At 43.7% G+C, this 56,704-nt stretch carries 45 protein-coding genes (1 of these 45 cut by a window edge); 28 read left to right on the top strand and 17 right to left on the bottom strand.

Going from position 1 to position 56,704, the window contains the following annotated elements; genetic code table 11:
• Window positions 1–204: 204 nt before the first annotated feature.
• The 7 genes from GGD38_RS14580 (at window position 205) to GGD38_RS14550 (ending at window position 10,851) form a co-directional block, all read left to right on the top strand.
• Complete coding sequence (locus GGD38_RS14580; protein WP_375300095.1) at window positions 205–1,386, top strand: DUF4959 domain-containing protein; 1,182 nt, start codon at window positions 205–207, stop codon at window positions 1,384–1,386.
• A 157-nt stretch (window positions 1,387–1,543) separates the two neighbouring features.
• Window positions 1,544–2,752 carry a DUF4998 domain-containing protein gene (locus GGD38_RS14575; protein ID WP_375300096.1) on the top strand — a complete coding sequence of 403 codons (1,209 nt, stop codon included), beginning with the start codon at window positions 1,544–1,546 and terminating at the stop codon, window positions 2,750–2,752.
• 156 nt (window positions 2,753–2,908) lie between these two features.
• The gene (locus GGD38_RS14570) at window positions 2,909–5,242 is read left to right on the top strand and encodes a glycoside hydrolase N-terminal domain-containing protein (protein ID WP_375300097.1); all 2,334 of its coding nucleotides are present in this window, start codon (window positions 2,909–2,911) and stop codon (window positions 5,240–5,242) included.
• A gap of 217 nt (window positions 5,243–5,459) precedes the next feature.
• Complete coding sequence (locus GGD38_RS14565; RefSeq protein ID WP_375300098.1) at window positions 5,460–7,415, top strand: sialate O-acetylesterase; 1,956 nt, start codon at window positions 5,460–5,462, stop codon at window positions 7,413–7,415.
• Between the two features lie 33 nt (window positions 7,416–7,448).
• Entirely contained in the window at window positions 7,449–9,656 is a 2,208-nt protein-coding gene (locus GGD38_RS14560; RefSeq protein WP_375300099.1) for an alpha-galactosidase, read from the top strand.
• Window positions 9,657–9,886: 230 nt separating this feature from the next.
• A complete protein-coding gene (locus GGD38_RS14555) occupies window positions 9,887–10,105 on the top strand; it encodes a 4-oxalocrotonate tautomerase family protein (RefSeq protein WP_375300100.1) in 219 nt (72 codons plus the stop codon).
• 11 nt (window positions 10,106–10,116) lie between these two features.
• The gene (locus tag GGD38_RS14550) at window positions 10,117–10,851 is read left to right on the top strand and encodes an SDR family NAD(P)-dependent oxidoreductase (protein WP_375300101.1); all 735 of its coding nucleotides are present in this window, start codon (window positions 10,117–10,119) and stop codon (window positions 10,849–10,851) included.
• 51 nt (window positions 10,852–10,902) lie between these two features.
• On the opposite strand, the gene GGD38_RS14545 is transcribed toward GGD38_RS14550, so the two are convergent.
• The 6 genes from GGD38_RS14545 to GGD38_RS14520 form a co-directional block, all read right to left on the bottom strand.
• Window positions 10,903–11,565 carry an alpha/beta hydrolase gene (locus GGD38_RS14545; protein ID WP_375300102.1) on the bottom strand — a complete coding sequence of 221 codons (663 nt, stop codon included), beginning with the start codon at window positions 11,563–11,565 and terminating at the stop codon, window positions 10,903–10,905.
• Between the two features lies 1 nt (window position 11,566).
• Window positions 11,567–12,448 carry a 4,5-DOPA dioxygenase extradiol gene (gene ygiD / locus GGD38_RS14540; protein ID WP_375300103.1) on the bottom strand — a complete coding sequence of 294 codons (882 nt, stop codon included), beginning with the start codon at window positions 12,446–12,448 and terminating at the stop codon, window positions 11,567–11,569.
• 21 nt (window positions 12,449–12,469) lie between these two features.
• Window positions 12,470–13,132 (bottom strand): NADPH-dependent F420 reductase, encoded by a 663-nt coding sequence (locus tag GGD38_RS14535; RefSeq protein WP_375300104.1) that lies wholly within the window; start codon window positions 13,130–13,132, stop codon window positions 12,470–12,472.
• Between the two features lie 123 nt (window positions 13,133–13,255).
• Window positions 13,256–13,837 (bottom strand): Crp/Fnr family transcriptional regulator, encoded by a 582-nt coding sequence (locus GGD38_RS14530; protein WP_375300105.1) that lies wholly within the window; start codon window positions 13,835–13,837, stop codon window positions 13,256–13,258.
• 14 nt (window positions 13,838–13,851) lie between these two features.
• Complete coding sequence (locus GGD38_RS14525) at window positions 13,852–14,409, bottom strand: hypothetical protein (RefSeq protein WP_375300106.1); 558 nt, start codon at window positions 14,407–14,409, stop codon at window positions 13,852–13,854.
• Complete coding sequence (locus GGD38_RS14520) at window positions 14,399–15,610, bottom strand: ImmA/IrrE family metallo-endopeptidase (RefSeq protein ID WP_375300107.1); 1,212 nt, start codon at window positions 15,608–15,610, stop codon at window positions 14,399–14,401. The genes GGD38_RS14525 and GGD38_RS14520 overlap by 11 nt, the downstream gene beginning before the upstream one ends.
• Before the next feature lie 462 nt (window positions 15,611–16,072).
• On the opposite strand from GGD38_RS14520, the gene GGD38_RS14515 reads away from it, so the two are divergent.
• The 6 genes from GGD38_RS14515 to GGD38_RS14490 all read left to right on the top strand — a co-directional run bounded on the left by GGD38_RS14515 (window position 16,073) and on the right by GGD38_RS14490 (window position 23,490).
• Entirely contained in the window at window positions 16,073–17,938 is a 1,866-nt protein-coding gene (locus GGD38_RS14515; RefSeq protein WP_375300108.1) for a hypothetical protein, read from the top strand.
• Window positions 17,939–18,091: 153 nt separating this feature from the next.
• Window positions 18,092–20,491: an ABC transporter permease gene (locus GGD38_RS14510; protein ID WP_375300109.1), complete on the top strand. Its 2,400-nt coding sequence runs from the start codon at window positions 18,092–18,094 to the stop codon at window positions 20,489–20,491.
• Between the two features lie 532 nt (window positions 20,492–21,023).
• Entirely contained in the window at window positions 21,024–21,785 is a 762-nt protein-coding gene (locus tag GGD38_RS14505; protein WP_375300110.1) for an STAS domain-containing protein, read from the top strand.
• Window positions 21,786–21,792: 7 nt separating this feature from the next.
• On the top strand, window positions 21,793–22,353 hold the full coding sequence (locus GGD38_RS14500; RefSeq protein ID WP_375300111.1) for an ATP-binding protein: 561 nt from the start codon (window positions 21,793–21,795) through the stop codon (window positions 22,351–22,353).
• An 8-nt stretch (window positions 22,354–22,361) separates the two neighbouring features.
• Window positions 22,362–22,775 carry a response regulator gene (locus tag GGD38_RS14495; RefSeq protein ID WP_375300112.1) on the top strand — a complete coding sequence of 138 codons (414 nt, stop codon included), beginning with the start codon at window positions 22,362–22,364 and terminating at the stop codon, window positions 22,773–22,775.
• Window positions 22,776–22,896: 121 nt separating this feature from the next.
• Window positions 22,897–23,490, top strand: coding sequence for a Crp/Fnr family transcriptional regulator (locus GGD38_RS14490; RefSeq protein ID WP_375300113.1), 594 nt, complete (start codon window positions 22,897–22,899; stop codon window positions 23,488–23,490).
• A 70-nt stretch (window positions 23,491–23,560) separates the two neighbouring features.
• Here GGD38_RS14490 and GGD38_RS14485 read toward each other — a convergent pair whose 3' ends face one another.
• On the bottom strand, window positions 23,561–24,388 hold the full coding sequence (locus tag GGD38_RS14485) for a class I SAM-dependent methyltransferase (protein ID WP_375300114.1): 828 nt from the start codon (window positions 24,386–24,388) through the stop codon (window positions 23,561–23,563).
• A gap of 241 nt (window positions 24,389–24,629) precedes the next feature.
• On the opposite strand from GGD38_RS14485, the gene GGD38_RS14480 reads away from it, so the two are divergent.
• From GGD38_RS14480 to GGD38_RS14465, 4 genes are all read left to right on the top strand, one after another.
• Window positions 24,630–25,631 (top strand): sensor histidine kinase, encoded by a 1,002-nt coding sequence (locus GGD38_RS14480; RefSeq protein WP_375300115.1) that lies wholly within the window; start codon window positions 24,630–24,632, stop codon window positions 25,629–25,631.
• The gene (locus tag GGD38_RS14475; protein WP_375300116.1) at window positions 25,628–26,335 is read left to right on the top strand and encodes a LytR/AlgR family response regulator transcription factor; all 708 of its coding nucleotides are present in this window, start codon (window positions 25,628–25,630) and stop codon (window positions 26,333–26,335) included. The genes GGD38_RS14480 and GGD38_RS14475 overlap by 4 nt, the downstream gene beginning before the upstream one ends.
• A 112-nt stretch (window positions 26,336–26,447) precedes the next feature.
• A complete protein-coding gene (locus GGD38_RS14470) occupies window positions 26,448–26,711 on the top strand; it encodes a hypothetical protein (protein ID WP_375300117.1) in 264 nt (87 codons plus the stop codon).
• 4 nt (window positions 26,712–26,715) lie between these two features.
• Window positions 26,716–26,919 (top strand): hypothetical protein, encoded by a 204-nt coding sequence (locus GGD38_RS14465; RefSeq protein ID WP_375300118.1) that lies wholly within the window; start codon window positions 26,716–26,718, stop codon window positions 26,917–26,919.
• Here GGD38_RS14465 and GGD38_RS14460 read toward each other — a convergent pair.
• From GGD38_RS14460 to GGD38_RS14450, 3 genes are all read right to left on the bottom strand, one after another.
• Window positions 26,916–28,637, bottom strand: coding sequence for an IlvD/Edd family dehydratase (locus GGD38_RS14460; RefSeq protein ID WP_375300119.1), 1,722 nt, complete (start codon window positions 28,635–28,637; stop codon window positions 26,916–26,918). The two genes, GGD38_RS14465 and GGD38_RS14460, sit on opposite strands and share 4 nt — an antisense overlap.
• A 390-nt stretch (window positions 28,638–29,027) precedes the next feature.
• Complete coding sequence (locus GGD38_RS14455; protein WP_375300120.1) at window positions 29,028–30,569, bottom strand: SusD/RagB family nutrient-binding outer membrane lipoprotein; 1,542 nt, start codon at window positions 30,567–30,569, stop codon at window positions 29,028–29,030.
• An 11-nt stretch (window positions 30,570–30,580) separates the two neighbouring features.
• Window positions 30,581–33,754, bottom strand: coding sequence for a SusC/RagA family TonB-linked outer membrane protein (locus tag GGD38_RS14450; RefSeq protein WP_375300121.1), 3,174 nt, complete (start codon window positions 33,752–33,754; stop codon window positions 30,581–30,583).
• Between the two features lie 180 nt (window positions 33,755–33,934).
• On the opposite strand from GGD38_RS14450, the gene GGD38_RS14445 reads away from it, so the two are divergent.
• The 7 genes from GGD38_RS14445 (at window position 33,935) to GGD38_RS14415 (ending at window position 42,980) form a co-directional block, all read left to right on the top strand.
• Window positions 33,935–34,822: a helix-turn-helix domain-containing protein gene (locus tag GGD38_RS14445; protein ID WP_375300122.1), complete on the top strand. Its 888-nt coding sequence runs from the start codon at window positions 33,935–33,937 to the stop codon at window positions 34,820–34,822.
• An 11-nt stretch (window positions 34,823–34,833) separates the two neighbouring features.
• Entirely contained in the window at window positions 34,834–36,363 is a 1,530-nt protein-coding gene (locus GGD38_RS14440; RefSeq protein ID WP_375300123.1) for a gluconokinase, read from the top strand.
• Window positions 36,364–36,747: 384 nt separating this feature from the next.
• Complete coding sequence (locus GGD38_RS14435) at window positions 36,748–37,671, top strand: RraA family protein (protein WP_375300124.1); 924 nt, start codon at window positions 36,748–36,750, stop codon at window positions 37,669–37,671.
• 20 nt (window positions 37,672–37,691) lie between these two features.
• On the top strand, window positions 37,692–39,161 hold the full coding sequence (locus tag GGD38_RS14430; RefSeq protein ID WP_375300125.1) for a mandelate racemase/muconate lactonizing enzyme family protein: 1,470 nt from the start codon (window positions 37,692–37,694) through the stop codon (window positions 39,159–39,161).
• 271 nt (window positions 39,162–39,432) lie between these two features.
• Window positions 39,433–40,530, top strand: a complete 1,098-nt coding sequence (locus tag GGD38_RS14425; protein ID WP_375300126.1) for a bile acid:sodium symporter family protein — start codon at window positions 39,433–39,435, stop codon at window positions 40,528–40,530.
• An 82-nt stretch (window positions 40,531–40,612) separates the two neighbouring features.
• Window positions 40,613–41,551 carry an RraA family protein gene (locus tag GGD38_RS14420; protein WP_375300127.1) on the top strand — a complete coding sequence of 313 codons (939 nt, stop codon included), beginning with the start codon at window positions 40,613–40,615 and terminating at the stop codon, window positions 41,549–41,551.
• Window positions 41,552–41,714: 163 nt separating this feature from the next.
• Window positions 41,715–42,980, top strand: a complete 1,266-nt coding sequence (locus GGD38_RS14415) for a mandelate racemase/muconate lactonizing enzyme family protein (RefSeq protein ID WP_375300128.1) — start codon at window positions 41,715–41,717, stop codon at window positions 42,978–42,980.
• A gap of 17 nt (window positions 42,981–42,997) precedes the next feature.
• Here the strand turns inward: GGD38_RS14415 and GGD38_RS14410 are convergent, their stop codons facing one another.
• Genes GGD38_RS14410 through GGD38_RS14400 form a run of 3 tightly spaced genes read right to left on the bottom strand, consistent with a single transcriptional unit; the run spans window position 42,998 to window position 47,967 of the window.
• Window positions 42,998–45,001: an OmpA family protein gene (locus GGD38_RS14410; protein WP_375300129.1), complete on the bottom strand. Its 2,004-nt coding sequence runs from the start codon at window positions 44,999–45,001 to the stop codon at window positions 42,998–43,000.
• 9 nt (window positions 45,002–45,010) lie between these two features.
• Window positions 45,011–46,039 (bottom strand): PorP/SprF family type IX secretion system membrane protein, encoded by a 1,029-nt coding sequence (locus GGD38_RS14405; protein WP_375300130.1) that lies wholly within the window; start codon window positions 46,037–46,039, stop codon window positions 45,011–45,013.
• Window positions 46,040–46,044: 5 nt separating this feature from the next.
• Complete coding sequence (locus GGD38_RS14400) at window positions 46,045–47,967, bottom strand: gliding motility-associated C-terminal domain-containing protein (RefSeq protein ID WP_375300131.1); 1,923 nt, start codon at window positions 47,965–47,967, stop codon at window positions 46,045–46,047.
• Window positions 47,968–48,302: 335 nt separating this feature from the next.
• Here GGD38_RS14400 and GGD38_RS14395 point away from each other — a divergent pair, with 335 nt between their 5' ends.
• Window positions 48,303–49,049: a M57 family metalloprotease gene (locus tag GGD38_RS14395; RefSeq protein ID WP_375300132.1), complete on the top strand. Its 747-nt coding sequence runs from the start codon at window positions 48,303–48,305 to the stop codon at window positions 49,047–49,049.
• 48 nt (window positions 49,050–49,097) lie between these two features.
• On the opposite strand, the gene GGD38_RS14390 is transcribed toward GGD38_RS14395, so the two are convergent.
• Window positions 49,098–49,331, bottom strand: coding sequence for a hypothetical protein (locus GGD38_RS14390; protein WP_375300133.1), 234 nt, complete (start codon window positions 49,329–49,331; stop codon window positions 49,098–49,100).
• A 350-nt stretch (window positions 49,332–49,681) separates the two neighbouring features.
• Between GGD38_RS14390 and GGD38_RS14385 the strand changes: the two genes are divergently transcribed.
• Together GGD38_RS14385 and GGD38_RS14380 are read left to right on the top strand one after the other, a co-directional pair.
• On the top strand, window positions 49,682–50,665 hold the full coding sequence (locus tag GGD38_RS14385) for a T9SS type A sorting domain-containing protein (RefSeq protein ID WP_375300134.1): 984 nt from the start codon (window positions 49,682–49,684) through the stop codon (window positions 50,663–50,665).
• A gap of 109 nt (window positions 50,666–50,774) precedes the next feature.
• A complete protein-coding gene (locus GGD38_RS14380) occupies window positions 50,775–51,242 on the top strand; it encodes a group II truncated hemoglobin (protein WP_375300135.1) in 468 nt (155 codons plus the stop codon).
• A 97-nt stretch (window positions 51,243–51,339) separates the two neighbouring features.
• On the opposite strand, the gene GGD38_RS14375 is transcribed toward GGD38_RS14380, so the two are convergent.
• On the bottom strand, window positions 51,340–52,800 hold the full coding sequence (locus tag GGD38_RS14375) for a 2OG-Fe(II) oxygenase (RefSeq protein WP_375300136.1): 1,461 nt from the start codon (window positions 52,798–52,800) through the stop codon (window positions 51,340–51,342).
• A 230-nt stretch (window positions 52,801–53,030) separates the two neighbouring features.
• On the opposite strand from GGD38_RS14375, the gene GGD38_RS14370 reads away from it, so the two are divergent.
• A complete protein-coding gene (locus GGD38_RS14370) occupies window positions 53,031–53,783 on the top strand; it encodes an SDR family NAD(P)-dependent oxidoreductase (protein ID WP_375300137.1) in 753 nt (250 codons plus the stop codon).
• A 611-nt stretch (window positions 53,784–54,394) separates the two neighbouring features.
• On the opposite strand, the gene GGD38_RS14365 is transcribed toward GGD38_RS14370, so the two are convergent.
• Together GGD38_RS14365 and GGD38_RS14360 are read right to left on the bottom strand one after the other, a co-directional pair.
• A complete protein-coding gene (locus tag GGD38_RS14365; protein WP_375300138.1) occupies window positions 54,395–55,069 on the bottom strand; it encodes an HmuY family protein in 675 nt (224 codons plus the stop codon).
• A gap of 6 nt (window positions 55,070–55,075) precedes the next feature.
• Window positions 55,076–56,704: the 3' portion of a TonB-dependent receptor plug domain-containing protein gene (locus GGD38_RS14360; protein ID WP_375300139.1), read on the bottom strand. Its footprint extends 501 nt past the window's final position; only the last 1,629 of its 2,130 coding nucleotides appear in the window; the start codon falls outside the window, past its right edge — the gene reads right to left on this strand; its stop codon occupies window positions 55,076–55,078.

Here is a 56,704-nt window from a genome sequence, read left to right as displayed (position 1 = left end):
ATGAGATGGCTGCACGGGATATCTGTACGACAACCAACCTTATTTGCTCATTGGAAATTACTCAAATCTATACCAACGGTAAGATAATCGGAGCCTTGTAACGGGAGACTGTTACGCACGGTTCTAACAGAATCTCGGGTTGCAATACCCGGGTTTACTTACCAAAATATATAATTACAAACTGCCTTGCCAAAACATACAGATATGAAAAAGCACACTTTAATAATAGCAATGCTACTGCTTACAGGCATGTGGAGTTGCAAAAAAGAAGACGTGAACGGGTTGAAAGAGAACAACGGCGCACAACCCGGTACTGTGTCGAATGTAACTGTAAAGAACGAAAATGGCGCTGCCACCATTTCTTATTCATTGCCCAACGATGAAGACCTGTTATATATAAAAGCAGTATATACGTTGGCCAATGGTGCCAAACAGGAAGTAAAAGCTTCTTATTATACCAACCAGTTGCGGGTAGCCGGTTTTGCCGATACCTTAAAACATACCGTAAAATTATATGCGTATAATAGAAGTGAAGTGGCGAGTGAACCGGTTGACGTTACCGTGGAGCCGCTGGTATCGCCCCTGCGTTTAGTATTTCGTAATTTGACGGTACGCGCTACGGCCGGGGGTATAAGATTGAAATCGGTAAACCAGTTTAAAGGAGATGTAGTGATTGTGCCATTGATGGATTCACTGAACAATGGCGATTGGGCCAACCTCGATAACGTATATACCAGCGATTCGCTTATTGCGGTAAGTATTCGTGGACTACCACCAGTGCAACGCAGGTTTGGTTTTTTTGTTCGCGACCGTTGGTTGAACCGTACAGATACCATGTACGTTTCGCTTACGCCCACAAAAGAATCGCAAATACAAAAACTCGATTTCTTTAACTATATGTGCGATAACGATACAAAAATGTCGTGGGGCACAACGGTAGACATGATGTGGTCGGGTTTATTTAACAACGAATGGCCTTGTACATATACCGATGAAAGTTCGGGTGTACCTACAACCCTCACCTGGGGTATTGGAAACGGGCCTGTTAAATTAACCCGGTTAAACTTACTTACAAGAAGAGAAGGGTCGCTGTATTATTCAAAAGGCAGCCCGCGCCGCTTTGAAATATATGGTTCAAATGATGCTACCCGCGATGGCGATTGGAGCAAGTGGACCAAGATCCTTACCTGCGAAGTGGTTAAGCCAAGCGGTTTACCATTGGGGCAGGAGAACAATGCCGATGCAGCAGCCGGCAGTGCCGGTTTCCAGTTCGATTTTGATGAGGATACACCACCATACCGCTACCTGCGGTTGAAGTGTTTGCAAAACTGGGTTGGTTCTTATTTTATAGAGATCCAGAATATGAGCATCTGGGGAACCAATTAAGGCAATAGGCAATAAGCAATGGGCAATAGGCAATGGGCAATAAGCAATAGACAAAGTCGAGATTAATCGGAAAGCTCGAAAGTCAGCAGCCCTTGTCAATTGCCAATTGCAAATTGTTTTTTCCCGACTTCAATTATTAACAAGTAAAATGATATTCATGAAACAATATATCGTTCCCATACAAATAGGGTTGTTGGCCTTTCTGCTGGCAGGCGTGGTTGCTTCGTGCAAAAAGATGGATGATTTCAAGAAATTTGCAGCGGGTGGTGAGATAATTTACCCTGCCACTTTCGATTCACTGAAAGTGATCGCAGGTAATGGCCGCGTAATGATCACCGGTTTATTGACCGGCGACCCCAATGTTACAAAGTACCGCATATTCTGGAACAGTGGCAGCGATTCAATGGAGAATACCATTGTGCGTAAATATGGTATCGATACCTTGAAACAGATCATTACAAAATTACCCGAAGGGCCCATGACCTTTACGTTACGGACCTACGATAACAAGGGGAATATTTCTATACCCATGACCGTTACCGGAAATGTATATGGCCCTAATTACCAAACTTCCGTTACGGAAAGAGGTAACCGGGCCGTATTGGCTACTGCATTTCTGGCCGATGGTTCTGCTCAATTAGGCTGGGCCGATGTAGATGCTTATGTAGGTGTGCTGGGCATGCATATTCGTTATTACGATGCAAATGATAAGTTGCGCGACACTATTGTGCCATCTAGATTAAAGAACCAGGTTACCAGCCTGCCCGGCGCCAGTGTGTTGAAGCCGATCACGTATAACACCATGTTCCTGCCCGAACCGGTAGGTATAGATTCCTTTACTGTGGCGCCCGGTACGTTGTCATTATTTTCAGAAGTAGTCCTGTTGAATAACATAAAACCCATTGCCAACAGCGCCAATGATGGCAAGCGCTGGGCCAACCTGCGCGACTGGATAACTAATGATGCCGTAAAGAACCATAGCGGTTATGGTGGTACCGATATCAGTACGGATGCGAAAATATATTTCGAAGCAGGCTGGGGCGCCGGGCCTATAAATAATGGTAAAGTATACCAGGTGGTAACACTGCCGCCGGGTAAATACAATTTCGAGGGTTCTATTGACTGGTGGCATAGAAGCAACAAGAACGATGTGTTTCTGGTTGCGGCCCCCGGTGCCAATGGATTACCAGATGTAAGTAACCTGGCATCGGCCTTTGCCTACAAACAGGTAGATAACGGCTCAAGTGTAAAACTTGAATTTACCGTAACGCAACAAACCACGTTCTCATTGGGTCTGCTGCTCGATATGGATGATCAGGGCGAGGCGATGCGCTTTAATAGCCTGAGGCTGTATATTGTTAAATAAAATCGTCTTACATAGGTAGGAAGTAAGAGATAGGAGGTAAGATGTATGAAGTAAGAAGGGGTTTAATTTCCAATGCTCGCGATTGTTTTTGAGCTTAAAAATTCAGACTCTTCCTACTTCTTACTTCCTACTTCAAAAAGTTAAGAAGTAATAAATATGTATAGAAAGGTGATAATAGTCGGTCAATTATTTTTATTATTAGGTATAAGTTTTGTGCAGGCTCAGCAAAAAACGCCCTTGCGTTTATGGTACAATAAACCTGCGAATCAATGGGAAGAGACCTTGCCGCTGGGTAATGGCCGCTTGGGTATGACACCCGATGGTGGTGTAATGAAGGAGAGCATTGTGTTGAATGATATTACTCTTTGGTCGGGCGCACCACAGGACGCCAATAACTATAATGCCAGTAAGAAACTGCCCGAAATACAAAAGCTGCTGTTGGAAGGAAAGAACGATCAGGCGCAATCGCTGATTGATAAAGATTTTATTTGTACGGGTAAAGGCTCTGGCGCTGAACCCTATGGTTGTTTTCAAACCCTGGGCCGGTTGAACCTCAGCTTTAATTATAAAGCAACCACGCATACCGGTTATCGCCGCGAGTTATCGCTCGATGATGCCATAGCAAAGAGCACATATAAGATAGGGACGGTAACTTATACCAGGGAATACTTCACCAGCTTTGGCGATGATGTAGGTATTGTTCGTTTTACCGCCAGTGTGGCCGGTGCGTTGAACTTTGATGTATCGCTTTCACGTGAAGAAAAAGCAACAGTTACTGCTGTTGCCAATCAACTCGAAATGACCGGTCAGCTGGAGAATGGTATCAATGGCAAAGGAATGGAATACCTGGCAAAGGTAGCGCTCAAATTAAAAGATGGCAGCCTTGCTACTGATGGTAATAAACTGGTTGTTAAAAATGCTACCGAAGTTATACTGTACTTCTCTGCAAAGACGAGTTTTCGCGACGCTGAATTCAGACAACACACCAACCAGTTACTGACTAAAGCAATGGCAGTGCCTTACGAGGTACAAAAGAAAAAGCACCTCAATAATTACCAGCGCCTGTTCAATCGCATGCAACTGAGTTTGGGCGCATCAGGGTCCGATGATCTGCCAACCGATCAGCGGCTGGATAAATTTTATAATTCAACAGTACCCGATAACCGGCTTACGGTATTGTTTTATCAATACAGCCGCTATCTTTCTATCAGCAGTACACGTGTTGGTTTGCTGCCGCCTAATTTACAGGGTTTGTGGGCGCATGAAATACATACACCGTGGAATGGCGATTATCACCTCGATGTAAATGTGCAAATGAACCATTGGGGTGTTGAGCCGGGCAACCTTACCGAGCTGAACCTGCCGTTGGCTGAATTGATAGGTAAGCTGGTACCACATGGTGAGCGAACGGCAAAAGCGTATTATAACGCCCGCGGCTGGGTAGCCCATGTGATCACCAATCCCTGGATGTTCACCGAACCAGGTGAAAGCGCTTCCTGGGGCGTTACCAAATCGGGCTCGGGCTGGTTATGTAATAACCTGTGGGACCATTACGTATATTCCAATGATGTTAACTACCTGAAAAAAATATACCCTGTATTAAAGGGCAGCGCCTTATTCTATTCGGATATTCTTATTAAAGACCCCGAAACGGGCTGGTTGGTAACAGCGCCTTCTTCTTCGCCGGAGAATTCATTTTATATGCCCGATGGCAGTGGTAAACATGTTAGCATTTGTATGGGGGCGGCCATCGATAACCAGATCATGCATGAACTGTTCAATAACGTTATCACCGCTTCCCTGCGTTTGGATATAGATGCATCGTTCCGCGATACATTAAAGGCGAAGCTGAAACAAATACCACCGGTAGCCATGTTAACGGCCGATGGGCGGGTAATGGAATGGTTAAAAGATTATAAGGAAACCGATCCGCAACACCGCCATATTTCTCATTTGTATGGATTGTACCCAGCCAACCTTATAACACCATCTAAAACACCGGAATGGGCCGAGGCCTGTAAGAAAACGCTGAATGTACGTGGTGATGATGGGCCCAGCTGGTCTATTGCTTACAAACAGTTGTTCTGGGCAAGGTTGCACGATGGCAACCGGGCGTATAAACTATTTCGGGAAATAATGAAACCAACCCATAAAACCGATATCAACTATGGCGCTGGCGGCGGCGTGTATCCGAATTTATTGTCGGCCGGTCCGCCCTTTCAAATTGATGGCAATTTTGGGGCTGGCGCAGGTATTGCCGAAATGTTATTACAAAGCCATGAAGGGTTTATTCATTTGCTGCCCGCCATTCCCAACCAGTGGAAGGAAGGAGCGGTTGTGGGAATGAAGGCCAGAGGGAATGTTATTGTTGATTTTGCCTGGAAGGAGGGGAAGATAGTTAGTTATAAGCTTCATTCTTCTAGTAGGAAGCGGGTTACTGTAAAGGTAAATGGTTCTATGAAGGAGGTTGAAACGGAAGTAAAAAAGTAAGACCTGTAAGGTTCGCCATTTGAGCTTGCCTAATTTTTAAGTTCACGCGATCCTGACAGGTCGATTTTAAACAACGACCTGTCAGATCCAACGCATCATGCTAAAAGTTCAAGCACCGATGATGGACCTTACAGGTCTGTTAAATTGTAATAACTATCTGCTAAGAAAAGCACACTACTATTCAGTAACTTGTACCCTCAAAAAATTGCGTGTACATATGAAGTATATTTTATTTGGATTAACTGTTCTTCTAACAGCCACAACAAAAGCCCAATTACGTTTACCAAAGATCTTTGGCGATAGCATGGTGCTGCAACGCAACGCACCGGTGCGTATTTGGGGTTGGGCAGCTCCGGCTGAAACCATCACCATTCAATTTCATGATCAAAGTAAAACCGTACAAACCAATGCCGGCGGCAGTTGGGAAGCGGTGCTGGCGGCGGAGCCTGCCGGCGGTCCATACAAGTTACAGGTAAAAGGCAAAACGACAATTACGCTGCAAGGCATACTCCTGGGCGACCTGTGGGTTTGTTCGGGCCAGTCGAATATGGAAATGCCGGTGAACAGTGGCTGGGGCAGGGTGCTGAATGCCGAAGAAGAAGTGGCAACGGCTAATTATCCCGCAATAAGATTATTTACAGTTGAAAAAAATATAGAGGGGCTACCCGTTGACGATATAAAAGGTGGTAACTGGCAAACCTGTTCTCCACAAAGCGTGGCGGCCTTTTCGGCCGTGGGTTATTTCTTTGGCAGAACATTACACCAGGAACTAAAAGTACCTATAGGGCTGATCAGTTCTAACTGGGGCGGCACCAATATCGAAAGCTGGATCAGTTATACAGGTTTTAAAAGCGAACCTTATTATAAAGAACTGGTGGAACTGGCGCCTGAGCAAAGCACTGTTGAAATGAAGGCCAAAAGAGAACGCACATTACAGGAATATTTGAAGTCGGTACAATTAGATAAAATAGATATAGCTGATGTAGGCCAATGGCCGGCAGCTGAATATGACGATAGCAAATGGAACAGCATGAAGGCGCCGTTGTTATGGGAGAATCAGAAACCTGCTATAACTATCGACGGTATTATGTGGTTGCGAAAGGAAGTGGTGATCGATGAAGCTGATGCTGGCAAACCTGCCGTTTTGAAACTGGCTATGATCGATGATAATGATGTTACTTATGTAAATGGTACAAAGGTTGGCGGTACAACCGGCTACAATGTACCACGAGTGTATAATATAAATGCAGGCGTTTTAAAGAAGGGTAAAAATATAATTGCTGTGCGAGTAGAGGATACCGGTGGTGGTGGCGGTATTTATGGTGAAGCCACTGATTGTTCATTAACGATAGATGGGAAATCAATACCACTGGCTGGCGATTGGAAATACCGGGTTGAGAAAATGATCGTTCCGGGTCTTGGTCCCAACGATTATCCTTCCATCTTGTACAATGCCATGATACATCCTATTGAAAAGCTATCTGTTAAAGGCGCTATCTGGTACCAGGGTGAGGCCAATGCCGGCCGGGCGGTGGAATATCGTAAAGCTATGCCATTGCTCATTAACGACTGGCGCAAACGCTTTCAACAACCAGCTATGCCTTTTTATTTTGTACAGCTTACCAGTTTTAATTCAGCCAACGGAAATAGTAACAATGGCAGCACCTGGGCCGAATTGCGTGAAGCACAAACGATGGCTGCCTCATTACCAAATACCGGCATGGCAGTTACTATTGATGTAGGTGAAGCCGCAGATATTCATCCACGTAATAAACAGGATGTAGGTAAGCGGCTTGCCGGTTTGGCATTACAAAAAACATATGGCATCAATAAAGTGGTTTCAGGCCCTGTATATAAAACCATGCAGGTACAGGGGAACAAAGCCGTGATACATTTTACAGGTGTTGGTAAGGGGTTAATGGCAAAACAGGATGCCGTAACAGGCTTTGAGATCGCAGGCGCCGATCAACATTTTTACCCGGCCAAAGCAAGCATTGCCAGTACTACTGTTGTATTATCGGCCGATGAAGTTGCAAAGCCTGTGGCCGTACGTTATGCCTGGGCCGATGATGACAGTAATGCCAATCTTTTCAATAAAGAAGGATTTCCGGCTGCGCCCTTCCGTACCGATAACTGGAAAGCAAAAACAGAAGGGGTAAAGTATAAACCATAGATAAACATAACCAGTAACATACAATTACGTATCATGCTAAAGAAATTGAGCGGTTTGAGTGGAATTGCCATTATTGCCATTTTATCCTTACAAACGAATGCATTTGCACAGAACATTGTTATTCCGGTAGAAACACAGCACAATGCGCTGGTGTTACAAACCAACAAAAGCAATAACCTGAATATTGTTTACGTTGGGCCCACGCTTACCGATAAAAAGGAGTACGAAGAGGTGGCCGCCCAATACAGGCAAACCGATGAGTATACCGGTGTATCCAATGCTGCGTATGCTACAACGGGTTCGCGCAGTTTATTTGAACCGGCTTTGACCGTTACCCATGCAGATGGCAATAATTCACTCGATCTTCAATATGTGCGGCATGAAGCAAAAAAGATAGATGACAACGTATCGTTACTCACTGTTGATTTAAAAGACCCCATTTATAATTTTGAAGTGCGGTTGTTTTATAAAACTTATTTCAAAGAAGATGTTACAGAGCAATGGAGTGAAATAAAACATGCCGAGAAGGGGAGTGTGGTATTACAGAAATTTGCCTCTGCCGGTTTATACCTGAAAGCCGATAACTTTTGGTTACGCCAATATCATGGCGACTGGGCAAAGGAAATGCAACCCGAAGAAAGCAAACTCACCCATGGTATAAAAACACTCGATTCAAAACTGGGTACGCGTGCCGATCTTTTTCAACCCCCGGTATTTATGGTATCGCTGAATAAGCCGGCTACTGAAGATGAAGGCACGGTGTTATATGGTTCGCTGGAATGGAGCGGTAACTTCAGGATCGATCTCGAACTCGATAACCAGGATAACCTTCGGGTGATTGCCGGCATCAATAACCATGCTTCCCCTTACACCTTACAACCGGGTGAAGTATTTACCACGCCGGCATTTTTATCGGTTTTGTCGTTTCATGGCAAAGGCGAGGCCAGCCGTAAATTACAAAGCTGGGCTCGTAATTATAAATTGCTCGATGGCAAAGGTTCCCGGTTAACGTTACTGAACAACTGGGAAGCCACCTACTTCGATTTCAATGAGACTAAGTTAAAAGCGTTATTGAAAGATACCAAAGCATTGGGTGTTGATCTGTTCCTGCTCGATGATGGCTGGTTTGCCAATAAATACCCGCGTAATAACGATGGTGCAGGTTTGGGCGACTGGCAGGAGAATAAAGCCAAACTACCTAACGGTATTGCATCGCTGGTAAGCGAGGCACAGGCGAATGATGTAAAATTTGGTATTTGGGTAGAACCCGAAATGGTGAACCCCAAAAGTGAATTATATGAAAAGCATCCTGATTGGGTGGTAAAGCAACCCAATCGCCAGGAATACTATTTTAGGAATCAGTTGGTGCTCGATCTGAGCAATCCGCAGGTGCAGGAATTTGTATATAACACAGTAGACAACCTGTTTACAAAGAATCCCAGGCTGGCGTATATAAAATGGGATTGTAATGCGGTTATTTATAATGCATATTCATCGCACCTGAAAAATCAATCGCATTTTTATATCCAGTATGTACAAGGTCTATATTCGGTGTTGCAAAAGCTTAGGAAAAAATATCCTACCGTGCCTATGATGTTGTGTTCGGGTGGTGGTGGCCGGGTCGATTATGCGGCGTTGCAATACTTCACCGAATTTTGGCCAAGTGATAATACCGATCCGCTGGAGCGCATATTTATGCAATGGGAGTATTCGTATTTCTATCCCGCTGTTAGTTCTTCCAATCACGTAACAGACTGGGGCAAACAACCCATCAAGTACCGCACCGATGTGGCCATGATGGGTAAGCTGGGTTTTGATATTGTGGTAAGCAAACTCGATGCAAAGGACCTGCAGTTTTGCCAGGAAGCCATTAAAACGTATAATAACATAAAGCCCATTATTTGGCAGGGTAATCAATACCGGCTGCAGGATCCGGCAGGTAATGCGGTAGCGGCTGTATTGTATCTTAATGAAGAAAAGACCTCGGGTGTTATCTTCAATTACCTGGTCAACAATCGTTATGCGGCAGGCAGCGAAAGACCTATCCGGCTCAAAGGCCTCGACCCGCAGAAGCGTTATCAGCTCAAAGAATTGAACCTGTACCCAGGCACTATTTCTTCTATAAACAGTAATAAAACCTACACTGGTGAGTTCCTGATGACCGTTGGCTACAATCCCGATGTGAAAGCTGGTAGGGCGAGTGTGGTGCTGGCGTTAAATGTGATAATGGAAAACAGCTGAAAGCGAAAAGCCAAAAGCCTAAAGCAAATACAACCCCATGCTTACATGTGTGGGGTTTTTAATTTTTGACTCCACCAACATTTCAACTTTTACTCAGCCTGCCGCACAGAAGCCCTTGTCAACTCGTCAACTCTTTCGCAGAAAGTGACCTACCTCACGTAACCGCCTCCCTAATACTTCCTTCCTTTGTGTTGTCAATAACGACAATCAAAAAACAAAAAACATACAATATGCCATACGTAAAAGTGGAAGTGACCCGCGAAGGTGTTACCCGCGAACAAAAACAGCAACTGATAAAGGGCATTACCGACCTGTTTACCAACATTCTTAACAAAGATCCGCATCTTACCCATGTGGTTATTCAGGAAATAGAACTCGACGACTGGGGTTATGCCGGTGAGCAGGTTTCGGTATTACGTGAAAAAGGAATTACAGCAGATAAAAAATAAAAAACATCAATATGAAAAAGCAAACAATTATTGTAACCGGAGCATCATCCGGAATAGGCAAAGAAGTTGCCAGGTACTTTTTAGAAAAAGGCGATAATGTGGTGATCAACTCCGCCACACCCGAAAAGTTAAAACAGGTATACCAGGAACTGGGTGCCGGCACCAACCTGGCCATGGTGGCCGGTGATGTGAGTGATAAAAACACAGGTGATTTACTGGTACAAACAGCCATTGCCCGTTTTGGTTCAGCCGATGTGCTGGTGAACAATGCCGGCATCTTTGAAACCAAACCATTTCTTGAAGTTGACGAAGCATATCTCGATCGCTTTTTGAAAACCAATCTGAAGGGAACATTTTTTACAACCCAGGCGGTTATACCGCAAATGCTGAAACAGCAGGGAGGCGTAGTGATCAATATTGGTACGCCGCTGGTGAATCATGCATTGGGTGGTGCACCTACAACAGCACCATTATCGAGCAAGGGAGCTATTCATTCATTAACGATACAACTGGCTGCTGAGTTTGGCCGGCATAACATTCGGGTGAATACCATTGCACCGGGAACTATTCGTACCCCAATGCATGGTGATGCAGTTGATCAAAGTGCAGGTTTACATTTATTGAACAGGGTAGGCGAAGTGGAAGATGTAGCCGAAATGGTTTATACAGTAGCAAAAAGTAAATTTATAAACGGAGCTATCATTAACGTAGATGGTGGCATGGCTGCGGGTCACAATTTGAATTAATGAGAAAAAAACAACCAGTTCCGACCGCGGCGGAAAGGTTGTTCTTCTAAATTAATTCGCCAGCCATATATTAATATCCTGTATCACTTTCTCACTAATGGTATGTCCTAACTCATACTCATGATAGGTGAGGGGCATTCCAAATGCCGACAAATATTTTTCCGCTTCCCTGGCCCGGTCAACAGGTAATACGTTGTCATGCACACCATGAGCAATAAAAACGTTCAATTGTTTTAACTCATCGTTCTTTGTTACAAGCGGTTTAACTTCTTCCAGTATTCTACCGCTTAGCGCCAGAATGCCTTTTACTGCTGTTGGGTTTGTTAAACCAATGCTGTAGCTCATAATGGCGCCCTGGCTAAAACCGCCAACATATACTTCCAATAATTGGTATTTGGCTTTCATTTGATCAATAAAAGTACTGATCAGTTTTCTGCTCGATGCTTCCTGCGCTGCGTTGTAAACAGGTTTGCCGGTTGAGAAATCAACCTGGTACCAGGCGTATCTGTCGCCGCCTAAAACAAATTGTCCGCGTGGCGATATTACATACAGGTCATCGGGTAACAGGTTGGCAATGCCAAACAGGTCTTTTTCATTACTGCCCACACCATGTAACAGTATTATGGCTTTTTTCTTTTCTGCCTGCACCTTTGGCGCCCGTACCAGGTATTGTAAAACCGTGCTAACTGTAGTTGTATTGTTTTCTGTGATCATATTATCCAATTTTTACGGAGGTCATGGTGAGTGAACCGCCCACTGCTTTATCATTAAAGAAAGAAACATTGTCTTTACTGCCTTTTAAACCCAGCGTGTACAACAATGGTAAGTAGTGCTCGGGCGTTGGGATGGCTAATAAAGCATCTTTTCCTAATTCACTATAATTGATAAGGGGTTTGTGATTGCCATCGAGTATAAGCGATTTAAACTTATCGTTGATGTTCTTTGCCCAATCGTACCCATAATCTGTTTCATTTAATTTATCCCAGGCAACCATACGCAGGTTATGTACCATGTTACCACTGCCAATGATCAATACCCCTTTTTTACGCAGGTTGTAGATCTCTTTGGCCAGGTCATAATGATATTGCGGGCCCTTGCTATAGTCGATGCTTAGTTGAAGAACGGGAATTTTTGCATCGGGGTACATATGCCGAACGATGGTCCAGGTGCCATGATCGAGGCCCCAGTCGTGATTGAGTTCAACCTGTGTAGTATGGATCAATGCGGCTGTTTCTTTTGCCAGTAACGGATCGCCGGGCGCCGGGTATTGTACTTCAAACAATTCTTTTGGAAAACCGCCAAAGTCGTGAATGGTTTTCGGGAAGTCCATGGCGGTGATCTTTGTGCCTTGCGTAAACCAGTGTGCCGATACCACCAGCACGGCTTTTGGTGTTGGTATTTCTTTGGCCATTTGCGTCCACCGGCGACTGAACTCAGTATCTTCTATGCCGTTCATGGGTGAGCCGTGGCCAACAAATAATACCGGCATCAGTTGGTCCTGTTCCTGTAAGTTCTCTGTAAATTTATTGAATGCTGAAAGTGTTGTCATTCCAACCGCTCCTTTTAGTATTGATTGTATAAATTGTTTTCGTTCCATTCCGCTGTATTAAAAACAAAATTAGTTATGTAATACCTTAAAACCTGCCTGCCAGTTCCAGTTGTTCTTTACCGTTAATTGTATAAGTAACAAAGCCATATTCTCCAGGGTTCGGCTTACCAGTAATTCTCCTGTTACAACAGGGTTAAAGCCTGCTGTTTGCACCAGTTCTGAAACCGTTACCATGGCGTTACCATCGTTACCGGCAATTAATACATCAACCTGTTTGTCGTCGATAACGGGTGTTGTAAATACGGTGGCAAATACGGTATTAAATGCTTTTACCACTTTTGAATTGGGCAGCAGCTTTTGCAATTCTTCTGCAGCACTGGTGTCGGGCGGCGTTACCAGTCCGTCATAATTTTCATTTAACGGGTTGGCAATGCTGATGACCACTTTTTGGTTGGCTACTTCTTTTATTCTTGTGGCTATCTCTTTTTCGACGGCGAAGGGAACTGCCATTACAATAATATCGGCTTCCCACGAAGCGTTGGTAGGGCATTCAATGCCTTCTACATCGGCTTTCTTGTTGGTGCTTTTAATATCATCGACAAGGGCTTTAACTTTTTCCTGGTTGTTGGCAAAAAGCAATAACCTGTTATTCCCTTTTGATAATGTTTTGGCCAGTGCGGAACCCATATTACCGGTGGCGCCTATAATTGCTATTGTTTGTTTTGTGCTCATGATTGTACATTTTCGATAACACAAAACTACAATGAAAGCTACCCCGGCTCCAATGCGTTTGGGCAAGAAATGGGCATGCTTTTGAGCAATGAAAAGTCTTGACTTTTGTCAACGTTTTTGTCGTTATTTTCCTTTTGAAAGGCGGCTTCTTACGCGGCTAAGGGTTTCGGCCGAAAGACCCATATAGGAGGCTATCATATGTTGGGGCACCCGTTGAAACATGGTAGGGAACATTTGCGTGAACGCCACATACCGTTCTTCCAGTGGCAGGCTTATCATGGTGGTAGTTCTTCTTTGCAGGGCTATATAGGCGTCTGTTATCAGTAAACGGATATAGGTTTCATATTTAGGCATTTTTTGTAGTAGCTCGTCGTGCGACTGTTTGCTGATGATCATCAATTCGCAATCTTCCAGCGCATCGATATTGAGGGTAGCCGGTTCCGAATGTAAAAAGCTGTACAGGTCGCCAATGGTATAGCCCTCGAAGGCAAAAGCGGTAATATGTTCGGCGCCGGCCTCATCGAGCACATAGGCCCTAAGGGCGCCTTTTTCAACAAAGCAAATGCCCTTGCCGGTATCGCCCTCCTGTAAAAAATACTGTTTTTTGCGCAGTTTTTTAGGCGTGAGGTATTGCTTAACGAAGGTTTCTTCCTCGGCGGAAAGGGAAACTTTTTCATTGAATTTGCGGAAGAAGAGGTCGAACATGGTATGGATAGCTTTTATTCTGAGTCTTTTAATTTACGCATTGCGTTAGCATAACTAATAGTAGTATCATCATATGCTTCATGTCCATATCCATGTTTTTCATTTAACTCGTATAATGCATTATATAGAGTAAATGGGTTTTGACTGGTCATTAGCCATTTTGATATAAGGTCAACCATTTCATCCATCACTGGTTGGTACGTCATTCGACCATCGCTTCCCCGAATACCCTTATTGTCCGATTTCTTTTTACCCAGGTTAAGGAATACATTTTTTTCGTCATAAATTATATCCCTGGCTTGTTTAAACTTTTCACCCGAGGGTAAGTATTTCATTAATACTTTACGTATTCCCATATAATAAGCCTGGTATTTTTTATCGGGGTTATCAAATTGTGAGCCTATAAGAGCCCGAAGTTCGTCTACTTCTTTCAGTTCACCGGTGAAGCTGTCAAATTGCAATTGTTTTCCTGTTGTTTCTGCAGCTTGTCGTAATAGCTCCATTCGTTCTTGTTCCTCATTAGTAAGTTGTTGGTTTTCTAAATCTGTGTTTTTGTTTTTCTTATTTTTCATATGTCTGATTTAGTTCAAAAACCGTTTTTAATTTTTCAGCAATCTGTTTAATACTTTCTTCTTTCCAGGTTACGGGATTTAATTTCTCTAATGCCGGTGTATTTTTAGGAATTTCTTCTTTAAAAGCAGCCCAATAGTTTTTTGCATTAAGCTTGTATTGATAGAACTGATAGGCGTTATAGATCATTGAAGAATGTACCTGTAGTTGTTGAGCAAAACGATCAACCTGGTATTTATCATGGATAAGATGTTTAATGAGGTTAAATTGATCAACATTGCAGAAATAATCCATTGCAAACTTATCTGCCTTATCTTCTATCAGTAAAAGATCTGGCCGGCCATCATCGGTTAAATGGAATTTTGTTTTTTCTATGTCTTTAAGATCGTATAAAACGTGATGTAATTCGTGCATGAGCGTTGTCCATAAGGTAGGATAGCTTTTACGATAATCAGTTAAGACTATACAAGGTTTGTCATTTATTAAAAATGTGCCACCGCGAACATGGGTGGTGGGCAGCAATTCCTGTGCAATTACTGTAACGCCACAATGGTACAAGGCTTTGCATACTGTTAAAAGACCGTTGTTTACATCCTTACAATATGGTTTGGCTTTTACTATAATATCCTTTAATGCCTCCCGGTTATATTCATATGGGTTGCCAATATTTTTAAAAACGCAATACGCCGAATCGACCCAAAACTTCATCATTTTATCGGTAAACATTACTTTGGTCCGGCTATATAATGGCGCCTCCTGATTTAATTCAAAATCAGAAATTGATTTGTTCCCAAAAAAAGTAAGAAGACGGTTGGTAATGTCGTTTACATCAGCGTTCTTATCAATAAAGCCAAGTGTTGTAAGTTTTTTTAGGTCGAAGTGCTTTAAAAGAAAAACAGCGTTTCTTGATTTTTCCAGCGATGCGATCGTTTCCTGGCTTTGTTCTTTAATAATAGCAGCTACAGCTTGCTGTAAGCTAATGTCAAGAAATTCTGCCAGCTTAACTACATGTATCAGGTTTGGTTGTTTTGCAGATCCGCTAATAATGTCTCCAAATACATCTTTATCTATCCCAAGTAAAGAGAGTGCCTTCGATTTTGCAATATCATATTCTTCCAGTTTTTTTGAAAACAGGTTAAGAAGGTCAATATCATTGTCTTCAAATGCTGAATTTAAAAGCTCATTTATATCTATATTGTCCAATTGAAGGGTATTTACCCTGTAAATGTAGGCTTTTTGGTGATATGAGGATGAATTTTAGGGTAATTACCCTAAAATAAAAATTTGTGTTACTGCATGTTCAAAGCCTCTCTTCCTGGCCTCAACCTTGTGTGAACCTTGTGTGATCCATGTGTCAAATGGGGTACTTTACTAAGGGAACACACATGTTTGACACATGGTTGACACATGGATCAGGCATTTCGTCCCGGGTTTTATGTGTGCTCGTCCCAAAAAATACACGGTTTACGTAGGCTTTATGCTATTCGTCCCCGGTTTAACACATGCTCGTCCCAGGTTTGACACATGCCCGTCCCATTTTTCAAAATGGCGTGTGTCTGCAATCTATATTTGTGCTTCGTACGAATAGTTCTTTGACATGTTGAGAAAACAGGCGAAAAAAGCCTGTAAAAAGTTTTATATCTTGATGCGCAGACCCCATTATATATGCGTAAACCAGTTCCTTTTTTATTTAACGACCCTGTTAATGAGCAATTCGATAAGCTCATTCTCAACGATCAAAAACGTACAATTGAAAAAGCTACGGATATCCCTTCCGATGCGGAAATTTTTCAATGCAGCAATTCCGTTATAGAATACAATCTCGAAATGCATCATGGCAGAGGGTTTTTTAAGAGTATACTGGAAAGCCGCCAATATACACACGCCGCAAAAATACAATTCATAAAAGATGTACTGGCCGATACATCGAGGGAAGAACATGACGGTGACCCTGTTGGTAAATTTACTTTTACCAGTTGTAGTTTCTGGCACTCATCAAAAGAAGGCAGGGCATTGATCAATGGCGCCTTTGATAAACAAATTGAAAAGATCAAGGCGTCTGAAGAGTCAGAAGAATTTAAAAAATCGGAAGAAGAGTATATCGAGCACCAGCGGTTTGAATTTGTTGTCCGCATGCAATTGCCGGAAAGTTATCAAATGATAACTGATTATATTAAAAACAGTCCGGCCCATAAGTGGGAAAGTGAACCCTACCTGGTTTACTATTTGGTTCAAATGGGTAAAGAAAAAGAGGGGCTTGATTATCTGGAAATAATTATTGAAGACCTGATACACGACAGGCTTGTTAGACCGTATTTTAGCTTCAATTATGGCGTATTTGCCGATTACAATCTTTTTTATTTTCTATGTTTATCGGAAGATGAGATAGTTGCCACAAGAGCTACCGACCTGTTGTTTCGCCTGTTGAGTAAAAAAGTCTATGATCCCTATATTTTAAAACCGCTTGCTATTCACATTGACAAAGTTCGTTACGATGAAATGATGGATAAGTGGTTTGCTTTTTATTCCGCTATTGATTTCAGCAAAGTGCCGGAATGTGACAAGTATGTGTACTTTATGAAAGGTAATCTGAAGTATTTACTTGATCGGTATGGAAAGAGATTTTGGGAAGAGCTATTGTCAAAATCTATATACACAGAAAAGAAAAGCGGCAGCTTTGAAGCGGTTCAGCTGGAGTATTTGGAGTACTTATTTAAACATTATCCTTATACCGATAATCAATTACAACAAATGCTTTTACAGGCCATCAAAACAACGGACCTGTTTAAGCCTGAATATAAGGAACAATACCTGAAACTGGTTAGCATGGCCTGGCCCGGTGGCAACATTTCCAAAGCCGACTTTGATAAATTGCAATTGGATAAATTACTGGCGTATTCTTCTCCGCTTACATTAAAGGCTTTTAACAAGGAGATAGGAACCAGTCAAATTAAAATGCCGGAGGAGAAAATAAATGAACTTATAGCCGATCTGAATAGTGTTGCTGTAAAATGCGATCTGCCTGAGATCAGGCTGAATAAATTGTCTAAATTCCTTATTTCAGATAATCTCGCAAGGAATGTGATTGATGAATTTTTGCGTATGAATAATCTCATTATTGAATTTCACCGGCATAGAGATGCGCCTGAAGGTGCGCCCTTTGATTATGTCAAAGTGTTCAAAAATAAATTCAGCCAGGTTGCCATAGCACAGCATTGCAATGATTTTACGATAGGGCAGGTTACCACATCCATCGGCAGCAACGAGCACAATTACAACCTTTTTGTACAGTATAATAGTTCGGTTTACAATTTTACCTACTCCGAGCTAAGCACACCCTTTTATACCGACGCACAACGACTGGTTAAAATGCTTAATTTATGTCTTATAGAAAATAAGGAAAGGAAAAGGTTTGTTGCCCGGAACAGCTCCGTAGCATACGAGTTCGTACTTATGGAGCCTGCTGCCATTATGCCCTTATCTAAAAAGTATAACTTAGGTTTTTTTGCTATTGAAGAAGGGGACCATTAGCCAAAGAAACAGCACTAATTATCTTGTAACTGTATCAATACCGTACACCCAATGCCCGCAAGTGAACACTTACCTATGCATAAGTGCTTAATTTAAGGGCTTTTCCATAATGGCATAACGCTTGTTTTAATTCCTGCACTAAACTAAAAGCCAATGCTCCGTCACTACTTTCAGATCGCCTGGCGCAACCTCTTAAAGCGTAAGTTCTACAGTTTAATAAACATGGCCGGGCTGGCAATAGGCATGGTTTGTTGCGTGCTTATTGCCCTGTATGTGTACCATGAGCTATCGTATGACCAATACCACACTAAACGCGATAGAATATACCGCGTTACACAGGTATTTGGCGCAAAAGATGCAGGCAGGCCATCGCCTGAACAATATCAGGTTTGGGGTTGTGCGCCATTGGGCCCTGCATTGCAGGCCGACTTCCCTGAAATTGAAAAAGTAGTGCAGTTTATGAGCCCTAACAGCTTGTTGCTGCAAACAGGCGAAAAGCGTTTTCAGCAGGATAACCTGTTGTTTATGGACTCAACGGCATTTGATGTGTTCAGTTGGAAAATGATCCATGGCGATGCGCACACAGCCTTAATTACGCCCTTTAGTATAGTGCTTACAAAAACCGTTGCACAAAAGTTCTTTGGTAATGAAAACCCGGTAGGAAAAGTATTTCGCGCCAATAATGGGTTTAACCTGACCGTAACCGGTATTATGGAAGATGTGCCACCCAATAGCCAGTTTACGTTCAACGGGCTTATCTCTATGTCGACCATGAAAAAAATGCGGTCGGAAATATTTGACTGGTGGGGCTATATTGATTTTTATACCTACCTGTTGTTAAAAGAGAATGCTTCTATTCAATCGATACAGGCAAAAACGCCGGCATTTTTAAAGCGTCGTATTCCTGATGAGCCGGGTTATCATATTGTCTTTGAAAAAATGACGGATGCTTACCTGCATTCGGTAGCTGCCCGGCAACCGGGACCAACCGGTAAGTTACACAATGTATACCTGTTCTCCTGTATAGCTGTTTTCATTTTATTTATTGCCTGTATAAATTTCATGAACCTCTCCACCGCACGCTCACTCGAAAGGGCAAAAGAAGTAGGCGTGCGCAAAGTTCTTGGCGTAAAGCCTTCCCACTTAATGTGGCAATTCCTGTTTGAATCGATCCTGTTATCACTGGCTGCAGCGGTTATAGCGCTTGTGCTGGCAAAACCGGGCATTGCATTGATTGAAAAGTTATCAGGAAAAGAGATTGCACTTGCCAATTTCTTTAGTCCGCTGGCCTTTTCCGGTATGGTGGTGTTTGCAATAATAGTAGGTATGCTCGCTGGTATTTATCCGGCCTGGGTATTGGCCGGGTTCCGGCCTATAGCTGTATTAAAAGGGAAATTTGTTCCATCAGGAGATGGCGTTTCCTTTAGGAAAGTACTGGTGGTTTTTCAATTTACGTTATCCATTGCATTGATTGCCGGAACTGTTATCGTATATAATCAGTTGAAATTCCTGAACAGTCATGACGTTGGATTTCAGAAAGAGCAGATGTTGATCCTCGATTTTGAAGGCGATGATAAGGTGCAGAATAATATTGAAGCCATTAAGCGATCGATTGCCGACCAGCCCGGCGTTATGGCTGTTGGCGCTTCCCGCGCTGTTCCCGGCGAATTTCTACCCAATGCCGCCACGCTTATACAAACGCCCGATGGACAAATGCCCATGAAAGGCCCGTTAATTTATGAGGTAGATTTTGATTTTATCCCCGTTTATAATATTCAAATGGCCGCAGGCCGCAATTATTCACGCGCTTATGTAAGTGATAGTGCAGAAGCCATGGTTGTAAATGAAGCTGCGGCAAAATTGTACGGCTATACAAACCCTGCCGATATTATTGGAAAGAGATTTGAACAATGGGGGCGAAAAGGCACTGTGATAGGAGTTGTAAAAGATTTCAATTTCCGGAGCCTTCACCAGCAGGTTGAACCGCTAACATTACGATATGGTTATCCCGAAAATCTTAACCGCATCTCTGTTGCTATTAAAGGTGATAATATTCAGTCTACCATAGCGCATTTGCGAACTACCTGGGATAAAATGGCGCCGCAACGGCCATTCCTGTATCATTTCCTCGACGAATCGTTCAATGATCAGTACCAGGCCGATCAACACTTTGGCCAGCTGTTCACCTTCTTTTCGTTCCTGGCAATTATAATTGCCTGTTTGGGTTTATTAGGCTTGTCTACCTTTATGGCGCAGCAACGGGTGAAAGAAATAGGCGTTCGTAAAGTGCTGGGTTCATCGGTAAGCGGTATTGTGATGTTGCTCTCGAAAGATTTTATCAAACTGATAATAATAGCCATTGTAATAGCCGTTCCCCTTTGTACCTGGGCCATGAATGAATGGTTGAAAGATTTTGCTTACCGCATTTCCATCGGTCCTGTGGTGTTTATTGAAGCCGGTCTTATTACCGTAGGCGTTGCTTTAATAACCATTTCATGGCAATCAATAAAAGCCGCCCGGGTGAACCCGGTGCAGTCGTTGCGGAATGAGTGAGGGCTTTTTGGCGTTTTTGTCGTTCCTGCAATTAATAACATCAATGCCTCCCGCGGGGAGGCATTGATGTTTGGTTCAGCGCCGGTGGTACAAGCTTTGCACCTCTTCATATACGTATTTATTCATCCATCGCTTTAAAAACGTATATGATGTCAAAAATTACAGCTACCATTCGTATTAATGAGCCTCCGCTTTTGTGCTTCGCCTCCAATGAAAATAAGCTGTGACAAGGTTTTTACTTACTCCCCGACAGAACTTTAGCCTCCTTGAATAAGGAACCTGAGGTAAAGCGTACCTACTCGATTAGATTTTTGAAACGGGGAAATTATATCCCGTTTTCAGGAAGCGGTCTCTCCCGGATAAGTAAACGATAACTCTCTTTAATAGCATTACTGATTAAAAACTTATTAATGTATTGTCATGTTGACAATACCCGGCCATCTATTATATAATATAACATATATACATTATCATGAAGACTGATTTCTCTAAACTGCTGCAAAAAAAGAGAAAACAAATTCTTGAAACCTGAATGAACAAACAGCTTGCCGATGAATCGTTGCGCGAAGACCTGATGAGCAATGAAGATCTGCAGGAACAATCGAATGAATTACTGGATGCGTTATTGAATACAGTAACCGATAGTAATATCAACGATACCAATTCACCCGATTTTGAGAAAGTGAGAGAGAGCCTTGCAGGCATTTCCATTTCACGTGCCCGGCAGGGGTATTCGCCGCGAGATACCGGTGTTTATGTATTCAGTTTGAAAGATGCTTTATTAAATACTTTACAACAGGAAATAAACAATGATCCTGCGTTTTTATATGAAGCATCTTTATCTATAAGTAAACTGATAGACAGTTTTGGTATTATCACTTTTGAAACATTTATTCAGGGCCGTGAGGAAGTAATTCTTCGCCAAACAAATGAAATAACAGAAATTTCAACACCCGTTATCAGGGTATGGGATGGCATACTGGCATTGCCTATCATAGGTACATTAGACAGTGCACGCACCCAGGTGGTAATGGAAAGCCTGTTACACGAAATAGTTGACAGCGGCAGCACCATTGCCATTCTCGATATCTCAGGTGTTCCGGCAGTAGACTCACTCGTTGCCCAGCACCTGATAAAAACAGTTTCTGCAACCAAGCTCATGGGCGCCGAATGTATAATCAGTGGCATACGGCCCGAGATCGCTCAAACTGTAGTGCATCTCGGCATCGACCTTTCACATGTTGTAACAAAGGCTACAATGGCCAGCGCACAATTATACCGGGGTTATAGATGAGAAGGGAATGGGATTTTTAGAAAATATGCGATCCGCTTCGCACCGCATGCGTAACCTGATCCAGGACCTGTTACTGTTTTCACAGATCAATAAAGAAAAGCTGGAGTTTGCAGAGGTTGATCTTAATGAAATAGCACAGGAAGCCAGTCAGGACCTTGAAATAGCTATTGAGGAAAAACAGGCTGTGATCAATTTGCCCGTTTTCCCTGTTATTACAGGCGATAAAAGTATGTTACGCCAGTTGTTTGAGAATATCATTTCCAATGCCATCAAGTATTCACGGCCCTTGCATAAACCGGTGGTGGATATTACCTGTAAAGAAGAAAATGGTTTTTTGGAAATTGCATTTAAAGACAATGGCATTGGCTTTGATGAACAATATGTTCCGCAAATGTTCATGTTGTTCCAGCGTTTGCACGGCCGTGCGGCATTTGAAGGAACAGGGTTGGGTTTGGCTATTTGCCGTAAGATCGTTGAAATGCACGCCGGATCTATTTGGGCCAATGGCCGGGAAGGCGAGGGGGCAACCTTTTTCGTTTCTTTGCCATTAAACACACCAGGTAATTAATATTGCATATGGAAACAGGTAAAATATTCATGGCTGAAGATGATGCTGAAGACAGGTGGATAATTTCTGAAGCAATGGAACATATTAAGGCCGCGCATTTAATGCTTTTTGCAGAGAACGGGGTGCTAATGCTCGACCTGTTGAAAAAACATCATGAACAAAACGAGCTTCCCTGTTTAATTGTTCTCGACCTAAATATGCCCAAAATGAATGGCACGGAAACGCTCAGCCATATAAAGAACGATGACCGTTTCAGGAACATCCCGGTTATTATTTATTCTACTTCTATAAATCCCTTCGAAAAGGAAAAATGCATGCGGCTGGGCGCCCATTCCTACATTACAAAACCCATTACGTTCAGCGATGGGGTAGCCACGGCTAAAACATTTCATGCGTTTTGCAAGGTGGGGTCTGTAAGCTAAAACCAGTTAGGCCTTATTGGCAATGGTCTATGTTAAAATAAAGTTTATTAATTGTTGCCTTAACCAATAATTTGCAAAAGCAGATTTGCAAAGAAGGAATTTTGAGCGTAAAATTGCGCTTATGTCTACTATAGCAGAAATGGGCCTGTATAATTACCTTTTATCAAAGGATATTCCTGGATTAAAGGAAAAAACATCTCATCATATGCTGAAGAAGCACAGCTGGCTGTATAGCGCTCCACAACAGTTTACCAACATTTATGAGATCATTAACGGCGCCGTAAAATTAGGCCGGCTTTCGCCCAAGGGTAAGGAGTGTGTGTATGAGATTGTAACACCCGGTGAGTTTTTTGGCAATCTCAATTTTTTGCCCAATGCGCCCTTTTCCGAGTTCAGCAAAACATTAACACCTACCGAGATCCGTTCATATGACCTTGATTTTATAAAGCATCTTATGACCCACGACCCCAATGTGGCTACCTTGTTCTATAGTAAGATCATTGAACGTTGGAACAAAACAGAATCCCTGCTTTATTATATCCGCTCTTACGAGCCCCGCAAACGAATTGAATTGCTGCAAACATCCATGCATAAAAAGATCATGACAGCTATAAACAAGGAGGTTTTCCTTGATAAGCTCATTTCCTTACAGGATATAGCCGATTTAACGGCTACCACCCGGCAACTGGTGGCTGATACTTTCCGCAACGCCTAAAAAAAGACCTGTAAAGTGCGCCAGATCGGTAAGATCATGCGCTCCTTACAGGCCAGTAATATAGTATACGTTAATGTTTAAGTGCTACAAACATACCACGCTTATAATGATAGTTATTATTATGCGGGATGATGTCGCCGGTGTAATTGAATTGTTCAAACACGCTATCATAGCCGGCCTCGTGTAAGGCGGTCGTAAGATCTTTTTTACAAAGCCAGAAAGACTGGTCGTTGTTATATGACGACCATAACAATTTCTCAATTTTCTTTTTGCTTGCATTCTTGTTATACTCTTTCAGCCATCTGCCTCTGTAACCTTCGTTGCGTGTAATGGCAGACAGGCGCCAGTTCTTTGTAAACTCCAGGATCTTCGTTCTCTTTTGAATGGGTGCAATGAAATAGGTATTGAGAAAACCCAGTCCGTACCTGATATCACGTTCCGGCGCAAAATGGGTGTGCAAAAGCATAAGCTTGCTATTGCAACTGCTCATGGTTTTGATAAAATTAATAGGATCATTCAGGTGGTAAAGCAAACCATAACAGAGCACTATATCAAAATTCCCGTAATTGGCAATATTTCGTGCATCATCTTTTACAAATTTCAGATTGGACAGGTTCAGGCTATCCTTAACATGATTACATTTTGCAATATTCTCTTCACGCGCCTCAATACCTAATGTATCGAAACCCAGTTTGGCAAGTTCAACGGCATAACCGCCTTCAAGCGAACCGAGGTCCACTACTTTTACCTTTTTTCTTTCTTCCTTTGTTCCGGGAAAGAACAGGTCCAGTGTTTTTACGATCGATTTCCAGAGCTCACTTTCGCTAAACAAAATATGGCCATCGCCCATAGTTTTTGTGCCATCGCCCAATAGGATATTGTGTGCTGTAAACTTCATTTAAGATCTTTTAGGCGTAAATATAATAGATGGTACTGATTTTCGGGTGAGTGTTGCTTGAAAAAATGAAAAAGAATGAAATTATAACGCTTATTGCTTAATATTTATATTAAATTTTACTTATATCAGGCGCACAGTGGGTTTTTTCATTTTGTTCTACTCATGTTCCCTTTTTGTCTACACATCTTTGCCCGAAATGGGCCTGATCCCTAATTTACAGGTCATACAGTATATTTGAGATATGAAACGGGTACAGCCTTCTTTATCAGCTAAATGGGTCCATGCTCTTGTATGGCCGTTGCTGCTGGCCGTTCCCGGCATCCTGTTGTGGGACCAGTCGTTCTTTGGATTGTCGGTTGGTTTTTACCTTATCACCACATTATATCATATCGCACTGTTCTATTTCAACGCATTTTACCTGTATCCCAAACTGCTGAATAAACGCACCTGGTGGTTGTACATCATTTGCCTGGTAGCTATTGTAGCTTTCTCTGGCTTTGCCAAGGTTTTCTTTTTACAGCTTGATCCCGATTTTCAGTTTACAGCAGTTAACAAACGCCTGATCTTTTTTCCCGTAGCGCCTTTTATTTTTGCCAGTATCATTTTCCGCCTTATATATGACCGCATCAGGTTTGAACGTATGGAAAAGGAAGCCCGTGCCCAGCGCCTCGATGCCGAACTGAAATTATTACGTTCACAGGTTAGTCCGCACTTTTTATTTAACATGCTCACCAATATGGTGTCGCTGGCGCGGCATCAGTCAAAATTGCTTGAGCCCTCGCTGATACAGCTGAGTGAATTGCTGCGATATATGTTGTATGAAAGCAATGAGGAAAAGATATCTATAGGGAAGGAGATTGAGCATATTGTCAATTATGTGTCACTGCAGCAATTGCGGTTTGGGGAAGATGTAAAGGTTGAACTGCAAATACACAACGATTATCCTGAAGGAATGATAGAACCTATGCTGCTGGTGCCATTTATCGAAAACGCGTTCAAACATGGTATTGGCCTGGTAAAGGCGCCGTTTATAAAAATAGCGATTGTAGTGAAGGAGCCAATGCTCACTTTTAGTGTAGAAAATAATTACAGCGCTTCGAACCTGTCGAAAGACAGGCATTCGGGCATTGGGCTGGCCAATGTTCAAAACCGCCTTGAGTTGTTATATGCCAATAACTATCAGTTGAATATTTCCGACAAGGATGGTATATATTCCGTTCATCTTAATTGTAAATTATTATGATGCGATGTATTGCCGTGGATGATGAAAAATGGGTATTAGACCTGCTGGTTGATAACATCAACAAGGTACCTTTTTTACAATTGGCGGGCCGTTGTAAAAATGCCCTGGAAGCCATTGAGCTATTGCATCGCGAAGAGGTTGATCTTATCTTTCTGGATATTCAAATGCCCGGACTGGATGGAATTCAGTTTGTACAATCGCTGCAGCATCCGCCGATGATCATTTTTGTTACCGCTTATAAAGAACATGCTTTTGAAGGTTTTGAGTTGGCTGCAGTAGACTACCTGTTGAAACCCGTTTCGTTTGAACGGTTTTTAAAGGCCTGTAATAAAGCAAATGAATTATTTAGATTGAAGCAGGCGCCCAAGGCAGAAGCTCCAAGGCCCGATCATTTTTTTGTTTATGTAGAATACAATCAAATAAAGGTCACCATTGCCGATATCCTGTACATAGAGGGCATGAAGGATTATGTGAAGATCTATTTAACTACTACCGCCAAACCGGTAATGACCAAAATGAGTTTGAAAGCCCTTGAAGATAAATTGCTGCCGTATCGGTTGGTACGCATTCATAAATCTTACATCATTGCTGCTGATAAAGTAACGGCGCTTAAGCGTGATATTATTTGCCTGGGTAACATTGAATTGCCGCTAAGTGATAGTTACCGGTCTGCCGTTGAATCTTTGCTCTCCCTGAATAAATAAGCTCGTCTACTCATGTAACCCGGTCGTCTACTCTCCACGAAAACGGGGTGTTCGCCGGAGTAATTTTGTTTCAGCAATCGTTGGAATATTTACTCATTTTAAAACAAATTTTATGTTCCCGTTATTCATTTTACTGAGGGTACTTTTTGTAGCCTGTATGGTATTTATCATCGGCGCTATATTCGGTAATTTTTCTCAAAGAAGAACACTGGCCGTTTTTAGTAAGATAGCCGCCATTCTGGTAATTGCATTGTTCTTTATTACCACAGGACTGGGTATGCGTTTTGGTGGCTGGCGTGGTTACCGCGATCAGCGTGGTGTATATCATTATGAACATTGCGACCGGCTACCTGCCGATTCAATAATTAACCGGTAGTACTATGAAAGCATCAACAGAAAGAAAGATCATCAGGTGGCTGCATATTGTGTTAAGCATTCCCATTCTTGGGTATATTTATGGGCCACTGGCCACTATGCCGCAGCAGGCTATGGTAGTTAAATGGATCATTATGCCAACTGTTATACTGTCTGGTTTTTGGTTATGGAAAGGGCATTTGTTGCGGAAGAAGCTAAGAAAGAGTTAGTGAAGATCACGAACTACTTCTGAACCGGAACCGCCCCTAAGAACATCGAGGTCTGCTCCAAGATGGGCCTGCTGCACATGATCGATGTAAAACTTAACATAACCGCGTGTTGCCATTGGCGTGGGTGGTTGCCATTGTGCTTTACGCGCGGCCAGCTCTTCATCAGATACATCGAGGTGCAATTTGCGGTCGGCCACATCCAGTTCTATCATATCGCCGTTTTGAACCAGGGCCAGCACACCACCAATAGACGATTCAGGCGACACATGCAACACTACGGTGCCACCGGCTGTGCCACTCATGCGGCCATCGGAAATGCGCACCATGTCTTTAACGCCCTTTTGTAATAGTTTAAGGGGGAGGTCCACATTGCCAACCTCGGGCATACCGGGGTAGCCAACAGGGCCTACTCCTTTTAATACGATGATGCAATGCTCATCTATATCGAGTTCAGGATCGTCTATACGGGCATGATAATCTTCTATGTTCTCGAATACGACTGCTCGGCCGCGATGTTTTAATAAATGCGGCGAGGCGGCTGAAGGTTTTATGATGGCCCCATGCAAACATAAATTTCCTTTCAGCACAGCCATGCCGGCATTCTGTTGCAATGGCGCCGTTGGGGTTGCTATCACGTCAGCATTATAGCAAGGAGATACGGCGCAATTGTCGCTAATGGTCTTTCCATTAACTGTGAGGGCATTATTATGTAAATAGGAACGCATTTCCCTGATGATCACAGGCAGTCCGCCGGCGTAATAAAAATCTTCCATGAGGTATTTGCCGGCTGGTTTCAGGTTTAACAATAAAGGCACTTTGCTGCCAATGCTATCGAAATCCTCCAGCGTAAGCGGTACCCCTATGCGGCCTGCAATGGCCAGTAAATGGATAATGAAATTGGATGAACCGCCGATGGCGGAATTAACAACAATGGCATTTTCAAAAGCAGAACGGTTAAGGATGCGGGAAAGCTTCAGGTCTTCTTTAACCATTTCAACAATTCGCCGTCCGCTTAATTGCGCCATTACTTTTTTGCGTGCATCAACAGCGGGAATGGCCGCGGCGCCTGGTAAGGTGAGTCCAAGCGATTCTGCCATACAGGCCATGGTGCTGGCAGTGCCCATGGTCATACAATGGCCCTGGCTGCGAGCTACACCTATTTCTACATCCAGGATATCCTGATCGGTATAATTGTCTACGTTTTGTTTCTCTTTGATCAGCCAGTTAAAGGAGCCGCTGCCTATACATTCGCCCCGGAATCGTCCGTTCAGCATGGGACCGCCAGGTACTATAATAGTAGGCAGGTCAACACTGCAGGCGCCCATTAAGGTAGAAGGAGTGGTTTTATCGCAACCGGTGAGCAATACAACGCCGTCGATGGGATTGGCGCGAATGGTTTCTTCAGTATCCATACTGGCCAGGTTGCGGAACAGCATAGTTGTTGGACGCATAACGGTTTCGCCTAACGAAGTAACGGGGAACTCCAATGGGAAGCCACCGGCTTCAATCACCCCACGTTTTACCACTTCAGCCAGATCGCGTAAATGGCCGTTGCAGGGCGTAAGTTCGCTCCAGGTATTGCAAATGCCAATTACGGGTTTGTTCTGAAAATAATCATTAGGGTAACCTTGCGTTCTAAACCACGACCGGTGCACAAATCCCATCTTATCATTTTTACCAAACCAATCGGCGCTACGGAGTTTTTTAGTATTGCTCATTGCTGTGTATTTATTTCGTAAAACGTGAAACGGCAAACGTGAAAGGGATGCCGAACTTTGAGAATCGCTTCTTCGGCAATCGTGAATCGGCAATCGGCAATGGTTTCCGAAGGTTCTGGCCTCGCTAACGTAAAACGTGAAACGGCAAACGTGAAAAATACAGCTGTAAGCCATAAGCTATAAGCTGCAAACAAAACAGCCGCTTAAAGCCGAAAGCTAAAAGCCTAAAGCGAATACAGCTAATGCACGTTATCGCGAAAACTAAGAACTAAAAACTAAGAACTAAAAACTAAGAACTGCCTTTATCAACTCTATCACCATTATCAACTTTTCAACTATTAGTCAGGCTGCCGCACAGAGGAAACCCTTGTCAACTCGTCAACTTGTTAACTACTGCTTATCCCACCAAACCCTTGTACTCAACTTATCCGCTCCCTGCCGTCCGATAGCCTCATTCACATTATCGGTATTCACGCTTAGTTCAGAAGTAGGGTAGGTGAGCCTTCTTATAAAAGTGCCATTGGGCACATCGGGATTACTGGGTTGTCCATAGGGGTTGGGTGTAAGTGTCGGAAAGCCACTTCTTCTGAAGTTAGCAAAAGCTTCCGGTCCGTTCAAAAAAGATGCGATCCAATATTGCGTATTGATCTGTTCCAACTCATTGCCGGCAGTAAGCGGATTGTTGGTTACATAGGTGTCGCGGGCCGTTGCGGAAACGGCGGAATTGACGTCATACGACGCCATTTGGTCCATATGTGCTTTAATGCCGTCGGCAAAATATTGTGCGGCGGTACCCGAGGTTATCCATCCCCTGAAGCGGGCTTCGGCCAGCAACAGGTTGGTTTGGGCGGCCGTTACCAGGAATACCGGACTTGAGACCTTTACCATACGACGGCGATCAACCTGGCTGTAATCATAAAAGCTGGCCAGGTTATCGGCGGTAGCAGCTGCGCCAATAGTGCCATTGTCTTTTCCTATAGGCATACCAATCTGTTGGGCCGGGGCGGTACTGCCAATTGCCACTGTTTGCCCTGTGCCGGTTTTGGCGCCAACATAGCGAATGGCAATGGCCTGCAGCCTCGGGTCGCTGGTATTCTTTAACTGGTCAACAAATGGTTTGGTAAGATAAAAGTTGGCTGCTTCGCTGCCATTAAGGGTAGCGCCAATGGGTTGGTTAAAATTGGCGTCGTGGCGAATGAAGGCATTGTCGGCATTGGCGGTAATGACGCCGCCGGCAAAGGCTGCCTGTACGGTGCTTTGCGCTTTGGCCGCATCAATTTTGCTCAACCGCATACCGGCGCGCAGCAACAGCGAGTAAGCGAACTTTTTCCATTTGGCAACATCGCCTGCGTATAACATGTCGCCCGTTTCAATATTGGCGGTGGTGGTCAATGCAGCTGCCGCTTCGGTCAATTCCTGAATGATCTTTGGGTAAATATCCTGTTGGCGATCGTATTTGGGTAACAGAATGCGTTCTGCCAAACCGGCTCCACCCTGGGAATAAGGGATGTCGCCAAATTCATCGGTAAGGATCATAAAAATATACGACTGATAAATACGCGCCATGTTGTACATGTTGGTCCTGGTAGTAAGATCTTTTGATTTCGCAATAGCATCGTATGTATTCTTGATCACGCTTTGATAATAAGCCGTCCACAGGGGCTGGGTAGTAACATCGCGGCTGTCCTGGTTAAAATTAGCCCCGGCCAGCACGCCGCCATTGGGTGTTACCATTTGCTGTACAATGCCAACATCGAAAACCAGCGATTTTACCGGAAAGGAAGTATTGATAATGGCCTGGTTCAGCAACAGTGCCGGATCGAGCGTTGTACTGTTTGTTTCATTTACATTCAGCTTAGCCAGGTTCTTTTCACAGGAAGCAGTGGCAGTAAACAGTAAGATAATTGAAATATAATGTGCAATCTTTTTCATGACAATAGGTGTTAGAATTTAATGTTCAAATTCAAGCCAAGGCTGCGCGTGGTGGGCAGGCCGGGTGATTCAAGGCCTACCTGGTTATCGGAACCAAACCCAAATGTTTCGGGATCGATATTATCAACCCATTTCTTGATCAGCAACACGTTGTTGGCCACCAGGTCGAGCTTAACGCCTTTGATGGGCCATTTGGTGGGTACATGTTTGGTAAAATCATATCCCAGGGAGATCTGCCGTATTTTCCAGTAACCGCCATTATAAATAACCGGCTCTATAATTTGTTGCGAACGCAGGTGTTCCCAATATGATTGCACACCCTGCACGGCATTGTTGGGATTGCCATTGGCATCTACTCCGTTACCTTTTACGCCACCTTCGCGACCTTCTAATGTCATTTTATGCAGCCCATGCCGTACGGCATTGAAGTTGGTGCCCGACAGCATTTTGTTGCCCAGTTTGTAATCAATAAATATAGCGAAGTTGATTCCTTTGTAATTCACAGTATTCAGAAAGCCGCCTACCCATTTAGGCAGGCCACTGCCAAACAGCACAAAATCGGTTGTTCGCTGGGGTAACCCGTTCGATTGAAAGATCTGTTGACCTTTTTCATTGTGCGCATACCCATAACCGGCTATCTGGCCCATTTCTTCGCCCACCACGTGTCTTGTTTCGCCATTGAACACGTGCGTACCGGTGGTTATGCGTTCGCCCGGTTTGTCGGTGATAATGCTCAACACTTTGGTGATGTTGTAAGATGTGTTGGCGGTGAATTCCCAGGTAGTGTTGACCGTTCTTATTGGCACCAGGTTCAACATAGCTTCAAATCCGTAGTTCCTGCTTTTACCACTATTGATGGGGGTGTTAAGGTAACCCGATGCGTCGGAGATCTGAACCAGAACGATCTGGTCGCTGGTGATCTTCCGGTACGCTGCAAGGTCAATATTAACCCGGTTGTTGAACATCCGCGCTTCAAGGCCAACCTCTGTTTCCGCTACCCGGCTGGGCTTCAGTTTGGGGTTTGGCAGGGTAGTACCGGTAACATTGTTGCTTATAGCGCTGGTGCCTACAGGTACGGCCTGTCCGTTTGGATTACTTACAAAATTGGCGTTAGGCACATAGAACAACTGGTCGGAGTAGGGGGCTACATCGCCGTCGCTGCCTACCTCGGCATAGCCTAAACGTAGTTTGGCAAAATTCAGCCAGCTAACTTCAGGAAGATGTTCCGAAAAAACATAGCTGCCCGATACAGATGGATATAAAATGCTTCTGTTTTCAGGTGCCAGTGTACTGAACCAGTCGTTACGCACGGTTCCCGTTAAATAAAAAGTTTGTTTGAAATTCAATTCGGCAGAACTATATAATGAATTCACGCCCTGTTCTATACGGGTGTATACGGGATCTTTACCGCGGCCATTCTGCACGGTGTAAATACCACGGGTGATGAAATCGGTAACTACCACGTTGTTGATGTCACTCCGTTTGCGCATACGGTTGCCTCCTGCGTTCACGTTCACTTCCATAATGCCGAATTTTTTGTTGGCGTTCACCAGGAAGTCGAGATTGGTTTCCCTGAAGCGCCGTGATTCCTGTGTATATACCCCGTTTACAAAACCAGGTAAAGCCGCTGCACGGGAAGCTTGTCCGGTGGGAAAGTTGTTCACGTCTTCATCGCGCGACCAGTAGTCCTGCCCAAAACGGCCCTGCACACTTAACCACGACAGCAGATTATACTTTAAAGTCACGTTGCCAAAGATGCGGTCGCGTTTGATATTATGGAATTGTTCTGCCATTACCCAGTACGGATTGGTGCGGTTGGTGAACCTCGACCAACTATATTCATTGCCCTGTGCATTGTATTTGTTTTCATTCAGCACGTTTAATGGCATCGATGTAGAAAGGGCCATCAGCGTAGTGGGAATGGAATTGTCCTGGTTGGCAATGTTTGGTGGGTTCTTATTGATCTCCCGTGAATAGTTGATATTGCCTGCCAGTGTTAACTGTTCAGACAGGTTATAACTAAAGCCCAGGTTCATCGATTTACGATTGAACGAATTATTGGGCATTATGCCAGTGTTCTGGGTATTGTTGAGCGACAGGCGCATACCGCCTTTATCGCTGCTGCTTTCAAAAGCGAGGGTATTGGAAATATTTTGACCATGCCGGTAGAAATTCTTTATTCGACTTGGCTGCAGTTCGTAAGGAACTGTAAGGTTATTGAATAAGATGTGCGTCATACCCGGTGCGAACTTTTCGCCAAATGACCATTCGCCCGAAGTGGGGTCGGGGACTGTGGGGCGTACACCATTCTCACCTTGTCCATATTCTTTTTGATAATCGGTGTAATCGAGCGGCGTATCGTTGGTATAGTTCAGGTTGTAGGTAACACCTATACCTTTTGTCTTGCCTTTTGTTTTTGTCGTTATCATAATAACCCCGTCTTTGGCGCGGGAACCATACAGGGCTGAAGCCGGAGCTCCTTTTAATATGGTCATACTTTCAATATCATCGGGGTTGATGCTTGCTAACCCATCACCGCCATCGGCAAATACCCCGCCGCCTTTTACTGAAATGGTATTGTCATTGAAATTGGTATTGTCAACCGGTACGCCGTTAATAACAATGAGCGGATTGTTTTGACCGGAGATAGACGATTGGCCGCGGATACGGATCTTTGAAGAACCGCCTGGCCCGGTACCAAGTGAGGAGATGTTTAAGCCGGCCACCTTGCCCTGGAGCGCATTCATTACGTTGCTGGTGCGGTTTACGCTCAGTTCTTCGGGTTTAACGCTGGTGGCGGAATAACCCAGGCTTCGGGCCTGTTTTTTTATTCCGAGGGCTGTTACGACCACTTCGCCCAGGTTGGTATTGTCGGTGGTTAAAGAAACATTTACCACTGTTCGGCCCCCAATCTCAGCTTCCATGATCTTATAACCCACAGAACTGAATACCAGGGTGCCTTTACCTTCAGGAACGGCAATACTATACCAGCCCTCGTTATTGGTTGAAGTTCCAAATGTTGTTCCTTTTACAACTACTGAAACCCGGGGAATCTTTGTACCTTTTTCATCGGAAACTGTACCTGTAATTGTTTGAGCATGGGTAACGGATACGAGTAAATGTAACGCAAAGAGCAGCCATAACCGCGCATGGCGCAATGGCCCGCCATTGGTATTCTTTTTCATACCGGCAAGTTGTTTTGGTGAGTAATCGTTGAAGTAGCCAAATTATCCGGTATTACAATGAAAAACTACCAAAATAAAACTATGTTGGATATTGTACAGTCGGCACGATAAAATTTCCTTTCTTTATATAAGCTCCTGCAAAGGGGTAAGATTGCGCCACGCCAAAGCTTATAATGCCATATGAACCAATTTGTTTTACAATGTGGTAAATCAACTGAACTGCTTTTGTTCCCCCATATTCTGGAGGTGGGGTTAAAAAAGAATGCATCTATATCGTTCAACACTTTTTTAACCTCGGCCACAGAAGGTTTAAGGATCTATTATATTATTGAGGGCCGGTTTGAATGGCGCATCAACAATCAACTCATTATTTTTTATCCCGGCGATGTGGCAGTGGTTATGCCCGGGGTACCGTTTGGCAGCGACAATGGCAACCTCGAGATCGGCGCCTTTACCTGGATCCACCTCGGTATTCAAAAACTGGAGAATGGCCAGATACTATTAGGTAAATGGAGCGGCCTTTCAGACAGCGAAGGGGCGGCCATTGGTAAAATATTATTATTGAACCCTTCACCAGTGCTAAGCCGCTTTAGCGAAGCAGGTAAAATACTCAAATGCATCCATGGCGAATTATTTGGTAATGAGGTGGCCTACCAGGCACGTATCAATCACCAGCTGGATGAACTGTTGATACAGGTAACCCGCCAAATGACGCGGCAAAACAATTCGGTCCGCGATTTCCCTAAAACTTTTATGCACCTGGAGGAGGTGTTGCGCCAGAACCTGGCGCATCAATGGACCGTGGAAGAAATGGCGGCGCTTGTTGGCATGGGCACTACCTTGTTTACGGAAAGAGTAAAAACCTATTCGGGTTTTTCACCTATCAATTACCTCATCAACATTCGCATTTCTGAAGCCATCAGATTATTAAAACGACCCGATATCACGGTTACCGATATCGCACTTGATACAGGGTTCTATTCATCACAGCATTTTTCAACCACATTTAAAAAACTCACCGGTTACCGGCCGAGTGAGTTCAGAAATAATCATTTGCGTAATAAATAATTACCATACACATGAAATGCATTATTACAATAGAGTTGGGTACAAACGGCATAAGGATGTTTGCCTATGATCTCGCCGGCAAGGTCATTGGTTCTATGCGCGGTTACTATCCAACATTCCATACCGAGCCCGACCACAGTGAGCAGGACCCTGAACAAATATTTATTACCACGCTGTATGTGCTAAAGAACATTTTAAACGAATATATACACCCGAAGAAATATAAAGTGGCGAGTATATGCTTCTGCGCATCCATGCACAGTGTGCTGGCGGTTGACAAAAATGGTAACCCGCTTGGCAATGCCATTACCTGGGCCGACAATCGCGCCAAAAAGGAAGCGCAGGAATTACGCAGTTCGGCGCTTGGTAAGAAATTATACGCCGCAACCGGTACGCCTATTCATCCAATGTCGCCGCTGATAAAAATAGCCTGGATAAGGGACCGCGATGCCGACCGCTTTAAGCAGGCCAGTAAGTTCCTTTCTATAAAAAGTTATATCATTCATCAACTCACCGGTGAATACCTTATCGATTACAGCATTGCATCGGCAACGGGGTTAATGAACATTCACACTATTAAATGGGAAACAGAAGCCTTGAAATATGCAGGTATTACAACCGCAAAATTGCCCGAGCTGGCGCCGGTATTTACCAGTGCTGGTAAATTGAAAAAAGCATATCAGCAATCATTGCGATTACCTGCCGATACAAAAATTCTTATTGGGTCAAGCGATGGTTGTTTGGCTACGTTGGGCGATGGCGTAAAAGGAGAGGGGAAAGCCACCATCACTATTGAGGACAGCGGTGCTGTAAGGGTAATGGGGCCTTCCGTGTTGAAGGATGAAAAGATGCGGTTCTTTAATTATTTGTTAACCGAAAACTGTTATGTCTCCGGCGGCCCTACCAATAATGGAGGAAACATCTTCGATTGGTTCACCCGGCAATTCGGCGATTTTACCAATCCATTCGATATAGAGAACAGCGTACAGCAATTGATGGAAGAAGCCTCAAAAGTGCCCGTTGGTTCAGATGGCTTATTGTTCCTGCCTTATTTGTTGGGTGAACGCGCGCCCATCTGGAATGCCAATGCCCGTGGCGCTTATTTTGGTTTGCATATTAAACATGAGCGTAAACATTTTGTAAGGGCCACTATCGAAGGCATTTTGTATGAAATATACAGCATTGGCAAAACGCTGGGTGAGCAACGAAATATAAAAAGCCTGTCGGTAAATGGGAGCTTTGGCACCATTCCTTTTTGTACGCAATTGATAGCCGACTTGTTCAATAAACCTGTTCGCCTGCGAAGGCAGTTTCATAGTGTAAGCTTTGGGGCTTATTTATTAAGCGCTACTGAAATGGGTATTTATAAAACCCTTGATGATGCAGCCCAAACGGTTGAACTGCCAGATGTGTTTAAGCCGAATAAACAACACCACGCTATTTACGCCGATTACTTTAACCTGTTTGAAAAGTTGAGTGGAAAGCTGTTTGATGAGTTTGAGGCTATTGGGGAGTTGCAGCATAAGTACTCTGTTAAATAGTATTCAATAAACCGGAAATTCTTTGATAATAGGTTAGTGAAGTAGGATGTAAGAAGTTGACGAGTTAATTGGTTAACAGGTTAACAAGGGGTTGAAAAGGTGATAGAATTGATAAAGGCGAAAGCAGTTTTAAGTTTTTAGTTCTAAGTTTTCGCGACAACGTGCATTAGCTGTATTCGCTTTAGGCTTTTAGCTTTCGGCTTTAAGCGGCTGCTTTGCTTGCAGCTTATAGCTTATGGCTTGCAGCTGTATTTTTCACGTTTGCCGTTTCACGTTTTACGATTAGCGAGGCCAGGAATTTCGCGAGCCATTGCCGATTGCCGATTCACGATTGCCGATTCACGATTGCCGATTCACGATTGCCGTTTCACGAAAAAAAGTCATATGAAAAATAAATGCTTGTACATAGTACTACTGCTACATAGCACCATACTATATGCCCAACAGGTAACTCTCACTCCTGATCAAATAAAAACCCTCACGCCCGAATGGAAAGGTGAGCGTTCTGCCGATGGGCGGCCATATGTGCCCGACAAATTATTGGAGCGTTTAAAGAACATTCGGCTGGAGGAAGCCTGGGGTGTTTTACGCAACAAAGGATATATGAACCAGTTTGAGGGCGATTGGATGGTATTAAATCCCGATTCGGCTATGACCGGCCGGGTGGTTACAGCTCAATATCTGCCATTGCGGCCCGATGTAGATAAGCTCATAAAGGAAAAAGGTAAAGCTGAAAGCCGCATTGGCGCACCCAATTCCTGGCCCATAGATGTTTTGAAGAAAGGTGATGTATATATAGCCGATAGTTATGGTAAAGTGGTTGATGGTACGCTGATAGGCGATAATCTTGGTAACGCCATTTACGCCAAATCTGCCCGTGGGGTTGTCTTTTATGGCGCCGTGCGTGATATAGAAGGGCTGTCGGAGATCAAAGGATTCAATGCCTGGATAAAAGGATATGATCCTTCTTTTATTCAACAGATGATGTTAAGTGGTATCAATGTACCTATTCGCATAGGAAGGGCTACTGTTTTGCCCGGTGATGCTGTGCTGGCAAAGAAAGGGGGCGTTGTATTTATACCGGCGCATTTGCTTGAAGATGTAGTGCTCACTTCAGAGTTCATTGCATTGCGGGATGCATTTGGGCATCAGCGTTTACGTGAAGGAAAATATACCCCCGGTCAAATAGATACCCAGTGGACAGATGAGATAAAAAAAGACTTCCTGAAATGGCTCGATGCCAATCCCGATAAGCTCCCTATGAGCAGGCAGGAGCTTGATCAATTTATGAAAGATAGAACCTGGTAACAATCATTAAATCATCATATATGAATCCATCTCAAAAAATATTGACCAAACTTGGTCTTAAAGACCCGGAGCCTATACAAGCATCAGCAACCGATAACCACAACAGCCGCCGCTCATTTTTAAAACGATCGGCATTGGGTGGTATTGCGCTGGGTGGCATCAGTGCATTGTTGCCTATTGAAGATATCATTGCACAAACCACGCAGAAGGTGAGCCGCTACTCCAATCCATCAGATCTTAAGATCACCGATATGCGGTTTTGTGTTGTGCAGAATGTGGGCCGAACGCCTATCATTCGCATCGACACCAACCAGGGAATATATGGCCTGGGTGAAGTGCGCGATGGCGCCGATGAACGCTATGCATTAATGTTAAAGAGTCGCATCCTTAACCAAAATCCCTGCAATGTTGAAATGCTGTTCAAGATGATACGGCAGTTTGGTGGTCATGCCCGGCAGGGCGGCGGCGTGTGTGCCGTTGAAATGGCTTTGTGGGACCTCTGCGGTAAAGCATACAATGTACCGGTATGGCAATTGCTGGGCGGCAGGTATCGCGATAAAGTGCGCATTTATGCCGATACGCCCGAAGCTGCCACATTCGATGAGTTTAAAGCAAAGATCAAACACCGGCTCGAAGAACAGGGAATGACCTGGCTTAAAATGGATATTTCTATTGGTGAAGTAAAAGAACAGGAGGGCGCCCTGGTGAACAGTAAATTCTGGGGCAGTAACCTGGCGCAGTGGCGTGGCGGTTATATGGATTATGCCAACATAAAACATCCTTTCACCGCTATACAGATCACGGAGAAAGGCCTTGATGGGATGGCGCAGATCGTGCACGATGTTCGTTCGGTGGTGGGTTATGAAGTTCCTATTGCGAGTGATCACTATGGCCATTTCGATTTGAACAACGCCATACGCTGGGGAAGAAAAGTAGAACCCTATCGCCTGGCCTGGCTTGAAGATATGGTGCCCTGGGAATTCACCGATCAGTTTAAGAAAATGTCCGATGCACTGGAAACACCGGTATTGACTGGCGAAGATATTTATCTGCTTAATGGATTCAAACCCCTGATAGATGCCGGTGCAGTTGATATAGTTCATCCCGATCTGGCAACGGCAGGTGGTATTCTCGAAACAAAACGCATTGGCGATTATGCCGAAGAGAAAGGTGTTGCCATGGCAATGCATTTTGCCGGTACACCCGTATCGTTCATGGCCAATGTACATTGCGCAGCCGCTACGCAAAACTTCCTGGCGCTGGAACATCACTCGCTCGATAATCCCTGGTGGGAAACGCTGGTAAAAACCACAGATGGCCGTAAGCTATTCGAAAAAGGATATGCTAACGTGCCACTTACCACGCCGGGGCTTGGAATTGAATTGGTTGAGGAAACGATCAAACAACATTTGTCGCCTACCAATAAAACTTATTTCGCGCCAACACCAGAATGGAATGATGTACGCTCGCACGACAGGTTGTGGAGCTGATGGTTAATGTGATAATATGATAATGTGCTAATGTGATAATGAAATACAATCGGCAATCGGCAATCGGCAATCGGCAAATGTGAAACGTGAAACGTGAAACGGCAAACGGCGGCCGCTCAATTTTGAGGCTCGCGATTTGTCGGCCATTGGCAATAAATTTGGGTGGCGCAAGTTCGCCTTTAATTTTGAAATTCGCGAGTCTTTTCACGTTTCACGTTTGCCGTTTCACGCCCTGGCAACTAAATAGAATGCAATACATAATATATTACTCATGAACCGTGAAAAAACATATTACCTGGCTTCGGCCATCTTCCTGATCTTGTACATCTTCACGATCATACTAAACATAAGCAATTGGGGTGGTTGGGTGTTGCTGTTTTTCTTTTTTAGTCTTGCGCTGGCTTTCCGGCAGCACCGCATGCTAAAGGGACTTTCCTTTACACTTATAATAATGGCAGTGGTGAGCCTGGCTATGTATTACCCGCAGTACTTTAAAACCATTGGTGATTTTAAATTATCGGCATTGATCATTCCATTGCTACAGATCATTATGTTTGGCATGGGCACTGAATTAAGTTTAAAAGATTTTGCCAATGTAGTGCGCATGCCCAAAGGTATTATAGTAGGTGTGGTTTGTCATTATGTGATTATGCCCATGACGGGCTTTGCACTTGCAAAGCTGTTCAATTTTCCCAATGAAATTGCTGCAGGTATTATATTGGTTGGTTGTTGCCCAAGCGGGCTGGCCTCCAATGTAATGTGTTACCTGGCAAAAGCCAACCTGGCCTTATCGGTATCGGTAACAACTATTTCAACCATGCTGGCGCCATTTTTAACACCGTTGCTTATGCGTTTATTAGGCGGAAGTTTTGTTGAAATTAATTTCTGGGCCATGGTTTGGGATATTACCAAAATAGTCATCATTCCTGTAACTGCGGGCCTGGCCTTTCATTACCTCGTACATGGAAAATTCAAGTGGCTCGATAAAGCCATGCCATTATTGTCTATGGCCGGTATTGCTTTGATACTGGTAGTAATCACTGCTGCAGGAAGAGATAACTTAATAAAGGTGGGGGCTTTACTATTGGTAGCAACTGTTCTTCATAACGTGCTGGGATATTTGTTGGGTTACTGGTCGGCCCGGGTGTTGCGTTTTCATGAACGCGATTGCCGCACCATTGCACTCGAGGTTGGAATGCAAAATGCGGGTCTTGCCTCCGGGCTTGCCCTGGCCATGGGTAAACTGGCAACAGCCGGCCTGGCGCCTGCCATCTTCGGTCCGGTTATGAATATCAGTGGTTCCTCGCTGGCGAGTTGGTGGCACAATCACCCACCAGAGGTGGGTGAAGTTGACAAGTTAACGAGTTGACAAGGAGAAGTAATGATCTTCAAAACTGATACTCTTCCTACTTCTTACTTCCTATCTCTTACTTCAGATAAATAGAACCGATATGAATAAACTTCATTTAATCGTCTTCCTGATATTACAATACACAATATCCCATGGTCAACAGATCACCCGCGATCAACTCATCGCCTTAACGCCAGAGTGGCATGGGGAGCGGTTTAGTGATGGGCGGCCTAAAGTGCCTGATAGTATTTTAGATCGCATGAAGCTGGTAACATTGGAAGAAGCATGGGCAGTATTACGCAATGAGAATTACAAACACCAATACGATGGCGAATGGAAAACCATCAACCCCGATAGTGTATTGGTGGGCCGTGCGGTAACCGCCATCTTTATGCCCGGGCGGCCCGATATCCATCGCGTGATAGATAAATTCGGGGTACGTGATAAACGCGTGAAATCGCAGAACAGCTGGCCTATCGATCTGCTGGTGAAACGCGACGTATATGTAGTTGATCAATTCGATGCGTATGAAGATGGCCCAACGATTGGCGATAACCTTGGTAATTCCATTTACGCCAAAACCGGCAATGGTATTGTATACGATGGCGCCATTCGCGATATAAAAGGGTTGAAAGAGATCGGGTCATTTACTTCGTTCTTTCGCAGTTATCATCCATCGCATCACCTTAACAATCCCGATGGTGAATTAAATACCACACTGGTTGGCATCAATCAACCTACACGTATTGGCAAAGCCACTGTTATGCCGGGCGATATTGTATTGGGCCGTGATGGCGGCGTTGTTTTTATTCCGCCCCATCTGGCCGAAAAAGTGGTAAAGACCTCGGAGATCGTTCGCCTGCGCGATATGTTCGGTCATCAAAGATTACGTGAAGGAAAGTACACACCCGGACAAATTGATACCCGCTGGAGCGATGAAATAGAAAAGGATTTTTCGAAATGGCTTAATGAGCATATCAATGAGTTGCCGGTTTCTAAGTCTCAAATACAGGAGTTACTTAAAGGGAGAACGTGGTAATAAAGACCTGTAAGGTGCGCCATTTGAGGCTAGCCCTTGCAGTTGGATCAAGCGCTCCTGACAGGTCGTTATTTATCGACCTGTCAGGTCCATACATCTAAATAAATGTGCCACACTCAATGATGGACCTTACAGGTCTTCTTCATAATTTAAACAAAACACAATGCCACAATCAAGAAGATCATTCATCTCAAAGGCAGCGCTTGCTGCAGCTATAGCACCACTATCTACTTTCGGTCAACAATATGAAAAGTCCATAGACCAAACGCCAAAAGCGTCGCCGCCTTCCAATTTAAAAATAACCGATGTAAAATGTGGTTATATCAGGGGCAGCCTGTTTGTGAAGATATATACCAACCAGGATATCTGGGGATGTGGTGAAGGTGTTGACGCTATCCCCGGTACCTATCACCTGGTAAAGAATTTTGGCGAGCGCATTAAAGGCAAAAGCCCGTTGAATGTACATCGGTTGTTTGAAGATATCCGTAAATCTGGTTTTTTTCAGGGCGCGCAATCAGGTATGTATGTGGCGGTTTTGAGTGCCATTGAAACTGCTTTATGGGACCTTGCCGGTAAAGCACTACAATTACCCGTGTACCAATTACTGGGCGGCAAGTTTCGTGATAAGGTGCGGGTGTATTGCGATACGGCTTTGTATCAGCGCAATCTGCCTACACCAAAAGATTTTGCCGATGCGGCGCAGGCTGCCAAAAAAATGGGTTTTAATGCTATCAAGTTCGATCTCGATCAGGCAAACGATCCCAACAAATATGATTTTTATAACTGGACGGCCAGCCCGGCCGAATTGCAACGTATGTATGATCAGCTGGCTGCCGCACGTGAAGCCGTAGGCCCAACTATCGATATCTGCGCAGATATGCACGGGCGTTATGATGCGGTTACCGCCCAGGCCGTGGCAAAAAAAATGGAGTCGTTAAACCTGATGTGGTTGGAAGAACCGGTTCCCGCCGAAAATGTAGACGCGTATAAACTAATTACTGCATCAACCAGTACACCTATATGCGCAGGCGAAAATCATTACCTGGCTTATGGTTTTAGAAAAATGCTGGAAATTGGTGCTGTTGATATTGTAATGCCCGATCTGCAAAAATGCGGTGGGCTGGGCGAGGGGCAACGTATTGCCAACCTGGCCAATTTATATTATGTGCCATTTGCGCCTCATATGGTGGCTTCGTTCCTGGGCGCAATGGCTTCTGCACATGTTTGTGCTTCGGTACCAAACTTTATGATCCTTGAATGGCAATCGTATTTTCATACCCAGCCCATGTTTAAAGAGATCATTCATTACGATGGTGAATGGGTAAACAACAGTTTTATTACGGTAAGTGATAAACCGGGCATCGGTGTTGAAATAAATGAAGCCGGGATGAAAAAATATGCCATCCCGGGTATACCGTTCTTCGAGTAACCGTAACACGGTTACTTTTACTCTTTAGTTATATTGATAAGAGCTCTGCGGTTGCGGCTGCGGCCATCAGGATTATCGCGGCCATTTATCAATTCCATTTCAAGCGGGCAACAAGCGCCGAATGATGCAAAGGTAATACGGCTGCCGTCGATGCCTTTGCTGATAAAGTATTCAGCACAAGCCCGGGCGCGATGGTCACTCAGTACTGCGTTGTATTCAACACTTCCTTTACCATCGGTATAACCAGAGATCTGTAAAGTAGCTGTTGGTATTTCAAGCAGTACATTGTAAACAGAATCGAGTTTACGCACCGCTTCCTGTTTCAAATTGTATTTGTCGAAGTTGAAGTATACGGTAACCACATTCTCGGGGCGTAACACGAATTTCTTTTCAACGCACAGATCGGCATTGAAAAATTGATCGGTGAGCAGGTTGGTTTCATCGGTTTTTGTGATCTGTACTTTTGAAACCGTATCGCGGTAAGCCTGTTTACTTACTGCAACCGTATAATCTTTTAATTCTGTATCCACGGTGTCAAAAATATATTTACCGTTTATATCGGTAGTGGTAGTTCTTGTTGTACCGGCAGCTGTGGTAAGTACAATGCTAGCATCGGCCACCGGTTTATGATTTTTGCAATCGAGCACTACGCCATTCAGATTATTTTTCTTGGGTGCTTTGTTAATGCGGTAAGTTTGAATACAACAACCGTTGCCCCTGTCTGAACCTATGATGGCGTTTTCAAGCAAGCGCGTTTTTTCCGGCGCATAAAAGTATATATCATCACGCGATGAGTTTACCGGGTAGCCCAGGTTTACCGGTTCGCTCCATAAATTGGTTTTCCCTTTGGCTGAAAATAAGTCAAACGAACCCATGCCCGTACGGCCATTGGTAGAGAACACCAGGGTGTTGTTGCTGGTTTGATAAAAAGGCGCCTGCTCGTCCTGATTGGTATTTACTACTTCGCCTGCGTTGATGGGTGTACCAACGCTTCCGTCTTCCTGTAGTGTTGCCAGCCAAATGTCAAAACCGCCGGAACCGCCGGGCCGGTCAGAAGCAAAATAAAGGAATTTGCCGTCGGCTGTAATAAAGGGCTGTTTACTGCTAAAGCCATTGCTGTTTACAGCTTCTACCAATTGTGGGGCACTCCAGCTTCCATTGGTTTGGGTAATAACGTAAATATTGGAAATGGTTTTGCCATTTACTTTTTGCCATTGGGTAAAATACATTTTATTGCCGTAGCTACTGGCGGCGCCCTGGTTGTTTAATAAACCGGTTGGGGGAAATGATACCGGTGTTAACTGCGCCAGGCTATCGTTGGTCAATGTAGCCTGAAACAAATGGCTGTTATGCGGATTGGTGCCTTTTACAATTCCCGAATCGGTTTTTGTACTGGTCACTAAATACTGATCGCCATTCAGCGGCACTACAGCAAACCCGCCTCTTTCATAACTATCGGGCATGTTTAGCTTTCGTGTATTAGCCAGTATGGTGTCGGGTCTTCTCAATTGTTTACCTATATATTGCAGCGTTTCCCATTCTGCTTTTGCTTCTTCGTCAAGTTTTTTGTTAGTGTTCGTTGATTCCATATATGCACGCAGGTTAGCGGTTGCTTCATCATACTGCCCAAGGCTGCGTTCACAAACCGCTTTCCAGTACAATGCATTTATATTGTCGGTACAATCATTAAAAATTGAATCGGCGGGGGCAAAATAGTTCGCCATCAAATAGGCCACTGCCTGTTTGTATAAAATGGCTGAGCGCGAAATGTTTTTAGGCAGCATGCCTATGCCTTTTTTATTGGTATATACCGGAAACACATCCCGCTTTACCTGGTATTTCGACGGGTTCAAAAATTGTTCATACAAATACGCAGCTGTATAATATTCCCCGGCTGCAAAGTATTGATCGGCCAGTTGCAATACACTTTTCGTTTTAACAACATCCTGGCCTTTACCTGGTAATGAAACCACGCAAGCCAGCAGTAGACAAAAACAATATAAAGTAAAAGTTAAACGCATAAAGGAGGGTTAAAGTCTTGAGCAACGGATAAAGTCAACAATGCTCCTGGTGCCCGAACGTTTTATGTACGACAGGCTCAGTTCAATACTATTTACATTTTTGGTCATGGAACCCAGCTTTGAGGCATTCACATCATAGCTAAGGCCAATGATAAAATTCTTGTAATCGATGCCTACATACGGTGATATAGCGTCGCTAAACCGGTAGTAACCGCCCAGCATAAAATCGGTATCTGCATTTACGTTTATTTGTCCGTAAACCCCCAACATAAACTCCGAAGCTGTACCCTGATGCATGTACAATGCATGCGGAACAATACGTGTACGTTCTGATAAATTATAGCTTATACCTCCATTTATGGTATAGCGCATTGGAATAGTATTCAACTCGGTGTTTTCTGTTTTAGCAACTATTGGGTCCTTGGGTTTATTTAAATGGTATGCCGAGAAGCCGCCAAATATATTCGTCTTCTTTTCAGGCGCCGCATCAAAGTAAAGCACACCAGCGCCCATGTCGAACACGGTGGAAGAGGTTCGGGCAAAGGTTTCATTAGAGGCGTTGCTTGACTGATACCCGGTAATAGGGTCCCATTGTTCGCCCCATTTGAATTTTGAAGAATTAACGCGGCGGTTCATAATACCACCCTGAATGGCCATTACAATATGCTGGCTAAGGTCTTTCCCAAATTTTACTCCGGTGTAGGCAAAAGAAAATGATGAGGTGAGGTAATTGAAGCCCGCATCACCAGCCGACTGGTTTAATATGTTCACACCCAGTGCTACATTCTTATTGGTGCGGGCATCGAAGGAAAGACCTATTGTTCTGTATGGATTTGTAATGCTGCCCCATTGGTTGCGGAAAATGGCCGACGCACGGTAATCGCCGTCTGCACTTCCGGTTAGTGCCGGATTTACGTACATGGGGAACGAATAGTGTTGCGTAAAGTGCGGGTCGGTTTGAGCAACTGTTCTTTGAACAGTTAACACAAACAAACAGGCCACTAACCACGCGTATCGTTGTATGAATTTGTTATTCATGTTCTTTATCGTACAATAGTGATAGAACCTTTTTTATTTACGGTGCGCCCATCGGTCATAACCGCTTTCAACACATAAGCATAAACCCCCACTGGTTGCGGGCTGCCTTTGAATTTGCCATCCCAGCCCTGCTTTTTGTCGGTTATTACTATCATGCGCTGGCCCCATTGATTATAAATATGCAACTCAAATGTGTTGATATAATTTCCATATACGTACAGCTGGTCGTTGTGGCCATCGTTGTTAGGAGAGAAAACGTTCGGTACAAAAATGTCTTTGTTCCGTGGTATTACTTTTATGCGGTACGATTGTGATACACCTAAGCAGCCGTTTACATAAGGTGTGGCTGTAATGATGGCATACACCGCGGTATCGTTCATGTTGGTGGCAGTGAACGATGGCACAGTACCCGAACCATTTGCCGGCAGACCGATGGTAGGGTTTGTGTTCGTCCAGTTAATACCGGTTACAGGAATATCAACCGGGAAATTATAAGTCGTCATAATATCGCCATCAACTATGCTGGTGTCGCCCCTTACGTTTATGACCGATGGTTTGGGGTTCACCTCGTATTTAAGTGATGTAGGAACGGCACATTGACCGGGATCGGGCGTAAATGTATAGGTGCCGGTAGCCTGGTTATCAACAATGGCGGGGCTCCAGGTGCCGGTAATATTATTGGTTGATTTGGTGGTTAATACAGGCGCCGGAATATTGATACAAACTGACTGTGAGGTGCCAAAAGGAAACTGTGGTGTTACCAATGGGTTTACGGTAACGGTTACAGTAAAAGGAGGTGCACAGGGATCGCTGGTGCTTTTAAATGTATAAGTGCCCGTTTTTGTATTGCTCACCGTGGCAGGGTCCCAGGTACCGGTTGTACCGTTGGTAGATGTAGCTGGTAAAACCGGGGCCACATCGTTTGCACAGATCGATATCGTGTTGCCAAAACTGAATGTTGGCGGTATAATAGGGTTTACAGTTTGGGTATAAACAAACGGTGTAGCGCACTGGCCGGGGTCGGGTGTAAACACATAGGTACCGCTGGTAGTATTACTTACAACTGCCGGGCTCCATACACCTGTAATATTGTTCGTTGACTTTGAAGGTAATGTAGGTACTGTTCCGCCATCGCAAATAGAATTGCTGCTATTGAATGTAAAACTGGGAGTAATAGTTGGGTCTATTGTAACGGTAAGTGTAGTGCCGGTAACACAGCCGGTTGAAGTGGCCGTGAATACATACGTGCCGGAATTGGTAGGGCTCACAACGGCGGGGCTCCAAAAGCCAGTGATACCATTCATGGAGGTGTTTGGTAATGTAGGAATAGGTCCAATGCCGCAAATGGTGATGTTTTTTCCAAATGAAAATCTGGCTTCTTCTTTAGGAATTACCGTAACTGATATGGTCACTGGTGTACCGCAACTACCCGCCGCAGGATTAAAGGTGTATATGCCTGAGTTTTGGTTATTAATTACACCTGGGCTCCAGCTTCCGGGAATGCCATTACTCGATGCCGGCAGTGCAGGCGCCAGGTCGCCCTGGCATAACGATGATGGAGGAAGGTTGTTGAATTTTGTAGGAATGATGGGGTTCTGTAGCGGTATAGCTATATTGAGCGTTTTAATAGTGCCGTTCAAATTGAAAATAAAATCGCTATACGAACCTGCATTCAGGTTAGAGATGGTTACCTGCCCGGCGGCGTCTGTAACCAGGGTGATGGGCCCCCTGGTTACGCCATCGTCGGTATACGTGAACAGGTAAGTGGCGTTTGGCGTCAGGTTGCTGAATGTAAGCGCCCCTTCAGAACCACCACAGGTAATGGGGTTCTTGCTTATCTGCAGGGTAGGGTCCTGGGCCTTAACGTAATTACAGCAAAGCGTAATTATTAATCCTATTATTAAATAGGGTAATGATTTAGGTTTCATTTTTATTGTTGGTGGAAGGGGTATTGTTGCAGGGTTGATCACCGTCACACAAAGCCGGCCTGTGGGTCTTCAAGGAATTAAATCCCGTAAAAGTAATAAAACCCTGATAAGTGTCATACAGAAGTTTATAAATGTGCAGTTTTTGCCGATAAGTGTGCTGTTTTAAGCTATAAGCGTGTAAGACAAGCGAAGAACAGAAACTGATATGGTAATTAACGGTAATTTGTTTTTGACTGCCATAATATACTATTTCTCACTCCAACAATACCGGAACAGTAAGCGATAACTTCACTTTTAGTTAAACTTTATTGTTCATTAAAACAAGTCACATGAGTATGAAAAATTTATTTTCACTGGCCATCCTATTGGCCTTTGGGTTTGTTGCCTGTAAAAAATCGGGCTCAGCCGAACAGAACGCTAACCAGGATGACAATGCTGCAAAAGTACTTGCCTACATTCGTGAGCTGGGTTTTCCTGCCGATCAGATCGTTGAAAGGGATGATGCATATGTGGTTGAAGAAGACATCGTATTCCCAAAGAACATGCAGGTGCCTGTTGAAAAAGTTAAACCGGAACAGTATTACACAGGTAGCCTGGTAACCGCAGCAAAAGTGGTAAATATTCGATTAAAGGTTGATGCATCCATGACATCGATGCAGGCCGAGATCGATGCTGCCATCAACCAATGGAACACTGTTCCCAATTGCAAGATCCATTGGACCCTTGTTACCGGCACTTCATACGATGTGCTCATGGTTAACAGCAACCTGGGTTCAGGTGTGTGCGGACAGGGTACCTTCCCTTCAGGTGGCAATGCAGGCGGCACCATCTGGATCAATAAGAATTATATTGCCGGCAACAGCTTTGCCCAGCGCTCGCGCACCATTTGCCATGAAATGGGTCACAACGTTTCGTTCAGGCATACCAACTGGTCTGCCCGCGGTGAGTCAAGCGCAACAGCGGTGCCAGGTGTAGGTGGTACCGATGCTTCATCGATCATGAATGGCGGCCAATGCGGTAGTGGGGCTACTGTGCTATCTACTAAAGATAAACAGGCGGCAGCCGTACTATACCCACTTTAAAATCATATATAATAAAGGATGAGCATCCCATGCCGGATGCTCTTCTTTTTATGCATTATTAATAAACCGAAGATTAAACCCGCCCTGGATCTCATAATAATAGCTTTTGCGGTCTTTGCAATAAGCGATGGGCGCTCCCTGCTCTTTCATAAAGGATAGATACTCGTATAACAAACTCTCTGAAATATGTAGTCTTTCTGCCAGTTGTTTTGGCGAACCGGTTCCTTTCATTCGAATAAGCCGATCGATGTTCTGCAGGCGGATAAAGTAATGTTTTGGCATTAGATAAAGTTTTAGGTCTATTGTTTACAAACGGCGGCAAATACATATTTACCCCAGGTAATAAGGGAAATCAATTAGCCTTTACCGTTGTTGATGCGTATGCATTCCAATTTAAAAATAATTCTCCCTTCCTGGGAAAAATTCCGCTGAAGAAACTACGCCGGTTTCAGGGCTGAAAAAATATATTAATATCACTAAGTGTTTTTTCATTTCCCTGTGTTTGAATGAATTACAACCTGTGTTGTGGCATGTCATCATTTAAAGGAGATCCTGTTTTCGCCCCGTGCCAAAAACAGGTATGCCGTTGGAAATATCTATTACGAAACTATCAAACAATAAAAACGTACTTTATGAAACACATCTACACTTTGATCGCAATAATCTTCATCTCTTTTTCTGCTGCACAGGCAAAACCGGTAATTACATTTATAAACTCGTACGGCGATTGGTCAACCGCTTCTAACTGGGACCTGAACCGTATTCCTCAACACGGCGACTCTATTGTGATACCTCAGTATAAAGGCGTTGTATTTGATAAAAACGATACGCTGGCTAACGTATATATTAAAGTATTTGGCGGCCTCACCATTCAGAAAAGAATGAGGTTAGGAGGTGTATCGGTAATTGAGTTAACAGGCACCGGAAAGTTGAATGCATTGAATGCACAACGTAGTTCTGAAGTTATCAGCATGAATGGTGTAATAAAGTATGATGAAAATGCAGCGCTTTTGATTAATGGACCTGCATTTGCTACTGCCAGCACAGGTGTATCGCCCAACGGTTTTAATCTTTCTGTACTGCCTGTTGTTTTCAATGGTTTCTTTGTAACAAGAAATAACAACAGTATTGTGTTGAACTGGAGCACTGCACAGGAATCGAACAACAGCAACTATGAAATTCAACGCAGCTTCGACGGTTCAAATTGGTCAGCGATCGCCATTATGATGGGCGCCGGTAATTCAACTACTGTTCAACAATACAACTATACCGATAAGAATATGACCGCAGCGGTTGCTTACTACCGTATTAAACAGGTTGACATTGACGGTCATTACACATTTTCAACAATAAAATCGATCCGTTCTAACGAGACTGCCGCTTCTACCCGCATTTACGCTTCTGGCAACACAGTGAACATCGAGTTCAATAAAGAAGTTAAAAACCCCATCACTGTACGTATTGTAAATATGAGCGGACAGGTAGTTGGACAACATACTTATCAACAGGCTGCTTACCGTATTACCATGAATTTGAATAACAGTGTTAAGGGTGCTTACGTAGTACAGCTGAGCGATAATGAAGGTTGGAAAGAAGTAAAGAAGATTATTATATAATAGTGTGTGGTTTCATAGGTTCAATTGTCCGTCCCGACGAAAGTCGGGACGGTTTTTTTAAATGGGTATTTAGTACTATTTTCTTTATAACTTGCGTAAAAAGCTTCCGATGAAAAATGTTCCTACTTTATACGAATGGGCAGGCGATATTAACACCTTCGAAACCTTGTTTAATAAGTTTTACGATAAGGTATTAAAAGATGAATTGTTGGGTGAAGTGTTTAAAAATATGTCGCCCGAGCACCGGCATCATGTAGCGTGTTTTGTTGCTGAGGTTTTTGGTGGCGGCGATTTTTATACAACCGACGGCGGTAGTCATGCGAAAATGGTAGGTAAGCATATTGGTAAAATGTTAACCGAAGAAAAGCGGCAGCGTTGGGTGCAGTTGTTATTGCAAACTGCCGATGAAGTAGGTTTGAAAAGCGATCCTGAATTTCGATCTGCATTTGTTGGTTACCTTGAGTGGGGCAGCCGCATAGCGGTCATCAATTCACAATTAAACGATAACCCAATGCAATTGCAGGAACCAATGCCTAAATGGGGTTGGGGTGAAACAGGTGGGCCTTATCAACCGTAAGAATAAATTCTAAAAATAAAAACCATCCCGTTAGTTGGGATGGTTTTCTGGCCATAAAAGCATGATATGGAAAATATGTAAGGGAGAACCCGGTGGTTCATCCCTGAATATTCCAGGTTTTTATAGTGCCATCATAAGATGCGCTGATGATCTGATTATTGTTCAATACTTCAATTGACTGTACAAAGTTCTGGTGTTGGAGCTCGGCTTGCAATTGCCCGTTCAAACGCCAGAGCTTTACTTTATTATCTTCACCACCCGTTGCAATGATACCATTGTTAAGGAATTTTATGGTACGTATAATACCGGCATGTGCTGCAAAAGTGGTGATGCTTTGTTGCTGGAAGGTATCGTTGAGCGCACGAATTGACAAGTCGCCGGTAAGATTGCCACTTATTAATTGGTTGGTAGCACTATTGTAAGCCAGACTAATAACCGGTTTATTTTCATTGAATGTGGCCAGCACCTGCCCGGTTTCAAGGTCCCATATTTTTATGGAACCGTCCTCTGAACCGGAGGCAATGGTGGTATCGTTCAGTTTTATTACCTGCCATACCCAGTTGGTATGTTCATTGAGTGTTTTGATAATATTGCCCGAAAGATCAGCAATGTGAATGTTATTATCGCCGCCACCCGATGCAAAGGTGTTATCGTTTATACGACACATCGAAAGCACAATGGCGGTATGCGCTTTGATTTTATTCACGGGTTTATATTGCTTCCAAACAATAATGTGTTTATCGCGTGAGCCGGAGATAAAGGTATCGTCATTTATTTTTTCAATACAAAGAATGGAGTTCTTATGTTCTTGCAGCGTATGTCTTTCTTCTCCTGTCGAACTCCACACTTTAATAGCGGTATCACGGCCACCGCTTAAAATAGTATCGTCGTTAAATTTCAGGAGCGACCAAATGTAACCAAGATGTCCGGAGAAAGGCTCTTTACTGATCTCAGTTGTATCACGTGCATACAGGATATCGCTTCTTAATACAAACTTTTCGCCTTCAGTCAGCACTTCGCCTTCGTGCCATACATTATGATCAAAAACGATCAGATCGCCCTGCACAGGTGTATAGGCGGCCCATAATTCATCGGTATCTTTTGTTTTGAAGAATAAAGTGCGACCGCCTTTGAACTCCGTAGCACTATTCAGGTAGATCATAAACGTTAGCTTCGATTGTACGGTGGCCGAGCGGTAATGAATGCCATCGAGGTGCCGGTGGAAATACTGGTTAGCTGCATATTTACAAAAACGCAACCGGCTGTTCAATTCTTTTAATTGCCAGGTGCCGTTCTCTGCCTGAATTGCAGAGTTGGTAGTTATGGTTTCGGGTAAATATGGTTTTACTTTTTGAAACAGTTTGGTGGACAGTTCTTCATTGTCCATTACAAACCGGTCGTTATTTCGATAATAAGTAGGATAGTTGGCAATGGCTTTTTGAAATGAGTTCTTAATGTCTTCGTTCAATAGTTCGGTGCATTCTGTTGGGGAAAATAATGAAGGAATTACAAAACAGGTAAAGCTGCTATCGGGCAGCATGTGTTGTACGGTTTGCATAACTGTAGTATTAATGCTTGTTGCAGGGAGCGTTACTCACAATTTTGTTAGTCCCTTACATTATGGTAAGGCGTTTAAAATTTCGTGAGCACCTGCTAATTTTGAAAAATAAATTTCACTCTACATTTTTTCTGCAGAAAGATAGGCAAGACTGAAAATGCTGGCTTCCTGGCCAGTTGAAGAATCGTTTAGTAAAGTTATTATTTCATTTTAAAAATCAAAATAGAGTTATGGATTTGTTTTTGAAAGGTAAAACGGCAGTAGTAACCGGCGCCAGTCAGGGATTAGGTCGTGCTATTACAAAAGAACTGGCAATGGAAGGTGTAACTGTGCTGGCTGTTGCCAGAAATGAATCGTTATTAAATGAGCTAAAAGCTGAAGTTGCTGCAGCTGGTGGAGTGGTGCCGGTTACGTTGGTGCAGGACTTTGTTGCAGTTGATGGACCGCAAAAGATAGCTGCAGCAGCTTTTGATAAGTTAGGTAATATTGATATACTTATTAATAATGCGGGCCGTAGCCGTCCGCTCGATGTAGTGGGTGCCGATGAAGACTGGTATGCCTCGCTGCTACTTGATTTCGAACGGCACCGCCAGCTTACCCAACAGTTCTTGCCACATTTTATGGAACGTAAGCAGGGATCTGTTTTGAATATTACAAGTACTTATGAGTTACGATCGATCAATGCATCGGGCGTATTTAAAGCAAGCCTTGTAATGTGGTCGAAACAGCTGGCGGGCGAGTTGGGAAAATATGGCATTCGGGTAAATTGCCTGCAACCCGGGTTGTTAGATACCGAGAATGTTCGCCGGTTCTTTACACCCGAACAACGTAAGGCGTTTGCCGAGCGAGAAATGCCGTTGGGTGACTTTGGCGAACCACAAGACATCGCCAACATGGCTACATTTTTAGTGTCGCCCCGGGCTAAATATGTTACTGGCACCGTTGCTACTGTCGATGGAGGTTGGAACAGATACGCTTTTTAGGCATATTTTTGTTTGCAGGGGTGGTGTGTAAACGAATTCTACACTGCATTTGCTTTGCATGAACGCTCTGTAAACGAATTTTACCCCGTATTTAGTTAATTATGGTATGTATTTCGTTTTGCAGGGATACTCTTCAAACGGTTTTCACCCTCTACTTGTTTACTGCGATGCTATGCAAACAGAATTTGAGCTGTTTTTAGCTTTTCTTAGACCCTGAATTTTAAAAACGGGCCATATTTCGACTGTTTTTCAATCAACTATAGCCTTTTTTCACAAAAACCCGACGGGAATTGCAAATTCCCGTCGGGTTTTCAGAATTCCTGTAAGGAAACAGCAATTCCTTTAAACTTTTCTGATTTCCCGTAGGGTTTTACGTTTTCCTTTCGGCTTTTCTGATTTCCCTTAAGGATTTCAGAATTCCTTTAAGGTTTCCGGTTTTCCAGTAAGGAAATGCGAATTCCCGAAAGCTTTCCTGATTTCCCGTAAGGTTTTCGGTTTTCCTTTAAGGTTTTCTCTTTTCCTGAAAGAAAATTGGTTTTCCTTCCAGGTTTTTCGTTTTCCTGAAAGAATCGCTTATTGAGTAGTAAAAAAATAGAGTCAGCAAGTTACACCTAATTCGTACTCAGGTTACTACTACCATCTTGTTGCACAAAATAGCGAAAGGTAAAATAAGGCGCAGGCCAAAACAGGTCGGTAACTACCGGCGGATTGCCTTTGTAAACATTTATCAATTCCAATTTGGCAAATTTACCACCGGCGGTGCGTATTACAAATGTTCGGTTTTTGATGGGAACGGCAATATGATTATCCATTGAATAAAAGAACCAACCAGTACCACTGCCCGAATCCCAGCCTATCTTGGTCATGCTGGCAGCATCAAACTCTGCGGGTGAAGGTGCTTCTGTTACCTGGTCGTAAGATTTGTCAATTTGTATAACTGCGCCTACACCTGGTCCATTGTAACCGGGATTGTATTTATAACCGCCATAGTTTACATATACCTCACTATTATACGGACCGGTAAATGCCAGGTCCCATTTGGTTGTGGTTTTATCTGCATCACTTATGGTAACCGCAGTGCCGGTGGTAAAACTAAAATACAGGTTTTTAAAACTGGCTGTTCCACCGGTTTGCATTGAAGCGCTTGTATCACCCGGCAGGTCTTTGATAGTAATGCTGTTGCCTTTTTCTTCAAGTGCCTCGTTCTTTTTTGAACAGGCAATAAGGGTGAACAGGCTAATGGTTACAATAAGGATTTGTTTTATAGGGGAAACGTATGTTGTCATATCAATTTATTTATGCTGATCTTTTTCAAATCGCCATGTGGCACCGGCCAGTATCATACGGCCCGGTTGCGCCGGCATCAGGTAATCAGTATAGTTAGTAATGTTGTCTACCGTTAATTGCAGGGTGATTTTTTCTTTCCACAGTTTTTTCTGAACAGATGCATTCAGTAACACATACCCTTTTACGTACACATCATACGGATCTATAAATCCGTTGTTATCTGTATCGAGAAAACCATATTTACCCCGGTAATTAGCACGAATAGAACAGTTGACCCCAACCGGTTTTATTTCATAAAACAGTTGCAGATTGGCCGTATGCCTACTGCGATTGGGTAACCCAAAATAATCTTTTGATGTAGATGCCCGCAGGGTAGGGGAGCCGCGGACCGTATCGTATCGCGGGCTATACGAAGCAATAGAATCGATCACCGCACGGTCCATGGCGTACAGTAGTTGGTAACTACCTGATATGTGTAAGCCTGTAATTGGTTGAAAATTGATGCCGGTCTCTATGCCTTTGGTAAATGCTTTTGCTATGTTTACATAAGAGAACAATTGCGAACCGTTGGTTTTAATACCAACCTGTTGGGTATTGATGAGGTTGCGAATGTTATTATAAAACACATTTACATTCCACTCCAGTTGTTGTAGGGGTTGAACCGTAAAACCAATATTGTATGAAGTAGAGGTTTCTGCACGCAAACCGGTTATGGTATTGGCCAATGGCCATACCTGTTGAACCAGTCCGGCATCTTTTAATTGTTTTACACCATCACCAAATACATTAGCGCCAATAACCGAATAGCCTTGTGCTACATTGGTGAACACCTGGTACAACTGCCGGTAGGTGGGTGATTTATAACCCATGCCAATAGCGCCTTTTATATGAAGCCATGGAGTTACCGTTAAGCTGGCGCCGGCGGTAGGGTTTAGCTTTCCACCAAAAAGGGTATTGCCGTCATAGCGCAAACCGGTAGTTAATGATAGCTTTTTAATTGGTTTGAAATTGCCTTGTGCATACACAAAGTAATTATACATATTTCCACTACTGCCTTGTTCGCGGGCATTGGTTGAAAGATACTCGGCGCCGGTTCCGCCTATTAGTTGCAGCTTTTTATTCCAGGCATCATGCGAAGTCTGCACTTCAACCCGATGTATCATTTCAGTATAGTGATCGCTTTGCAGGTTGTGGCCATTTTGTACCAGTTGTACATCCTGTGCCGATGTATAACGCGTAACATAATAACGCATCAGTAACCGGGTATTTTTTTGTAACTGGTTTTCGAATGTGACCAGGCCGTTGATATCAGTTTCATTGAGTTTATCGCGGCTGGGTAATGCGCCATAATCCCTGGTCATTGTAGATGAACGATTGGCAAAGCGACCGCTTACATGCAGGGTGCTGTTGGTGGTGAGCTGGTGGCGACTTCTTACCTGAAAAGTGATACTATTATAAGGCGGGGCTGTTTGACCTTTTTCAAGATAGGGATTTACATTAAAGCCATTGGTACGGTAATAGCTGGCCGATAAGAATGCAATTCCTTTTTGAAAGGGTATAGAAGCTTCGGTATTGGCGTCGATGGTATTATTGGTGCCATACATAGCGCTCACCAATGCCTGCGTTTTGGTGCT

It is taken from the genome of Niastella sp. OAS944 (assembly GCA_024809215.1).
Taxonomy (GTDB): Bacteria; Bacteroidota; Bacteroidia; order Chitinophagales; family Chitinophagaceae; genus Niastella.
This window is presented reverse-complemented; position numbering and strand designations above follow the sequence as displayed.

Excerpts from the sequence above, each read along its gene's own strand:
- GGD38_RS14580 (WP_375300095.1), top strand. The coding sequence starts at position 205 with ATGAAAAAGCACACTTTAATAATAGCAATGCTACTGCTTACAGGCATG.
- GGD38_RS14575 (WP_375300096.1), top strand. The coding sequence starts at position 1,544 with ATGAAACAATATATCGTTCCCATACAAATAGGGTTGTTGGCCTTTCTG.
- GGD38_RS14570 (WP_375300097.1), top strand. The coding sequence starts at position 2,909 with ATGTATAGAAAGGTGATAATAGTCGGTCAATTATTTTTATTATTAGGT.
- GGD38_RS14565 (WP_375300098.1), top strand. The coding sequence starts at position 5,460 with ATGAAGTATATTTTATTTGGATTAACTGTTCTTCTAACAGCCACAACA.
- GGD38_RS14560 (WP_375300099.1), top strand. The coding sequence starts at position 7,449 with ATGCTAAAGAAATTGAGCGGTTTGAGTGGAATTGCCATTATTGCCATT.
- GGD38_RS14555 (WP_375300100.1), top strand. The coding sequence starts at position 9,887 with ATGCCATACGTAAAAGTGGAAGTGACCCGCGAAGGTGTTACCCGCGAA.
- GGD38_RS14550 (WP_375300101.1), top strand. The coding sequence starts at position 10,117 with ATGAAAAAGCAAACAATTATTGTAACCGGAGCATCATCCGGAATAGGC.
- GGD38_RS14545 (WP_375300102.1), bottom strand. The coding sequence starts at position 11,565 with ATGATCACAGAAAACAATACAACTACAGTTAGCACGGTTTTACAATAC.
- ygiD (WP_375300103.1), bottom strand. The coding sequence starts at position 12,448 with ATGGAACGAAAACAATTTATACAATCAATACTAAAAGGAGCGGTTGGA.
- GGD38_RS14535 (WP_375300104.1), bottom strand. The coding sequence starts at position 13,132 with ATGAGCACAAAACAAACAATAGCAATTATAGGCGCCACCGGTAATATG.
- GGD38_RS14530 (WP_375300105.1), bottom strand. The coding sequence starts at position 13,837 with ATGTTCGACCTCTTCTTCCGCAAATTCAATGAAAAAGTTTCCCTTTCC.
- GGD38_RS14525 (WP_375300106.1), bottom strand. The coding sequence starts at position 14,409 with ATGAAAAATAAGAAAAACAAAAACACAGATTTAGAAAACCAACAACTT.
- GGD38_RS14515 (WP_375300108.1), top strand. The coding sequence starts at position 16,073 with ATGCGTAAACCAGTTCCTTTTTTATTTAACGACCCTGTTAATGAGCAA.
- GGD38_RS14510 (WP_375300109.1), top strand. The coding sequence starts at position 18,092 with ATGCTCCGTCACTACTTTCAGATCGCCTGGCGCAACCTCTTAAAGCGT.
- GGD38_RS14505 (WP_375300110.1), top strand. The coding sequence starts at position 21,024 with ATGAACAAACAGCTTGCCGATGAATCGTTGCGCGAAGACCTGATGAGC.
- GGD38_RS14500 (WP_375300111.1), top strand. The coding sequence starts at position 21,793 with ATGGGATTTTTAGAAAATATGCGATCCGCTTCGCACCGCATGCGTAAC.
- GGD38_RS14495 (WP_375300112.1), top strand. The coding sequence starts at position 22,362 with ATGGAAACAGGTAAAATATTCATGGCTGAAGATGATGCTGAAGACAGG.
- GGD38_RS14490 (WP_375300113.1), top strand. The coding sequence starts at position 22,897 with ATGTCTACTATAGCAGAAATGGGCCTGTATAATTACCTTTTATCAAAG.
- GGD38_RS14485 (WP_375300114.1), bottom strand. The coding sequence starts at position 24,388 with ATGAAGTTTACAGCACACAATATCCTATTGGGCGATGGCACAAAAACT.
- GGD38_RS14480 (WP_375300115.1), top strand. The coding sequence starts at position 24,630 with ATGAAACGGGTACAGCCTTCTTTATCAGCTAAATGGGTCCATGCTCTT.
- GGD38_RS14475 (WP_375300116.1), top strand. The coding sequence starts at position 25,628 with ATGATGCGATGTATTGCCGTGGATGATGAAAAATGGGTATTAGACCTG.
- GGD38_RS14470 (WP_375300117.1), top strand. The coding sequence starts at position 26,448 with ATGTTCCCGTTATTCATTTTACTGAGGGTACTTTTTGTAGCCTGTATG.
- GGD38_RS14465 (WP_375300118.1), top strand. The coding sequence starts at position 26,716 with ATGAAAGCATCAACAGAAAGAAAGATCATCAGGTGGCTGCATATTGTG.
- GGD38_RS14460 (WP_375300119.1), bottom strand. The coding sequence starts at position 28,637 with ATGAGCAATACTAAAAAACTCCGTAGCGCCGATTGGTTTGGTAAAAAT.
- GGD38_RS14455 (WP_375300120.1), bottom strand. The coding sequence starts at position 30,569 with ATGAAAAAGATTGCACATTATATTTCAATTATCTTACTGTTTACTGCC.
- GGD38_RS14450 (WP_375300121.1), bottom strand. The coding sequence starts at position 33,754 with ATGAAAAAGAATACCAATGGCGGGCCATTGCGCCATGCGCGGTTATGG.
- GGD38_RS14445 (WP_375300122.1), top strand. The coding sequence starts at position 33,935 with ATGAACCAATTTGTTTTACAATGTGGTAAATCAACTGAACTGCTTTTG.
- GGD38_RS14440 (WP_375300123.1), top strand. The coding sequence starts at position 34,834 with ATGAAATGCATTATTACAATAGAGTTGGGTACAAACGGCATAAGGATG.
- GGD38_RS14435 (WP_375300124.1), top strand. The coding sequence starts at position 36,748 with ATGAAAAATAAATGCTTGTACATAGTACTACTGCTACATAGCACCATA.
- GGD38_RS14430 (WP_375300125.1), top strand. The coding sequence starts at position 37,692 with ATGAATCCATCTCAAAAAATATTGACCAAACTTGGTCTTAAAGACCCG.
- GGD38_RS14425 (WP_375300126.1), top strand. The coding sequence starts at position 39,433 with ATGAACCGTGAAAAAACATATTACCTGGCTTCGGCCATCTTCCTGATC.
- GGD38_RS14420 (WP_375300127.1), top strand. The coding sequence starts at position 40,613 with ATGAATAAACTTCATTTAATCGTCTTCCTGATATTACAATACACAATA.
- GGD38_RS14415 (WP_375300128.1), top strand. The coding sequence starts at position 41,715 with ATGCCACAATCAAGAAGATCATTCATCTCAAAGGCAGCGCTTGCTGCA.
- GGD38_RS14410 (WP_375300129.1), bottom strand. The coding sequence starts at position 45,001 with ATGCGTTTAACTTTTACTTTATATTGTTTTTGTCTACTGCTGGCTTGC.
- GGD38_RS14405 (WP_375300130.1), bottom strand. The coding sequence starts at position 46,039 with ATGAATAACAAATTCATACAACGATACGCGTGGTTAGTGGCCTGTTTG.
- GGD38_RS14400 (WP_375300131.1), bottom strand. The coding sequence starts at position 47,967 with ATGAAACCTAAATCATTACCCTATTTAATAATAGGATTAATAATTACG.
- GGD38_RS14395 (WP_375300132.1), top strand. The coding sequence starts at position 48,303 with ATGAAAAATTTATTTTCACTGGCCATCCTATTGGCCTTTGGGTTTGTT.
- GGD38_RS14390 (WP_375300133.1), bottom strand. The coding sequence starts at position 49,331 with ATGCCAAAACATTACTTTATCCGCCTGCAGAACATCGATCGGCTTATT.
- GGD38_RS14385 (WP_375300134.1), top strand. The coding sequence starts at position 49,682 with ATGAAACACATCTACACTTTGATCGCAATAATCTTCATCTCTTTTTCT.
- GGD38_RS14380 (WP_375300135.1), top strand. The coding sequence starts at position 50,775 with ATGAAAAATGTTCCTACTTTATACGAATGGGCAGGCGATATTAACACC.
- GGD38_RS14375 (WP_375300136.1), bottom strand. The coding sequence starts at position 52,800 with ATGCAAACCGTACAACACATGCTGCCCGATAGCAGCTTTACCTGTTTT.
- GGD38_RS14370 (WP_375300137.1), top strand. The coding sequence starts at position 53,031 with ATGGATTTGTTTTTGAAAGGTAAAACGGCAGTAGTAACCGGCGCCAGT.
- GGD38_RS14365 (WP_375300138.1), bottom strand. The coding sequence starts at position 55,069 with ATGACAACATACGTTTCCCCTATAAAACAAATCCTTATTGTAACCATT.